This is a genomic window from Acinetobacter gyllenbergii (genome assembly GCF_001682515.1).
Taxonomy (GTDB): domain Bacteria; phylum Pseudomonadota; class Gammaproteobacteria; order Pseudomonadales; family Moraxellaceae; genus Acinetobacter; species Acinetobacter gyllenbergii.
In genome coordinates this window covers 115,344-172,095 of sequence record NZ_KV575266.1, presented here as the reverse complement: position 1 = coordinate 172,095, position 56,752 = coordinate 115,344, and the positions used below count along the sequence as shown (strand labels likewise).

Genomic DNA, 56,752 nt, shown 5'->3' with positions numbered 1-56,752 from the left:
TAAAGACAGCAGTGCCTGTACCGCAACCGATTGGTTGCAATTGGTACAACAAATCCAACAATTACAACTCAATGGCTTTCAGCATTTTGTCATCATTCATGGGACAGACACCTTAAGCTATGCTGCTGCAACACTGGCACGTTTTTTAGGCCATTCTTGCCATGCCATCATTACGGGCAGCCAATACCCATTATTGAATATTGAAGGCAACGATACCCGTGAATTCACCGATGCAATTGGTAATCTGTATTTAGCACTGGAGCAAGTGCTTGCCTTACCGAGTGGTGTTTATCTTGCCTTCCATGAGCAAGTCTTTCATGCACAAAGTACTTTAAAAGCCCATACCACTGAATTAGATGCTTTTGTTGGCATCAAAGCAGACCAGCGCTGTGACACCACTGCAGATGCGCTTATTGTCCAAAATCAACAGATTGATCAAGCCGCTCAACTCAGTGTCTTGAATTTGATGTTGCAGCCGATTGCGAAACAACAATTTATTTTGCAGTTAAACAATCTTCTGCTTAGCCCACCCGATTTTTTGATTCTACAAGGCTTTGGTACTGGCAATATTGCTGTGAATGATGAAATTCTGGCAATTTTTGAACAACTTTATCAGAAACAATGTTTGCCGATTATTAGTACGCAAGTGACCTTTGGGCAAATTGACCAACGCTATGCTGTCAGTTCATGGATTCAATCCGCCAAAGTTTTAGTCAATGATTGTCATAGCCATGCCGATTTATATGCAAAAGTCTTGCAAATGTATTTAAAATATCCGACCCACGAACAGTGGTTCGAACATTGGCATCAACATTAATTCTGAGGTTAGAACATGCAACGTTATGCAATCGGTATTGAATTTTGCGGTACTCAATACCGTGGTTGGCAAACCCAACAGGCTGGCGTTATCACTGTTCAGGAAACCCTAGAAAAAGTGCTAAGTCGTATTGCTAATCAACCGATTATGTTACATGGTGCTGGCCGAACTGACGCAGGCGTACATGCGACCAATATGGTGGCGCATTTCGACACTGAGGCTATTCGCCCAGAGCAAGGCTGGATTCGTGGCGCCAACAGTCAACTGCCCAAAGATATTTCAATCCAATGGATTAAATGCATGGATGAAAATTTTCATGCACGCTTTAAAGCAGTGGCTCGCCGTTATCGCTATGTGGTGTATAACGCTCCGACTCGCCCAGCCTTACTACATAAGCAGGTCACCCATCTTTATCAAACCCTTGATGTGCAAAAGATGATTGCCGCGGCAGCAAAATTTGAGGGTACGCATAATTTTGAAACTTTCCGCGCTGCAGCCTGTCAATCCAATCAGCCAGTACGCCATGTAAAACACTGCCGCTTATTTGAACATGGGCGCTATCTGGTCTTAGACATTCAGGCAGATGGCTTCTTGCACCATATGGTGCGTAATATCATGGGCTGCCTGCTTGAAATTGGGCAAGGTCTGTATGAAATCGACCATATTGATACCATGTTTGCCGCAGAAGATCGTACCGCTGCAGGTATTACCGCGCCACCTGATGGTTTATATTTTATTCAGTCTTATTATCCTGATGAATTTGACTTACCTCAGCTACCTTTAGGGCCACACTGGTTGAATTTAGCTGAATAATAAAAGGCCTTATCACTGTGATAAGGCCTTTTTTATTTGCAACCAATTAACGTTGTTTACGCTTGCGATATTCAACAGGCGTTTCATTGGTCCAGCGCTTAAAGGCGCGATAGAAGGTACTTGGTTCAGAGAAACCCGTTAAATACACAATACGTTCTACACTTTCATTGGTATTTGCTAATAGCTTTTTCGCTAAACGGCAACGATAATCCGAAAGAATTTGCTGGAAGCTGGTATTGGCTTCGCTGAGCTGGGTTCTTAAACGACGTGGCGTGATATTCAACTGTGCCGCCACTGTCTCCAATGTGGTTTCACCACTTTCAAGAGTTGAACCAATGGCACGGCGCACTTCACCCACTAAATCATAACGTGCTAGTTCTTGTAATTTTTCAATCGCCAATTGCTCATGCAATTGCAATAACTCAGGTTCTGCTTGCCATAACGGATAATCCAGTACAGCGGCATCAAAATAAAGACGGGTTTCTTTTTGCCCCAGGCTCACTGGACAACCATAGACTCTAAAGTATTCGTCATCAGCAGCACCCTCATTGAAGTTAAAATCAATATAAATTGGGTGAAACTGACCTTCAGTAATAAATTTAAAGAAACGTAAAATGCCTGACATGGCACATTCAGAGAAATGACGGTTAACTAAATTATCTGGCCAATACTGTTCGCCATTGCTTAAATAGCAGCGACCATCTTCAATCACCAGTTTGGCGTCAAAAGCATCACTGATCAGACGTTGATAGGCCAAAGCACGCTTCAAGCCTTCGCCAAAGGTTTCACTGCTGATAAAGAGATGTTCAATGACTTGACCACGATATAACGGTAAATGCTCACCCAGATGTAGCCCAATATCAGGATCATTACTGACATCCTGTGCAGCAATCCAAAATGCATTTTGTGCACTTAACGGCGTTCTTGCATTGGTATCCACCTGATTTAATGCTACACCGGCCTTTGTTAAAATCTCTTCAGTTGGTAATCCTGCTTTACGAATTGCCTGATAACCAAAGCGCAATACAACTGATGCATCTGTTAGCTGACCCACGCAGTGCCCTTCCCTGTAGATACGTTATTATGACAATGAACAACAATTTTAGATTAACGTTGATTGACCAAACTGACAACAATATTCTGCTTATTTTGTTAAAAAAATTCCAAGATTGTCTGACAGTTTCTTTCGGTTAATATCTGACAGCCTCTCACCGACTTGATCTTGTAAATTTTAAATAAATTGACTATAATTTGCGCCTTCCCAATTTGATCTCAGGTAGGCTATGGCCAATAAAGAGGAACTCATTGAGTTCGAAGGCGTTGTCACCGAAACGCTTCCTAATACGATGTTCCGTGTACGTTTAGAAAACGGTCACGAAGTTATTGCTCACATTTCTGGTAAAATGCGTAAACACTATATTCGTATTTTGACAGGTGACAGTGTTAAAGTTGAAATGACGCCTTATGATTTGACGAAGGGTCGTATCACTTATCGTGCACGCTAAGTCAGATTAGTGAATGCAAAAAAGCCACATTATGTGGCTTTTTTTATTGCTCATGCGAACGTTTATTCACTCAGGCGTGTCGTTTTACAGCCCACTGTCTGACATTCACGGATACGCTCTTGCAACCAGTTGTTGCGTTCTTGCGTTGCATTCAATTGGCATTGCACATAAACAGTACTTTTGGAGTCATCACTACACTCTGCATCACGATGGCGAATCCACGCCAGTTGTGATTTTTTCAAAATTTTTTGTTGTGTATCACTCAGTTGTTTGCGTAATTGCTGATAGTTTTTATTTAAATCAGCATCTGCACTAGCAAAAATTTTATTGGTGCAGTAGATATCATCATAAGTATTACGGGCATTTTCGCAGTTATCAGCATAGCTCAAAGTTGCCATTGCCCCACAGATCAAGCCAAATATTATTTTGCGCATGAAGTTGTCCAAATCGCTTAATTATCATCATTATCTAAGCATATTTTTCTGGGCTTGAACATTGCCCAAAAGTAGACAAGATTGTATCTTTTTAGCAATTCACAGAAATGCTCTCGACACTCCTGCACTTTTGCCATTGAATAAAAAAAGATCAAAAAGATAAAGGATGATCATAATGAAAAATTATAAGTATCTGTTGTTCTGTACACTTCTCGGTTTACAAGCTTGTGCGACATCAAAGCAGCCAAATATAAGCCTGCCCGACTATCTAAAGCCGTTTATTGGGCAATCTGCGAACACCATCCAGCAACAGCTCGACTTAAAACCCTTAGGTTTCCAAACATTAGCCCGACCAGTTAAGCAAAATAATCAACTGATTTATACCGTGATTCGTCCTATCCGTATCCCAATTCCGATAGCACAATCAACCGAACTTGGCGCTCAGAATATTCCGATTCAAAGTGCTGGCAATGCAGGCAGTGCTTATGATCTGAACTTAAAATGCCATATTATTTTTGAGCTTGATCAGCAACAAATCGCACGATCTATTCGTTATGAAGGTAAAGCCTGCTAATCAAAGCAATAAAAAAACGCAGCTATTGCTGCGTTTTTTTATAGACTTCAGTGCTTAGTTTAATGCTGCAACCACAGCTTCACCCATCGCATCTGTCCCGACTTTGTTCATGCCTTCAGACATAATATCGGCGGTACGTAAACCTTGGTCTAAAACTTGACCGACCGCATCTTCAATCGCTTTTGCAGCCGCTTCCTCACGGAAGGTATAGCGCAACATCATCGCCACTGAAAGTACCGTCGCCAATGGATTGGCAATATTTTGACCTGCGATATCTGGCGCAGAACCATGACATGGTTCATACATGCCTTTGCCATTTTCATCTAAAGACGCCGATGGCAACATCCCAATCGAACCGGTCAACATCGCTGCTTCATCAGACAAGATATCACCAAATAAATTGCCTGTGACGATGACATCAAATTGCTTTGGTGCACGCACCAATTGCATTGCCGCATTATCCACATACATATGCGATAACTGGATATTTGAATACTGTGCTTGCTGTAAGTCAGTGACGGTTTGCTTCCACAACTCGGTTACTTCAAGAACGTTGGCCTTATCCACCGAACAAACCTTGCCACCACGCAATCCAGCCAACTCAAAAGCGACTTTGGCGATACGTTTGATTTCACTTTCTGAATAGACGTCAGTGTTATAGCCTTGTTTCTCACCATTTTCGAGTTCACGAATACCACGTGGTTGACCAAAATAGATCCCCCCCGTTAATTCACGAACAATCAGAATATCAAGGCCAGCAACGATTTCAGGTTTTAAGCTCGATGCATCCGCCAATTGTGGATACAAAATCGCAGGGCGTAAATTGGCAAATAGATTGAGTTCACTACGAATTTTTAACAAACCGCGTTCGGGACGGATTGAACGCTCAATGCTATCCCACTTCGGACCACCAACCGCACCCAATAAAATCGCATCGGCTTTTTTCGCCTGTTCGCTGGTCACAGCAGGATAGGGTTCGCCATGTGTATCAATTGCAGAACCACCAAGCAAACCATGTTCCCATGTCAAAGCTAAATTAAATTTATCATTGACCTTGGTTAAAACCTTTTCAGCAGCAGCTACGATTTCAGGACCAATGCCATCACCCGCTAAAATTAAAATATGCTTAGACATCTATTCTTCTTCCAATTTTCCTATGTGCAGCGATAACACTGCGAGCCAATTAAACCTTTTTCTCAACAAACTCACCTAAACCTGTACTGACGTCAAATGGACGGCAGAAACGGCGAATGGTGTGTTGCTCTTGCTGTAAATCCACACACAATGGATCAGGTACGGAAACATTAAGCAAACTACCTGAACGACGTGTTCGATCTCGGTACATTTTAAAGGTATAGCGCACATGCGGTTTAAATGCATGAATCACATGGAAAGTTTCGGAACGGTCAGGAGAAATAGGATAGAAGCGAATCACGACTTCGTATTGCTTGGCTGGCACACTTAAATAGACCTGCTGTTTGCGGCTAAATACTGAGCCATGTAAGCGTACAATACCGCGTTCCATTGCCTTTTGGCTAATCCGATGAGTCTTTGCATCAATGACATCGATATCACCAATACGTTCAAACTCACAATTCTCAACACCTGAACAATATAAAGTTGTGTTGTCCGCCTTACTTTCCAATGTGTTCTGTGCAATACGAACTTGATCCACCACATTGGGTGCATTTTGACACGCAGTCAAAGTCGTAACAGCGCCTAGACACAGTAAAATACTGCGAGCGAGTCTTCTTTTCATTATTCAAGCCCAGTCCTCATGTCTTGTAACATGTAAGCAAAATATTATCCGCTAGCATGTTAACAAGAGTTCAATCTCTGCGCTATGCCTATGTTAAAAATGTCTAAAACCTAATGTAATTTCCCTGATCCAAACCTAGGCTTGGATCTCTTGAAACACCCATGGACGTGCTTGTTTCGCCTTTGCTTCAAAAGCACGAATATCATCTGCCACTTGTAAAGTTAAACCGATATCATCCAAACCATTCAATAAACAGTGCTTACGGAATGGATCAATTTCAAATTTAAATGCTTCACCCGTTGGGGTTCGAACTTCCTGAGCCTCTAAATCAATTGTTAACTGATAGCCCTCATTCTCAGCACATTCCTTAAATAACTGATCCACCACCTGTTCAGATAAAATCACAGGTAACATGCCATTTTTAAAACAGTTATTAAAGAAAATATCAGCAAAGCTTGGCGCAATGACGGTACGGAAACCATATTCATTCAATGCCCACGGCGCATGCTCACGGCTAGAGCCACAACCAAAATTGGTCCGTGCCAATAAAATACTTGAACCTTGATAACGCGGTTGATTTAACACGAAGTCAGGATTCTTTGGGCGTTTACTAATATCTTGACCTAAATAACCTTCATCCAAATAACGCAATTCATCAAATAAGTTATCGCCAAACCCTGTACGTTTAATCGACTTTAAAAACTGTTTTGGAATGATTAAATCGGTATCGACATTGGCACGATCTAAAGGCCCAACAATACCTTGCTCTACAGTATATTTTTCCATGCTTGTGCTCCTTTAGAATGAACGAACATCAACAAAATGACCTGCAATCGCGGCTGCGGCTGCCATCGCTGGGCTGACCAAATGGGTACGTCCGCCGTTACCTTGACGACCTTCAAAATTACGGTTTGAGGTCGAAGCACAATGCTCGCCCGGCTGTAATTTATCTGCATTCATTGCTAAGCACATCGAACAACCTGGTTCGCGCCATTCAAAACCTGCTGCCAAGAAGATTTGATCTAAACCTTCTTGTTCGGCTTGCTGTTTCACCAAGCCCGAACCTGGCACGATCATCGCCTGTTTGATGCTCGACGCAACCTTACGTCCCTTCACCACATCTGCAGCAGCACGAATATCTTCAATCCGCGAGTTGGTGCATGAGCCAATGAAAACGCGGTCTAACTGAATATCAGCCAAAGCTTGACCTGCAGTTAAGCCCATATATTGATAAGCACGGGTCCAGTCATTGCGTTGTACATCATCTTTGGCTTGTTCTAAAGTCGGTACTGCTTGTGAAACAGGAATCACCATTTCAGGAGAAGTTCCCCAAGACACTTGTGGCTCAATCTCTGCACCATTCAAAACCACCACCGCATCAAATACGGCATCTTCGTCTGAATGTAAGGTATTCCAGTATTCAACCGCTTGATCCCACTGTTCACCTTTTGGTGCATAGTTACGATCTTTGACATAGGCAATAGTTTTATCATCGACTGCAACCATACCCACACGAGCACCCGCTTCAATTGCCATATTACATACGGTCATACGACCTTCAATCGACATATCACGGAACACTTGACCACCAAACTCAATGGCATAACCTGTACCGCCTGCGGTCCCAATTTTGCCAATAATAGCTAACACCACATCTTTTGAAGTGACACCAGTACCTAATACGCCATCAACACGCACCAACATGTTTTTCGACTTCTTCTGTACCAAACACTGCGTTGCCAATACATGTTCTACTTCCGACGTCCCGATACCATGTGCCAAACAGCCAAAAGCACCATGTGTCGCTGTATGCGAGTCACCACAGACCACGGTCATTCCCGGCAAAGTTAAACCTTGTTCTGGGCCAACGACATGGGCAATACCTTGACGGATATCATTAATCCCGAACTCAACGATATTAAAGCTTTTACAGTTGTCATCTAAGGTTTGTACCTGAATACGAGAGGTATCATCTTCAATCCCTGCGATGCCCTGTTCACGCTCTTTTTTAGAGGTTGGTACGTTATGGTCAGGTGTTGCAACGTTAGCACTTAAACGCCAAGGTTGGCGATCGGCAAGCTGTAAGCCTTCGAAAGCCTGAGGGCTGGTCACTTCATGTAATAAATGGCGGTCGATATAAATTAAGCTCGAACCATCATCGCGTTGTTTTACTAAATGGTCATCCCATAATTTGTCATATAAAGTCTTGCCTGCCATGTCGTCGCCCTCCATCGTGCTTGCCATTGGTCTGGGTATTTTTGATCTTAAATTGATTATAGCAATCGCTTCACATAAATCTAATTTATCATTTTTATAAATTAACAAACTTTTAGGAATGATTTTCAATTCCCTTGATAAACTTAATGTACTTTATAAGATACGAATACCTTTTGAATAATTCATAAAATAGCTATCCGCAAAATAACTAATTTTATATAATATTTCACAAATATATAAAATAACTCACACCTTAGGATACAAAATCAATGCAGAAAGTGATATTCCCATCTATTCTTATCTTTATAGCTCTATTAACTGGATGTGCAAGCACCCAAACCCAAAAACTGAATATAAATGCTGTAAAAGCATCAAATCCAACATCCGTGATTATCTCTAAACGAGAGAAACCACCTTTCCTTGCAACTACAGCATTAAATGTACAGTTTGCTCTTCTTGGAGTGGCTGCTCAGATATCTAGTGGTAACAAGATCATTAACGAAAATCAGGTAGAAGATCCCTCAATCTATATCGCTAACGAGCTATCGAAAACACTAGAGAGTCAGCTAGGGATAACGAATATCACAACAAGCACATCTAAAACTACAACGAATAATGTTAAGACACTTGCTGAACAATACAAAGGCGCAGATCTTTTACTCGACGTCCAAACCACACACTGGCAGTCTATTTACTACATTTCAGATTGGAATAACTATAAAGTTTTATACGCTGCAAAACTAAGATTGATTGATACGAAGAATCAAAAAGTCCTTGCTGAAAGCAGTTGTTCAAAAAACCAAGACGACCAAGAGAACTCACCATCTTATGACCAGTTAATTGCAAATAATGCTGCTGTATTAAAGGCCGCACTTAAATCACATGCAGATGCCTGTATCAGCGAGTTTAAAACAAATGCTTTAAGCTCAATCTAAAATTTCATATTAACGCTAGCCCAAAGCACTCGTTTGGGTTAGCCTGATACAGATAGAATCCCCCTTAACTGAATGATCATCCTATAACTTGTCATACAAAGTTTTATCTGTTTGAGTCTTGCCAGCCATATCGTCACCCTCCACCGTGCTTGCCATTGGTCTGAGTATTTTCATCTTGGATTAATTATAGCAATCACATCACATAAACCTAATTTATCATTTTTATAAATTAACAAACTTTTTTGGAATGATAAATTGAAATTTTAGATCCTGATCATCTCATTAAATAAAAAATTTTAAATCATCTTCGCTGAGCACATTTCATACGTGCTCTGGTTTTGAGCTACTTATTTAAATGAATCATTTCACGATTTATAAATCCAATCGTCCTAAATTGAAATTTCTTTTTTACATTTTATTCGATAATGATTATTATTTACATTAATAGAGCTTCTTAAGGGCATTCCCATGACTCGTATTCAAAAATTTGTACATAACAATCGTCGAACTTTTAAAAAAACTTTAAGTTATTATATTGTACATATTAGTGTGGCAATGATGGTTGCTTATGTGATTACAGGAAACTTTTGGATTGCAGCAACCTTAAGTTTGCTTGAACCAACAGTACAAGCCTTTGCTTTTTTCTTTCATGAGAAAATTTGGAATCATTTCGAATTTAAATTAAATAAAGATACTCAACAGCTTTAAAATTTCTTTGGATACTTTTGTATGAATCTCGCTGCTTTTGAAGCATTTGTTAAAGTCATGGAAACCGGTTCAATTTCTATCGCAGCAGAACAATTATTTATTACCCAACCCGCAGTCACGAAGCGGATTCATAGCCTAGAAGACTACTTCGGGGTCAAACTGTTTGAATCAGCCGGGCGGGGCATCCAACCTACTCATGCCGCACATTCTCTATTACCTAAAGTCCGGACTTGGCTGAATGAATTAGGGGAAATTCATCATACCTTGAGTCATGAACAAGCGCAGGTGCAAGGCCGTTTAAAGATTGGCACCAGTCATCATATTGGTTTACATCATTTGGCTGAACCGCTGAAGAACTTTGTGCAGCATTATCCTCAAGTGACCTTGGATGTGCATTTTGTCGATTCAGAACAAGCCCATGAACTGGTTTTGGCCGGTGAACTGGAACTGGCATTTTTAACCCTACCGCCCGTTGGGGATGATCGTCTGAATTATGTGACCATCTGGAATGATCCATTGGTGTTTGTGGCTGCGCCCTTCCATCCTTTGTCACAACACCCCCAGCTCAAACTTGAAGACCTGATTGCCTACCCAAGTTTGTTACCTGCTGCACAAACCTATACCAGTCAAATCACTTTGTCTGAATTTGAACGAAATGGCTTAAAACCGAAAATCACCATGAGCAACAATCCCTTGGAATCCATTCGAATGTTGGTCTCGATTGGTCTCGGCTGGTCAGTGTTGCCAAAAACCTTAGTCAATCAGGATTTAAAACAACTCGATTTAAAACTAGATATGCAACGTCAACTGGGTATGGTTTGGCATCCTGCACGAATTCAGTCTAAAGCGGCTGAAGAACTGATCCGTATGATGCATGTCGGTTAATTTCAGGATTAGTCTCCCCCACCACCACCACAACTGCTGCAACTACTACAGCTATTGCTGCTACTGCTGCAGCTTGACGAGGATGACGAAGATTGTGCTTGCAGGTATTGCGCATAATCCTTGGTCATCAATTCAAGATTAAAATACTGTCCATCCTGCCAATTTAAAGCTTGATCAATCGCAAACAGTCTCGGTAATAGCGTGGTATTTCTTGGCTGATAGGCATGTAAACCGCAACTGTTCCGCCACGCGGCGAATAACTGTTGTGTTTGCTGTGTGGACGTTGTGCTCGCATCATAGGGGTTATGATGGAGCTGTCGACCAATAAGCTGTTCACACAAGTCTTGATACTGTTTTGGAAATTCCAGCATGACATGCCATAGGCTATCCACGGCATGTGAAGGCATGGCATAGGCCTGTTTTTGTATGACATGCAAAGCCAAGTAGTCCTTAAATCCAGCTTCGATCAATTGTCGTTGTTTTAGACCCAGTTCTGGATAATAGAATCTGAATTTATTCCAAAAAACTGGATCGAATTTGAATTGCTCAATCTTTTGTAATTTTTTAGATTTAGAACGCGCAATCAAGGCAAGATTCAACACAATCACTGACCATAGAAAGGGCAAAATCACCCAAGCAGTAAACAGCTGTTGCTGCCAACTGTACATCAAAATCAATAGCAAGATCGGGAGCGCGATCCATCGCATTTTGATCATCGGTTGTTGTCGTTTTAATTGCAATAATGTATCGAGCAAGATGGAAGTCTGAGCTTCCTGATTTATTTTTATTTTCATGGTTTGATCTTAAAAATAAATGATGACAGTAATATGACAAAAAAACCTCCCCAAAGGGAGGTTGAAGCAGACTTATCCAATCTGCAATAAACGGCGAATTTGCTGGGTCATCTGAGCGACATCTAAGAGATGATGCGGAATGGTCATCGACAATAATTGATCTGAGCGGAAACGGCGGTCAATCTCAAGCATGACATGGGTTTGATGCGCTTCAGCAACAAAAGACACTTCAACCTCATTAAAGCCACTGAACATAGTTGAAGATACAAACTCTAGTTCTTGGTAGCAGCCAATCGTCGATCTAAAGTGATGCGCTGTGAGTTGCCCTTTTTCGACATCCACCGTCGACAAAACAAATCCACATTGCTGCATCGCTTGTAAAAACATTTGCATGGCGGGTGTTGGCAAGATTCTTAAATAATCACGATCCGTTGCGTCTACACCCCAATCCACATCCAGACGGGTATTGATCCAGACCCGTGTTGCATTACGGCGGCAAGCAACTTCGGTGATTGGTGTTTCATGCGGGATTTCCATGGTAAAAGGAACATGGTGTGATTGATGTGCAGCCAATAAAAAATTAGAACTGATTAACCACTGATCCAAAACCAACGGTTGATTAAATTCATGATCACCCGACTCGACCTCCGCCATGGTCATCAGTTGCAAATACAGACCTTTAATATCTTTATCGGTTGAGCCACCTTTAAAGTTAATCTCACCGCGTAGCGTCTCTCCTGCCTGTAAAGTCGAATTAAATAAACGGGTTTCAACAGTGACACCTTGCAGGCCCAAGCCTGACATAATTTTACTAAACATTTTTCTCTTTTTCTCTCAAATCAAGACTATTCTTCTATCTGTTCTAACAGGCCTATGATTAAAGGACATCATCGCCAGCGAGCTGAATCTTAGCATCTGCTACCGCATTCATAAATTGCTGATAGTCATTGAAATTACGTTCAGCTGACTGGGTCGCATAATCCTGTAAAACTTCAACGATGGTACTGCCTTCACCTAAATATCCCATCAATACATCCGCATTGCTGGCTTTGGCATGTGCATGGGCTAAAGCGAGACCACAGCTTTCCGCATATTCATAAAAATATTCATCATCCATATCAGTAAGATCAACCGAAATTTTCATATCTCGTAACTGACGCACATGGAAATCTTGTTGTAAGCTGGAAAAGCCCAAGAAAATATCACTAGCCGCTTGCATCAATTGCTGTCCATGAATCACTCGCTCGCCTTCATGCTCAACCTTATCTTTAAATAGCGGACTCAGAATTGAAGGGGTGGCTTCTTTCATTTGTAAAATCAATGGTTCACGGTCTGCATCTTCAAATAAGGCAATCGCTGAACGGGTTCCGACACTACCGACCCCCACCACTTTCAGCGCTACATCGGTCCGTTGATAACGATCAAACAACACCTGTCGATCAAATTTCAATGAATCTCGATATCGTAGAAAGAATTCATCGACCTGCTGAGCAAAAGGTTCATCGGCTTTGGGATGCCACAGCAAAGGAGCATCATCAATAAAATGTCTAAACCCAGTTTCAGCATCTTGTTGAGTGAGCTTTGGTAATACTGAATGCGCATTACGTTTTTGAGCTGAATCTAAATGCTTGGCGCGTTTCTTCCTGAGTTTTCGGCATTCCGTGTTCTCTAATAAAGTCGTGGCATCGACCTTTTCATACCAAACTTGCAATGGTGATAAGGCCATATTTTCAAGCAAGTGTTTGCGGTAGCTATTCAGCATGGTTTTAATGGCTTTTAAACCACTGCGCTCTCCCAAGCCAATGTCTTTGGCCGCAATCACAAAACTGGTCACCAGACGTTTTAAATCCCACTCAAATGGCGCAACCAAGGTCTCATCAAAGTCATTGATACCGAATAACAGGTTACGTTCAGGACTGGCAAAACCGCCAAAGTTACTTAAATGGCAATCGCCACAAATTTGCTGAAACAAGCCAGAATTGTATTGTTCCCATGCTTGGTCAAACAGCATCAATGCAGGCATTCCACGATAGAACGTAAATGGCGAGACACTCATCCGCTTGGCACGAATCGGCTGTAATTGTGCTAGGCGTCCTTGATTGCTCCAATCATAAAGTGTTAACGCCGTGGTACCTTTGGGGCGTACTGAAAGTTGAGCCAAGTTTTCACGTGGAACTTTTTTTCGTTGTGTCTTACCTAATTGAAAGCCTTCGCTTTTGCTCAATAGCTTGCCTTGATAACGATGTCGTGTGAGATCAATACTCTCTGCGGTCCAGAGTTGTTTTGGTAATTTTATTTGTTGTTTTGGCATAACACCCCCTATAAATCCAGTAGTGTTATAGCAATAATTTGAGTGAATACGATAATAATTTTTTTAATTCGATTTAGAACACTGCCAAATATTCCATTTCATCCGGACATATTTGGCAGCAAATCAAAACTTTAGATCGACCAGTCTTGAATGTCCCAAGCCTGTTCCTGCGCTAGCTTTTCTAAACGGTCATCTGGATTGACCGCAATTGCATGGGTGGCATATTCCAGCAAGAAACGGTCGTTGATTGAATCAGAATAGGCCCATGACTCGGTCACGGAGCGACCAGCCAACCACTGATCCAGACGCGCAAGCTTGCCTTTTTGATAACACGGAATCCCTGTCACCTTGCCCGTATATTGTCCATCCACCACTTCTGCACTGGTGGCTATAATCTCGGTAATGCCAAATTCACGGAAAATCGGTGCGGTAATAAAGTCACTGGTGGCGGTGATGCCGACAATGGCATGACCAAGATCTTGATGTTTTTTAATCGCCTCAAAACCTTTAGGGCGCATTTGTGGACGAATCACCTTTTGCATAAACAACTGATGTAACTCAGTTAAATAGGCATTGTCGTGTTTGGTCAGAAATTCGAATACAAATTCATTATAGGCAATCGGGTCAAGCTGTCCCGCTTTATAGTCTTCATAAAACTTGTCATTCATTTGACGATGATGAACTGGATCAACCAAAGCCTCATTGACCAAAAACTCTCCCCAAGAATGGTCAGAATCGGTATTTAACAGCGTATGATCTAAATCAAACAAAGCCAATTGCATAGAATTTCTCGTTTAAACTGAAAATTAAGAAAAAAAATGTAAATCTATCTCCGCTAGTCGATAGAAATTCGTTAAGATCATAGCAATTTTTAAACATTTTACTTTGACCTTTTTCGAGTTGGACAAGAAGAGTGACTGTCCCCGAGATCAAAGTCAACGATATAGACAAAATTTAGGTAGCCAAATGATCGACTCAGAAGGTTTCCGACCCAACGTCGGGATCATTTTGGCAAACGATGACGGACAAGTTTTATGGGCAAAGCGCATTGGTCACAATGCTTGGCAATTTCCACAAGGAGGGATCCAATTTGGTGAAACCCCTGAGCAGGCACTTTTTCGTGAACTGAGAGAAGAAGTCGGTTTATTGCCCGAACACGTCCAAATTATAGCGCAAACAAAAGGTTGGCTGCGTTATCGTTTGCCACATCGGTACATTCGGTCAGATTCAGATCCGGTATGTATTGGACAAAAGCAAAAATGGTTTTTACTGAAGTTAACGGCATCGCCCCATCATATTCAGTTAAACCTATCAGACCCACCCGAGTTCGATGAATGGCAATGGGTGAGTTACTGGTACCCATTGGGTCAAGTGGTCAACTTCAAACGTGATGTTTACCGTAAAGCCATGATGGAATTATGTTTACAACTACCTCAGCGTTAATTGTCAAAGAATCATCACTTTAAGCAATGATTTTTGACAAGAGAGCTGTTATAACTAGGCCTATAACGATTCAATAAATTGGAGTAAACATCCATGTCAAACATGCAACTCGACACGCTTAGACGCATTGTGCAAGAAATCAATGCGTCCGTCAGTTTGCATGATTCCTTGGACATTATGGTCAATCATGTGGCCGATGCCATGCATGTCGATGTCTGTTCAATTTATTTATTGGACGAGCGTAATCGTCGCTACGTGTTAATGGCCTCTAAAGGATTAAAAGCTGAGGCAGTTGGCACCGTATCGCTCAGTGTCGGTGAAGGCTTGGTTGGCTTGGTGGGGCAACGTGAAGAAATTGTTAACTTAGACAATGCGCCCAAACACGAACGCTTTGCCTATTTGCCTGAAACAGGTGAAGAACTATTTAACTCCTTCCTTGGCGTTCCTGTCATGTATCGCCGTAAGGTGATGGGCGTATTAGTCGTTCAAAATAAAGAATCACAAGACTTCAGTGAAGCGGCGGAATCCTTTTTGGTGACTTTGTGTGCACAACTCTCAGGGGTAATCGCCCATGCACATGCGGTCGGCAATATTGATGTATTCCGTAAACCTAGCAACGGGCCAAGCTATAAAACCTTCCAAGGGGTATCGGGTGCTGGCGGTGTGGCTCTCGGTCGTGCCATCGTACTTTATCCCCCTGCTGATCTCGCTGCAATTCCTGATCGTGAAGCCGAGGACATCAGCGATGAATTGGAATTACTCGATCAAGCCATTGCAGCAGTACGTTTAGAGATACAATCGCTTGATGACAAAATGCAAGATTCACTGATGTCAGAAGAGCGTGCGCTGTTCAGCGTATTCTTGCGCATGTTAGATGAAAATGCCTTACCAAGCGAAATTAAAGACCATATTCGTGCAGGCAGTTGGGCACAAGGTGCTGTACGTAAAGTCATCGATAAACATGTGGCGCTGTTTGCACAAATGGAAGATGACTATCTGCGTGAACGTGTCTCTGATCTGAAAGATCTTGGCCGCCGAATCTTGGCTTGCTTGCAAGAAAATGATACCAGTCACCGTGAACTCAGCCCAGACAGCATTTTGATTGGCGAAGAGATCAGTACCGCAGCCTTGGTCGAATTACCCGTCGATAATATCGCAGCGATTGTCACTTCTGAAGGCGCTGCCAACTCGCACATGGTCATCGTTGCACGTGCTTTGGGCATTCCAACTGTGGTCGGGGTAACCGAATTACCGATTACCACACTCGATGATATCGAGATGATTGTAGATGCTTATCAAGGGCGTGTTTTCGTCAATCCACCACGTCGTCTACGTCAGCGCTATAAAGAAGTTCAAAAAGAAGAAGAGCAAATCGCCAAAGATTTGAAGCAATACGAAACCAAAGATGCAATTACCCCAGATGGTGTATCCATTCCTTTATTCGTCAATACCGGTTTGATGATTGATGTGGTTCGTGGTGTACAACGTGGCGCCAAAGGTGTGGGACTCTATCGTAGTGAAATTCCATTCATGCTACGTGAACGCTTCCCTGGTGAAGAAGAACAACGTGCCATTTACCGCCAACAGCTTAGCCATTTTGCCAACAAGCCTGTGATCATGCGTACCCTTGATATTGGTGCGGATAAAGACCTTCCTTATTTCAGTATTGAAGAAGAAAATTCGGCTTTGGGTTGGCGTGGCTTACGCTTTACGCTGGATCATCCTGAAATTTTTTCTGCACAAATTCGTGCCATGCTCAAAGCCAGTATTGGCCTAAATAATTTACACATTTTATTGCCGATGGTGACCAGCGTCAGTGAGGTTGAAGAAGTACTCTATCTCTTAGAACGTGACTGGATTGCAGTACAAGAAGAAGAGCAAGTCAAAATCACCAAACCGAAAATCGGCATCATGGTCGAAGTACCGAGTGTGCTGTTACAGATTGATGAATTTGCCGAACTGGTTGATTTCTTCTCGGTGGGTTCTAACGATTTAACCCAGTACTTATTGGCAGTCGATCGGAATAACCCACATGTCGCCAACGTTTATTCACATTTCCACCCATCAGTACTACGTGCCTTAAAGCGCTTAGTTGAAGATTGTCATATCCATCAAAAACCAGTTAGTGTTTGTGGTGAAATGGCGGGAGATCCGCTGTCGGCCATTCTATTGATGGCAATGGGCTTCAATACTTTATCGATGAGCTCAAGCAATATTCTGAGAGTCCGCAAAGCGATTTGCCATGTCCCAATGAGTGATGCCAAAAAACTCTTGGATGATGTACTGCAAATGAATAACCCACTGGTGATTAAAAGCTGGTTGGAACATTATTTCAAAACTCACGGCTTGGCGGATATGGTCAAATCCAATCGCATGCTCAATGTCTAAAATAGATATTTCGCTGTAAAACCAAGTATAAAAAAGGGCGACTCGTTCAACACCGTCGCCCTTTTCAATACATCTCTTTATTTTGCTGAACGCAGGTAAATCTGCTGTTTAGCACCATTCAAACTCACGCTTGGAAATTGACGATCATAATCAATCACGATGGCATCTTTACCTGTTAAATTTTTGGCATCTGATTCCCAAGTCACATAGTATTTGATTTTAGCATCATCACGGACTGGTGGCTGAATGCGCTGACGGTGATCCGCTGGGACGGTAAAATCAACGCTAAATGGTACTTGAGAGATTGCAACTTTTTTCTGTTGAATCAAGGTTGCTGGAACATCCGCGATCTGACTGTCCACGGCATATAAACTTACGGTGCCCTGTTGCGGAGTTACGGCATAACTACCTTGACCCACAAACTCAACCTTCAAGGAATTTGCTTTAGTCTCATCTTTTTGTGGCATGGAAGTACAACCTGCTAAAACAGTTAAAGACAACCCGAAACCTAATGCTAGTTTTTTCATTTTTTTAATCTCTTTAAAGATAATCCAAAATAACATAGCAAACGTTAAAATATGAAAGCTTTACATATTTTCTACTCAGCTTTCGATGTCAGAAACCCCAAGCAATTGATTAACTTTTATACACAACAAAAACCATAACAGAAACCGTTCTGGGCCTTTTTACATAACTCCAACAGGTAAAGGCGCTATTTTTCAGCAAAAATGGTGGCTCTCAAATTTAATTAATCTAGCGTCCGATTCAGTTTTCGTTAAAACCAAGCAAAGTAGTAAGTCTTTATTTTTAAATTATCTTTTATCTTTTTTTAACAATTTTTATATCCACAAATACGCAGCTCATGTTTAAGATTTAGACAGCTTCAATCGAATAAAGCATTTATGACATCAACTTTAATCCATTGGAAAAAAAGCTTTCATCAACCTAGAGTAAAAATACAAAGGATGTGAACTTGATCATTATAAATCGCACTTAGGCATCTGATATTTCGATACCCAATTTGCACATGAGACAGTTAAGCATTCATATCTTTGAACGGTCAAACAATTGAGGTGACCTAGCTCACAGGTCATCTTGATGGAGATAGAATATGAGCCAAGACGATAAAAAATGTCCTTATAGCCACTTAACCACTGATTTTGGTGCACCTGTGGTTGATAACCAAAATAGTATGACCGCTGGCGCTAGAGGACCGTTATTAGCCCAAGATTTATGGCTAAATGAAAAACTTGCCAACTTTGTCCGTGAAGTGATTCCTGAGCGCCGTATGCATGCTAAAGGTTCTGGTGCATTTGGTACATTCACCGTCACCCATGATATTACGCAATATACCCGCGCTAAAATCTTTAGCGAAATTGGTAAAAAAACCGAGATGTTCGCGCGCTTTACCACGGTTGCAGGTGAACGCGGTGCAGCAGATGCAGAACGAGACATTCGTGGTTTTGCTTTAAAATTTTATACCGAAGAAGGTAACTGGGATATGGTGGGAAATAACACCCCTGTATTCTTCTTGCGTGACCCGCGTAAATTCCCTGATTTAAATAAGGCCGTTAAGCGCGATCCTAAAACCAACCTACGTAGCGCAACCAATAACTGGGATTTCTGGACTTTACTACCCGAAGCGTTACATCAAGTGACCATCGTGATGTCTGATCGTGGTATTCCTGCAAGCTATCGTCATATGCATGGTTTTAGTAGCCATACCTACAGCTTCATTAATGCTGCCAATGAACGTTTCTGGGTAAAATTCCACTTTAGAACGCAACAAGGGATTAAAAACTTAACCGATGCAGAAGCTGGTGAATTGGTGGGTCAAGATCGTGAAAGTCATCAGCGTGATTTATTTGATGCGATTGAACGTCAAGACTATCCAAAATGGACGCTTTTCGTGCAAATCATGCCCGAGCAAGATGCCGAGAAAGTTCCGTATCACCCATTCGATCTAACCAAAGTATGGCCTCACGGTGATTATCCACTGATTGAAGTTGGTGAATTTGAACTAAATCGAAATTCTGAGAACTTCTTCTTGGATGTTGAACAATCTGCTTTTGCTCCAAGTAACCTAGTACCAGGCATTAGTGCTTCTCCAGACCGTATGTTACAGGCACGCCTGTTTAACTATGCCGATGCACAACGCTATCGCTTGGGTGTGAATTATCAACAAATTCCAGTCAATGCTGCACGCTGCCCTGTACATAGTAATCACCGTGATGGCCAAGGCCGTACCGATGCCAACTATGGCGGCTTACCACACTACGAACCAAACAGCTTTGGTCAATGGCAAGAGCAACCTCAGTACAAAGAACCGCCATTAAAAATTAATGGTGATGCTGATTTCTGGGATTACCGTGAAGATGATAATGACTACTTCAGCCAACCACGTGCCTTGTTCGAATTGATGACACCTGAACAACAAGATGCATTATTTGGTAATACGGCTCGTGCCATGGGTGATGCCTTAGACTTCATCAAGTATCGTCATATCCGTAATTGCTATGCTTGCCATCCTGCTTATGGTGAAGGTGTAGCGAAAGCATTAGGCATGACCGTTGCAGATGCTCAAGCTGCTCGTGAAACCGATCCAGCCCGTCATTTACCTAGTTTTCTGTAAACCTTAAATATTGAAATAAAAAGCCATCCTCGGATGGCTTTTTTAATGCAGTTGAGTGACAATTTATTCAACACCCAATTAGAACAATAAATATGCTGAAATCATTAGAACACCTAATCCAAAACCATGACATTATTCTGTTTGATGCAGAGTGCGTGCTATGCTCAGCTTGGGCAGATTTTATGATCAAGCATGATCCACACTGCCAATTCAAACTGGTCTCGGTGCAATCCAATCTGGGGCAGCAGTTATTAACGCGATATCACTTCCCAACTGACCAGATTGAAACCATGCTGTTACTAGAAAAAGGTCAATGCTATACCGAATCGACGGCCTTTCTTCGTATTATGCAGCGACTGAATTTCCCTTATCGCAGCTTGAAATATGCCCGTCTTGTGCCTCAAGCCATCCGAGATTTTGCTTATCGCCGTATCGCCTTAAATCGCTATCGCCTGTTTGGTAAAACTGAACAATGCTATGTCGTGACCCCAGATATTCAGCAGCATTTTCTCGTGGATGAAATTGTCACATGAACAGCGAAAACCAAACCATTCAGCAGATCTTAAGGTTTTCTCAGTGGGTGATTGCCAGCCTTTGGATGTATCAGGGCCTGATTCCCAAGTTAATTTTTCAGGTGCAAGATGAGCACTATGTTTGGCAGCAACTCAATATCGCTCCATCATATATTGCTTGGATGATTTCACTTTCAGGTCTCGCCGAAATCATTTTTGGTAGTCTTTTTTTATGGATGCAACATAAATATCTGCACGGGCTCAACATCATCAGCCTGATTGGCTTATTGATTGTCGTTTTAGTGATTTATCCAGACAAGATCTATCAGGCGTTCAATCCTGTGGTCATGAATATTGCATTGGCAAGTCTTTCGGTGATTTCACTGTGGTGTATCAAAGCACTACAAAACGCTAAGCCCGAATAAAGTGCCCTTCACGAATACAATAAAATGGATTCACCAATTTTGAAGACGATTTCATGGCTTGCTGCAGTTCATGTTCAGGCGCATCACGATCTTCATCCGTAAGCTGGAAGGTACGGTAATGTATCGCCAAAGAACGATGGGCATGCAGATCTAAATGGGCATGAAAAGCATCTTGCGGATTCATATGCACATAACGCATCAGCAAGCGTGGCTCATATGCTCCGATCGGCAATAACGCCACTCGCGCGTCACCATAACGTTCATGGATCTGTTTAAAGTGGGTGGAATAGCCGGTATCACCCGCAAAGAAACAATGGCCTGTTTTGGCGAGTAGGGAGAAACCGCCCCACAAAGCCCGATTTTGATCTCTCACCCCACGCCCAGAAGTATGCTGCGCAGGTGTATACGCGATCTTCAACTCATCATGAAACGGAATTTCCTGCCACCAATCCATTTCAATCACATGTAAATGCTTAGGTAAATAATAGCCATTGCCCAAGCCCGTATAAATCGGCATTTCGAATTTCTGATGTAACCATTCTAAAGTTGCCAAATCCATATGATCATAATGATTGTGGCTTAACAACACCCCATGAATGCTTGGCAAATGCTCTAAGGCAATTCCCGCAGGACAGACACGGCGTGGGCCATTGCCCTGTTTCGGACTGACATACTCACACCAGACGGGATCGGTCAGGAAATTATAAGGACCGATCTGAATAAGCACCGTGGCATGTCCCACAAACCAAATTTGCCAGTCATTCAAATCGGCATGTGGTCGATTTTGCGGCAGTTCCAGCATGTGATTACGCAAAGTCCATTCATGTGAACGGTCTACATTCCAAGTATAAGACTGCCGTGTCGCCAGCCACTTTAACAATCCTTTACGATCAAATGGGGTTAAGGGTTTCTGTAAATTATAAAAACGGTCAATGCCACAATGGTCAGAAGCCTCATGTGGAAAAGGAGGTTTCCCCCAAGTATGGCTCAAGCAAGATTGTGTCGGCAATTGGTAGGTTAATGTCGGCTTATCTTTCATGTAGGTCTTCTTTGGTGGAATCTCATCGCATGAGGTGAATGGTTTGGTATACCGTTTAGGTCATGGACTATTTTTTAATGCGATCGCCTTTTAAATCGTAATGATTTTTTTAGGATTCTCGTTTTATTCCAGTTTCTAACATCGGTCTTTGATCCTAACATAAGCTTATGCCATATGTTGATTTTCTCTCGCTGAGTCAACACAATTTTACCGAACTAATAAGGCATAATGACAATTCAGTCCCAAGTAGAAATAACTCATTTTTGCTATTTTTTATATTTTAGAAAAAAGCATATTGTATATAAAACAAGCTTAGATATAATGCGGCAACAGTATGATTTTCTCACTATCATAAGCAAAACAATAATAAAACATTCTTGGACCCGTCTTATGGAATTACGTCATTTACGCTATTTCATTACCGTCGCTGAGGAGCTGAGTTTCAGTAAAGCAGCACTCAAACTACACACGTCTCAGCCCTCTCTCAGTCAGCAAATCAAAGACCTCGAAGATGATGTTGGTGTGCAACTGTTACATCGCACCAAACGTAAAGTTGAACTAACCGATGAAGGTCAGGTTTTCCTCGAACAAGCTCGCCTGACGCTCACACAGGCAGACAAAGCGGTGACCATGGCACGACAGGTGGCTGCGGCCAAAGTGCAATGCTTAAAAATCGGTTTTGTGCCCTCTGCCGAGATTCGGATTTTTCCTTATATCTTGCCACGTTTAAGAGTCCGCCTGCCCAAACTGCAAATTCGAACGCTCAATCTCAAAGAAAGCGATCAAATCAATAAGCTTAAAAAAGGCGATTTAGACCTGATTTTTATTAATCAAAAATTTGAAAATGAAGCATTTGTAAGTCAATTGGTCCTCAAAGAAGCTTTAGTATTTATGCTGCCCAAACAACATCCTTTAGCACAGCATGCAGAGATCAACATTGCCCAATTACAGGACTTACCTCTGACCATTTTAACCCACAAGCTGTCTCAACCTTTGGCACGAATCATTACCCAATACATTAAACAGCAGCAAATTCATTTTCAAAGTATCGATGAAGCCAGCACCATTGCAGAGGCTATTCAAGCGGTGCATTCAGGGCATCGTTGTGCCATTTTACCGGCCTATATCCAAGCATTAGCCACTGACCAAATCGTCGTCAGACCGCTCAACCACCCGCTGCCCTGTCTAGATGTGTTTATCAGCTATCAAAAACAAGACCCAAGTGAGGCAACACAACAGTTCATTGAAGAGATTCAACGGGTATTTGCATTCGATCTCATCACCAATCTCAAACCAGAAGAGTAAATATAAAAAGCCGAACGAATCGGCTTTTTATTGGATGAGGAAACTTTCAGCTTAGGCGTTACTAAAAAATTCAGCAAATTTTTGATAGCTTGGTCTTTGTTTCATGTTGTCCAGATAATGCTCAATTGCAGGATGCGATTCGATCTCCCCCATTTTTAGCTGCCAAAATAACATGGCTGCAACCGTGACATCCGCGGCCGTAAACTGCTTGCCACATAAATAGGGATCAACTTCACTCAGTCCTTGCACAAAGGCATTGTAGGCATCCTGATAATCCCCATATCCAACAGAAGATTTTTGCTCAGGTGCGACATCCACACCGAGCATTTTATTGGTCGAAGCAGCTTCCCACGGCCCTGAAATAAAGAATAACCAACGATAATACACGCCACGCTTGGGGTCATTCAGTGCTGGTGCCAATCCTTTGTCCGCAAATTTATCCGCCAGATAAGCACAAATTGCATCCAGCTCATACACCACCACATCACCATCGACCAGCACAGGGACTTTGCCAAAAGGATTGATTTTCAGATATTCAGGCGTTTTCATCTCAGTTTGAAAAGCCACTTCGATACGCTCGCATTCAATGCCCAGTTCGATCAGCAACCAATCAACCACGACGCCACGCGAAAAATTATTGGTATAAAGTTGAAGAGCCATTTTGATATTTCCTTGGTGAGTTATTCTTATTTCAATGTAAGTGTTTTGATTGTCAGTTTTTGTCAGTAGTCGAACGACACACTTCCTGTGTCCACCAGCGTTGAAAGAGTTGTTGTTTGAATTGTGGGTACAGCTCCTGGCTCAGCACCAATTGCTGAATGCGATCAATTCTAAAATGACGAAAACCTTGACGTAATTCGCACCATGCTGCCAGTACAATTCGATCATTAAAATAACCCAATGCAAAAGGCCACAATGTACGGGAACTGACCCGTTGCTGCTCATCCGCATAATCGACAACAATTTTGACTTGCTGGCGGATGGCTAAGCGCACCTGCTCCACCAAAGCTTCATTTACAGGTAACCAGACATTGATTGACCTTAATGTCGTGTGTTCTAGCATGTGCTGGCAGCGCTCTGGCAAAACTGCATTCAGTTTGGCAAGCACAGCCGTTGAAGCCGACTTTAGGGCCAGATCAGGAATATCGTTCAACCAGTTCAGAGCCAAGAAAATCGCTTCGATTTCGGTTTCATTCAGTGTCATCGGTGGTAATAGGAAATCTTGTTTCAGCTGAAAACCCAATCCAGCTGCTGCATCAATACAAACGCCTTGCTCACGCAAGGTATCAATATCGCGATAGACACTACGCTGACTGATCTGTAAACGTTCTGCCAACACCTGCGCGGTCACCGGATAGCGATATTCTCTCAGCAGCTGTAATAGATTAAGTAAACGGATTGAACGACTCATACGATCCCTATTGTTATTATGAATGATGGGAATACGAACCCTCCCATCATTGTCGTTTCATCTGATTCGGATAAATTAACTCTCGGTTAAGGCAGCCACATTCAACACACTTTGCAAATAAGCATGTAGATCCTGCACATTGTGCGCAATGGTCAAGGGTTGATATTGCTGCAAGGTTTCAATGCTATGCACCCCATAACTGACCCCAATCCGTGGCATATTCAGATTTTGTGCCATTTCCAAGTCATAACTGGTATCCCCCACCATCACAGCACGGTCAGCAGTGACATCCATTTCAGTCAAAATTTCCTGCAACATCAATGGATCTGGCTTGGATTTGGTTTCACTGGCAGCACGGGTAATATCAAAGATCTCATCACTATTGGTTTGTGCCAAAACCCGATCTAGGCCTTTACGACTTTTGCCTGTTGCCACAGCAAGCTTTAAACCTTGCTGTTTTAAATCCGCGAGCAACTCTGCAACGCCGCTAAACCACGCATCCCCTTTGGAGTTTGCCACATAATGGTCTGCATAACATTGCAAAATATCTTGCTGTAAATGCGGAACTTGTGGAAACAGGATTTGCATGACTTCAGGCAAACCTAAGCCAATAATACTTTTTGCAGCTTCATCCGTCAGCGGTTGTTCAAATTGCTGTGCTGCGTATTGCAAGCTTGCTACGATTTGCCCAACCGAGTCGAATAAGGTGCCATCCCAATCAAAAATCACCAGTTCGATATTTTGACTCATTTCTGCTTTCTCAACTGATCGATCACCTGTTGCATATCTTCAGGCATGGGCGCTTCAATGCTTGGATAGTTTGGAATATCTAAACGCATCGCATGTAAGCACAAACGGCGGGCTTCTGGACCCGTATAGGCCGTATTATGACCATATTTATCATCCCCAACCAAAGGATGACCAATACTGAGACCATGCACACGGATTTGATGGGTACGACCCGAGAGTGGTGATGCATGCACCAAAGTCGCGGCTTTAAAACGTTCAACCACTTTCCAGTCCGTCTTGCTCGGCTTACCCTCTTTGGTCACACGAACACGACGCTCACCATTGGCCAGTTCATAACGCAATAAGGGTGCATCAATCATTTGCTGATCTAGGCTGACTTGACCTTTGACAATTGCGGCATAAGTTTTTTGAATCTTATGCTCACGCAATAAGTCTTGCAGTAATTTTAAAGTGCTGCGCTTTTTACTAATCATCACCAAACCAGAGGTATCACGGTCAATACGATGGATCAGCTCCAGATATTTTTTACCAGTTGCGGCACGCAAGGCTTCAATCAAGCCATAAGCCACACCACTGCCACCATGTACCGCAATCCCTGAGGGTTTATTGATCACCAACAGCCCTTCATCCTCATACACCACACGACTGAGTAAACTTTGCGCTACGCTATCGCTTACTGGAGCAGCCGTTTCATCCTTTTGTTCATAACGAATTGGTGCAACCCGAATCTGGTCGCCAATGTTCAATCGCGTTTCGGCTTTTATTCTTTTTTTGTTTACGCGTACTTGTCCTTCACGAATCAAACGATAGATTCGACTCTTCGGTACACCTTTTAATCGGGTAAATAAAAAATTATCTATTCGCTGCCCGTCTTGATGCTCATCCACGTCAAACCAAGTGACACTTTGCCATTGTTGTGTAGAATTCATACGCTCGATTAATCCAAGATTTGCTAAATATGATTAAAAAATGATCATTTAGCTAAGTTATTTCACAAGAAACCTAAACTTAGCCCATAGGCAGATGCTGCAAGGTTTGATATATTCAGCGCACGGATACCGCCGTAAGTGAGCATCAAATCAGAAATTTTATTTAGATAAAATTTTCAATCGATGAGATATTCACCAACAACTCGGATAGGTCCTAAAGAATTATGCCGACGCCGAAGGCTTATTATATCGGCAAAATGGCAAACTGTTGCGTTTAATTGTGCATCAGCACATACAGTTTGTTCAGAAAAAATATGTCGCCAGCAATTTGCTGGTTATTAAACGTAAACTGATCCACATCAGACAATTTGCTCCCTGATGTCGCATTCAGGCTAAAGCGTTGATGCATTGGAACTGCTAAGCAGAGATACGATGATCATTCCGTATCGAGACTTCCAGATGGATCGACTTCAATGCTTAATGACAGTGAAAGTCACCATCCAATGCACCGCTCACCCGCCAGTGAAGCGTACAGGAAACTTTGATTATGTCGGATCTAGTGATATTTCACAGATGTAAGACATGCCATGAAATATCAACGGATTCCAGATTGAAGCAATATTGCTGACATCGAAATAACCGTATCAGAGCCCACAGCTGGATATTTACAGTCAGTGGTTTCAGAGCGACCTACACAACGTTGCTTCTGAGTCTTGATCGCGCCAATGAGATGTTTGCTCAAAAATATTGGGCTTGTTGTTTGTGTGCATCACTATTAGGTGTCACACCCATGAAACGTATGTTGATTAATGCAACCCACGCCGAAGAAGTTCGCGTTGCACTTATCACTGGTAATCGTCTTTACGATTTCGATTTAGAGAATCGTACACGCGAACAAAAAAAATCAAATATCTATAAAGGTCATGTCACTCGCGTTGAACCGTCTTTAGAAGCGGTTTTCGTTGAGTACGGCGCACAGCGTCAAGGCTTTTTGTCTATGCGAGAAATTGCAAACTCGTATTTCAAAGCTGACCCTCGTCAAACTTCAAATATTCGTGAACTCATTACTGAAGGCACTGAATTACTGGTTCAAGTTGAAAAAGAAGAACGTGGCAACAAAGGTGCTGCGCTTTCAACCTTTATTTCGCTTGCAGGCCGTTACTTAGTTCTGATGCCGAACAATCCGAAAGGTGGCGGTATCAGCCGTCAAATTTCAGGTTCAGTACGTGAAGAACTGAAAGAAATTTTAGCCTCTTTAAATGTACCGCGTGGCATGAGCGTGATTGTTCGTACTGCGGGGATTGGCCGTACTCAAGAAGAGCTTCAACTCGACTTGCAACACTTACTTGACCTTTGGGCACAAATCCAAGGTTCAGCAAGCTCTGGGCCATCACCGATGTTGGTGCATCAAGAAGCAGGTGTGGTGACCCGTGCGATCCGTGATTATTTACGTGATGACGTAGCTGAAATCCTGATTGATAGCGAACAAGCCTATAACGAAGCGTATAATTTCGTAAAAGCAGTGATGCCACGTCAGTTAGACAAATTAAAAACCTATACCTTGAATGAGCCATTGTTTGCTCATTTTGGAATTGAAAGCCAAATCCAAACGGCTTATGAACGTGAAGTAAAACTGCCTTCTGGTGGTTCAATCGTCATCGACCAAACCGAAGCCTTGGTTTCAATCGATATTAACTCGGCGAAATCAACCCGTGGTCATGATGTTGAAGAAACGGCGTTAAACACCAACTTAGAAGCAGCCGAAGAAATCGCACGTCAACTGCGTTTACGTGATATCGGTGGCCTAGTTGTCATCGATTTCATCGACATGACCAAAGACCGTAACCAGCGTATGGTTGAAGCGAAATTACGTGAAGCGACACAAAGTGACCGCGCACGTATCCAATTCGGTCAACTGTCACGTTTTGGTCTGATGGAAATGAGCCGTCAGCGTTTACGTCCTTCTTTAGAAGAAGCCACAGGTTACGTTTGCCCACGCTGTCATGGTACGGGTATGGTGCGTGACTTACGTTCGTTGTCACTTTCAATCATGCGTAAGGTTGAAGAAATTGCTTTACGTGAACGCCAAGGTGAAGTTCAAGTTGAAGTGCCTGTTGAAATCGCAGCCTTCTTATTGAATGAAAAGCGTCACAGCCTAGTGTACTTAGAACAAACTTCAAATGTTCGTGTGACGGTATTACCGCACCCACACTTGGAAACACCACACTACCAAATCCAGTTCAATCCAGATGGTTTTGCACCTTCAAGTTATGAGCGTACTGAAGCCACTCGTTCTAGCGAAAAAGAATTGGGTTATGAGTCTTCAGACTGGCATTTGGAAGATGCAGAGCATCACCATGCGCCTGCTGCGCAAAACCAAGCTGCTGCACCACAGAAGAAAGGCGCTGCTCAGCAACAGGCCGCTCAAGCAAAACAAACTCAAGCAAGCACACAAAAGTCAGCTAGCCCTTGCGCTTGGTTAGAGAACCTATTTGTTCAAAAACAAGCTCAAACCACTGATCAATCCCGTTCTGCTCAAAATGCAGCCGCAGCGATTGAACAAATGGTGAATAACGGTGCGGTAAGCCGTGGCCAGTTTGGTCAAGTCAACGTGCCAGTTGTAGCTGAAACTGCTGCACCAGCAGCGACCGCAAACAATGCTTATATTTCACAAAATCCTGTGAAACAAGAAGCGCGTGAAACTTTTGAGAAAGACGAAAAATCTCATCGTCCAAATCAAAACCAGAAGAAGCGCAAGCACAAAGAACAGCGTGAACAACACGCACATGCACATGAACAACAAAATCAAGTGCATGAAGAAGTGGTTCAACTGTCACGCCAAGAACAGCGCCAAGAGCAACGTGAGTTAAAGCGTCAACAAAAACGCCAACAACCACAAGAGTCTCAAAACCAGCAACAACATCATGATGCTGCTCAAGGTCATGAGTCTGCGCCGTTGCCACGTCGTGACCGTAACCAGCAACGTCCAAATCGCCCAAATCGTCATCGCGATCAAAGCGTATTGAATGAAGCTCCTGCTGCAACTGAAGCACCAGCAAATCCACAACAAATCAAAGTGGATGTAGTCGATGCGCCACGTAGCGAACCAATGAACACAGCACTGGTTGTGAATATTGATCAAGGTCAAAGCGAAATTGTTGCATTGACGCCACAACAGACCAATGCGCCAGCTGCAAAAGCAGAAGTTGCAACAACTGTTGTAGAAAAAGCTGAGAAAAAACCTGTAACTCAAGCAGAACCCGTGGTTGCGAAAGAAGCACCTGCTGCTGCGGTAGAAGAGACTGCTCAAGCACCGGTGAAACGTGCCAGTAATGACCCACGTTCACGCCGTCGTCAACGTGGTCATCAATCAGCTCAGAAAGCAGTTGTTGTACCCAAAATTGCACCATCGCAAATTCCAGCGTTGGGTCAATACACCTTGGGTAGCTTGATTCGTCATGTTTACGGTGAAGATTGCACCATTTTGATTGAGCAATTTGGTTTGATCACTACGTTTAACCGTGCCCTACAAAAGTTTGCTGAACAATATGCAAGCTCTTTAGTGGTAGAAACAGCGGTTGAGGAAGAAAAGCGTCCTGTAACACGTGATGCTGAGCTTCCAAGTCAAAAGTCGACTGAAGAAGCTGAACCAGCGCCAGTGTTAGCATTAACACCACCTGAAGCTGCGGCTATTCGTGTTGCCAATGATCCACGTGAACGTCGTCGTTTGGCTAAACTTGCTGCGGAACAAGCGAAAGAAGCACATGTTGCATCGACTGCTGCTCCAGCAGCACCTGTTGAACACACTGAAACGCAAGAAGAAGTGAAACCAGCAGAAACAACGATTGTTGCAGAAGAAACGGCAGTAGCTGCACCTGAGCAACAACCCTTAGAACTTGCTAGTACTGAAGTTGTCGCAGAAGTTGCACCAGTTGAAGCTGAAGCCATTGAACCTGCTGTAATTGCTGAGGTTGAAGCCGTAACTGAAACCGTTGCAGAACCTGTTCAAGCTGCTAAAAAAGCTGAACAAAAGCCAGCAGCAACAGAAGCAGAACTTGAAGATGAAGCAGCGAAAGCGGAAAAAGAGAAATCTAGCCGCCCTCGTCGCCCGCGTGGCCGTCCACCTAAAAAAGCCACAGCTGAGTGAGTCATTTGCTAAATTGCACTCAATAAGGCGAAGCCTAGTCATTCCGATGACTAGGCTTTTTTGTTATTTTGTTAAAATTAGGTTGATTGCTCTAGGCACTTACCATTACAAAACAGCATCAACAACAATGGTGTGAATGGTTGTGTTCTAACGGATAGCCATTTCTTGGATTGATCGAAAAATAAACAGGATTGATATGAGCCAAACTACGCAGACCGATATAATTACTCTTGGTGATGTTGCTACTCGACTTCCAAACTTCATCACTAAAGTCCCTCATATCCTCAATGGTCTTAAACAAGCATATTTGCGAACACCAACGTCTCCCGCGGGTTTAGGTATTGCCTTTGAAAAAGCAGTCAAGCGCAACCCTCAAGGCATCGCACTGTTATTTGAAGATCAAAGCTATAGCTATCAAGCACTCAATGAATGGGCAAACCAAATTGCACATTACTATTTATCGCTTGGTGCAAAAAAAGGCGATGTGATTGCTGTGATGGTAGAAAACCGTCCTGAACTGATTGCCAGCATTGTAGCTTTGGCCAAAATCGGGGTCACGATTGCCCTCGTCAATACCTCACAGGTGGGTAAAGTACTTGCACACAGCATTAACTTGGTCAATCCAATTGCCGTAATTGCGGGTGAAGAAGTTCGTGCTGCCATTGATGAAGCACGTCAAGACTTGAAGGTCGCTCAAGATCGTTTTCACTGGTTTGCAGACCAAGAAACGCGTAAACATGCTGGTACAGCACCGCAAGGCTATGTGAATCTTGCCCAACAAATTGATCAATTTCCAAAATTCAATCCATCAACCACTCGTACTGTAAATGGCAAAGATGGATTGTTCTACATCTATACTTCAGGCACTACGGGCTTACCAAAGGCCGTAATTTTCACACATAGCCGCTGGACGCTCGCTTATGGCACCTATGGTCACATTCTCAATCTCGGTAAAGATGATGTGATGTACGTGACGCTCCCTCTTTACCATGCAACCGGTGTGGTGGTGTGTTGGTGCGGCGTGATTGCAGGTAGTGCCACATTGGCAGTACGCCGTAAATATTCAACCAGTGCGTTCTGGAAAGATGTGCAAAAGTTCAATGCTTCTGCGATTGGTTATGTCGGTGAATTGTGCCGCTATCTGATTGATGCGCCAGTTACAGAACAAGATCGTGCACATCGTGTGACCAAGATGATTGGTAATGGCATGCGTCCAAATATCTGGGGCAAGTTCAAAGAGCGTTTTGGTGTCGAAGAAGTGCTTGAACTTTATGCATCAAGCGAAGGCAACGTTGGTTTTAGCAACATCTTCAACTTTGACAATACGGTTGGCTTCTCTCCAACACCGTATGCAATCGTTGAATTCGACAAAGAAAAGAATGAACTGGTCCGCGATAAGAAAGGTTACTGTAAGAAAGTGAAGACTGGTGAAGTGGGCTTGCTGATTGGCAAAATCACCAGCCGCTCACCTTTCGATGGCTATACTGACCCAGAAAAAAACAAGTCAGTGATTTTGAAAGATGTGTTTACCCAAGGTGACTCCTATTTCAACACCGGTGACTTGGTGCGTGATATCGGCTTCCGCCATGCCCAGTTTGTGGATCGTTTAGGTGACACCTTCCGCTGGAAAGGCGAAAACGTTTCAACCACAGAAGTTGAAAATATGGTCTGTGAGTATGAAAAGATCGTAGAAGCAGTGGTTTACGGCGTTGAAATTCCAAATACCAACGGTCGCGCAGGTATGGCAGCGATTACCTTGGTTGATGGTGCGGCACTCAATGATGCAGATTTAACCGATATGGTCAATGTATTCAAAAAATGCTTACCTTCTTATGCGATTCCAGTGTTCTTACGTGTTCAAGAGAAAGTTGAAACCACAGGCACATTTAAATACCAGAAAAATAAACTGAAAGAAGATGGCTTTAATCCAAGCAAAACTTCTGAACGTTTACTGGTTTTATTACCAGGTGCAAGCAGCTACACTGATGTAAATACAGAGATCTTTGATAATATTCAGAGCTATCAGTACCGTTTCTAGTTTATTTTTTAGCTAAACAAGAGGAAATCGTGCTTTTTATAAACAATCATGCACATGTTTTTAAATTTCCTCTTGTGTTAGCTGAATAAGTTGCTAGAATACGCAACATCAAAACGAAGACGCATTTAGAACGAATTAGTTTTAATTGTGTGGCATGTTTAAACACTTGCTTATGGGTCGTTAGCTCAGCTGGTAGAGCAGCGGACTTTTAATCCGTTGGTCCCGCGTTCGAATCGCGGACGACCCACCATCTAATGTTTTGATAGTTTGTAAAATGTATTTTACAAATGCCTGTAAGAGGTTAAGCTACAGAAAATCATAGATTTTCTCTTGCGCTCAGGTAAAACGTTGTTTTACTTATCCTCGCTCAGGGTCGTTAGCTCAGCTGGTAGAGCAGCGGACTTTTAATCCGTTGGTCCCGCGTTCGAATCGCGGACGACCCACCAAATTCTAAAAAGCCTCATCATTGATGAGGCTTTTTTATTGTCTGCTCAATTTCTTTCAAAAAAATGACAGATTCATTTGAATGACTTTAAGCATCCATGCCTAAAGCATCACAACCGTTTAATTATAAAAATTTCTCTAGCACCGAGTTTAAAAAGATATGTCCTTGCTCAGTACAGGCAATTTGGTTTGCATCAGCAATCAATAATTTTTTCTCACGCAACTGATTCAGGCTTTCGCTCAAATCATCCAATTCAAGTCCTGTGCGCTGAGTATAAGTATCAGCAGCTACACCTTGATTTAAACGCAAGGCATTCATCATAAATTCAAAAGGCAATTCTTCTGCCTCAATCCGCTTCATTTGCACGTGTTCAGCAGGCACTTTGGCTAAATAGTCTTTCGGTAAACGGGTTTTCTGAAAACGATAAATGCCATCTGGTCGGGTGACTTTGCCATGCGCCCCGGCACCAATCGCCAAATAATCACCAAATTGCCAATAATTTAAGTTATGCGCAGATGGCTGTTCTTTACGCCATGCTGAAACTTCATAATTCACATAGCCATTGGCTTTTAAATATGCTTCACCTTGTTCTTGAATATGCTCTAGCACTTCATCTTGCGGTAATACTGGCTGAGTGCGGAAGAAAACAGTATTGGGTTCAATGGTCAGTTGATACCAGCTAATATGCGTTGCACCCTGCTCCACAGCCAATCTCAGGTCGGTTAAGGCCTGTTCTTCACTTTGTTGGGGTAAACCATGCATGAGATCGACATTAACGCGCTCAAAGCCAGCCTGACGCGCCTGTTGAATTGCATCCAGTGCATTATTGGCTGAGTGGATACGACCAAGACGCTGTAAGTGGTCTGGATCAAAACTTTGCACACCGAGTGATAAGCGATTAATCCCCACTGCTAGATAATCGGCAAATGGATCATGTTCCACAGTACCTGGATTGGCTTCTAGTGTAATTTCACAATCGGCTTCAAAGTCTAAACGTGCTTTGAGTTGATCGAACAACCATTGATAACCTTGTGCAGAAATCAGTGACGGCGTTCCCCCACCAATAAACACACTATGAATCGATCGGCCTTGTGCCATTTCAATCTGCGTCTCAAAGTCAGCCACTAATGCCACAAGATATTGCTGTTCCAAATCCAATGACAATTGCCCATCTGGAACGGCGTGTGAGTTAAAGTCACAATAAGGACATTTACGTACACACCACGGCATATGGATATACAAGGACAGTGGGATATTTGCAGGATTTAACAGACTCAAAATACAAGCTCAATAATAGAACTTGACTATTTTAACATGACTCGGCTCGGTACAGTTGCAGCTTCAATACGGGATACAACTTATCATCCCCTACGGATTCAGTTAGACTGAAAGCAGAAAGAACAATTAGACCGATAATATGATGAAAATTTCCAGCCAATTGCTATTTATTCTGCCCCTAGCTTTAGGGATTGGAATTGCAATGGCCTTTCAAACGGCAATCAATGCACAACTTCGAGAGTATCTCAACTCACCACTACAAGCCGCCTTACTTTCCTTTTTTATTGGGACGATTATTCTAGCCCTGCTGGTTTATTTCCAAGGTGCAGCTAAACCGAGTTTAAGTGAACTTTCCCAAATTCCATGGTTTCTCTGGTTAGGCGGATGCCTTGGGGTTTATGCAATCAGTATGAGCATTTATACTGCACCTAAACTTGGATTTTTAACTTTCTCGGGTTTAGTGATTTTCGGGCAACTGGTCATTTCAATGTTGATTGATCACTTTGGCTGGTTAGGTACAGAAAAAACACCAATTAATTGGCAACGCCTGCTGGGCAGTATTGTGATTTTTATTGGTGTGCTATTCACACTACAACGCTAAGTCTCCCTCATTTTAATAAGAGTATTTTTTGTGTCCCATGCCACAACCAAGCGGTTTGAACTTAAACAGCTGTTTCATTTGATGTTTCCGATCCTGATTACACAGTTTGCGCAAGCTGGATTAGGTTTAATTGATACCATTATGGCAGGGCATCTGTCTGCCACCGATTTGGCCGCGATTGCCGTGGGTGTTGGTCTATGGATTCCAGTCATGCTGCTCTTTGCAGGAATCATGCTGGCAACAACACCTTTGGTGGCAGAAGCGCGTGGTGCAAGAACCCCTGAAAAAATTCCAACCATTGCCCGCCAGTCTTTATGGGTCGCTGTGATTCTCGGTATTGTAGCGATGTTGATTCTGCAATGTATGCCCATGTTCCTACCGCTCTTTGGTGTGCCTGAAAGCTTAATACCGAAAGCGAGCCTATTCTTACACGCGATTGGCTTTGGTATGCCTGCAGTGATGATGTATGCCGCACTACGCAGTTATTCTGAAGCATTGGGACACCCACGTCCTGTCACAGCCATTAGCTTGATTGCCTTACTGGTCTTGATTCCGCTGAACTTTATCTTTATGTATGGCTTTGGGCCAATTCCTGCACTAGGCAGCGCAGGCTGTGGTTTTGCAACAGCGATCTTGCAATGGTTGATGTTTATCACTTTAGCGATTTATATTTCCAAAGCCAAAGCCTATCAACAGGCGCCGATCTTCACCAAGTGGGAAAAACTTGATCCCGCGTGGATTAAACGCATTTTAAAACTGGGTTTACCGATTGGCCTCGCCGTATTCTTTGAGGTCAGTATTTTCAGTACTGGGGCGATTGTACTGGGTCCGCTCGGTGAAAATGCCATTGCAGCCCATCAGATTGCCATTTCAGTCACCTCACAGCTGTTTATGATTCCGCTGTCCTTAGCCATTGCCTTGACGATTCGTGTTGGCATGTATTATGGCGAACAAAACTGGCATGCGATGCGACAAGTACAAATCGTGGGATTGATCACCGCTACGATCTTTGCTGCCTTCACCATGACCTTGATTGCGCTTGCACGTCCCTATATCGTGGCGATTTACACCACGGATATCGATGTGATTCCAGTGGCGATGTATCTGCTTTGGTTCGCGATGGCTTATCAGCTGATGGATGCTTGGCAGGTCAGTGCCGCAGGTTGTTTACGTGGCATGCAAGACACGCAAGCGCCAATGTGGATCACCTTAATGGCGTATTGGGTGGTCGCCTTCCCGATTGGTTTGTATCTGGCTCGCTATACGGCTTGGGGCGCTGCGGGTGTCTGGCTCGGCCTGATTATCGGTTTAAGCATTGCCTGTGTACTGCTAATCGGCCGTTTATATTTGAACAATAAACGTTTGGCACAGCGTGCCCTCAATACATAAAAATTAACTCGCATTGAGCGTTATTGATTCAGGGCAGCATGGATGCTGCTCTCAAACTCATCCTCTCATTCAATACCTCCATTTCCCCCCTTCACAGCATACTTACATCACTTAACATTTTGGTATAGGCAATTTAAGTTTTGTCGCCTATGATCAAAGCATCACGTTGAAACTGGATCACCCGAGGTCAAGTCCATATGGCAAAACATGCAAGCTCTCCCAGTAAGCGTTTTTTTAAACTGGCTAGCATGACCGCAAGTATTGCCAGCAAAAGCGTTGCCAACTCCATTCGTAATCTCACCGCAGATGAAGAACAAAAAAATGCTGCTCGCAGCAAATTGTTCCAAGACATCGGCTTACAAATTGCCGACACCTTAGGTGAGATGAAAGGTGCGGTGATGAAAGTCGGGCAAATTGCTTCGCAATATAAAGACATCTTCCCACCAGAAGTCGCGAAGGCGATTGCCAAACTGCAACGTCAAGCCCCTGCCATGCCTTTTGCTGCAATTCAGCAACAAGTTGAAAAAGAGTTGGGCAAACCGTTAAACCAGATTTTTAGCTCGTTTGAGACTGAACCTTTTGCTGCTGCCTCGATTGGTCAAGTACATCGTGCAGTACTGCCAGACGGTCAGGCTGTGGTGGTGAAAGTGCAATACCCTGGGGTAGATCAAGCCTGTGAAAGTGATTTAAAACAGGTTCGTCTGGCTTTACGTTTAATGGGCGTGCTAAAAATTGATAAGAAGCTGCAAGATCAACTGTTTCAAGAAATCCAAGACAGCTTATCGGCCGAACTGAATTATGAAATTGAAGCACAAAACTTAGAAGTCTTTAAAACCTTCCATGAAAAGTTGGATGATCAAATCATCATCCCCACTGTCTATAAAGACTATTCATCGCGTCGGGTACTGACGCTCAGTCTTGAACAGGGTGAATCGATTGAAACCGCCAGCACTTGGTCAGTTGAAACCCGTAATCAAATCGGTCGTCGCCTGATTCGCGCCCTAGGGCAGGAAATGTTTTTCTTGAAACGGTTCCATTGTGACCCACATCCCGGCAATTTTGCGTTCCGTGAAGATGGCAGCGTGATTATTTATGATTATGGCAGCGTTAAAACCCTTTCACCTGAAATCATTCAGCACTTCAAAGCACTGGTCAATGCAGCCCGCCAAGAGGATATTGCTCAGGTTGAAGATCTACTGGTGGAACTGCATTCGATTGCTGAGAAACAGAAATTTCCAAGCGAACTATATACGCAATGGATTGAAATCCTGTTGCGCCCACTAAGCACCCATTATGACTTTGCCAAGAACTCATCGCATCACGATGGCATGCTGTTAGTGAAAAAATCCCTGAAATACTGGGATGTGTTTAAACCCTCTCCAGATACCCTGATGGTCAATCGAACCATTTCAGGACATTACTGGAACCTGATTCACCTCAAAGTGCATGACAATCTCAATGATTTATTTGAAGAATTGGTCCCGAACTAAACTTCATAAAAATGCCAATCAGATGATTGGCTTTTTAACTGTTCATCGATGTTTAGTTAGTCAATTTGCACTGTATAAGGATAATCTGCACTCTCCTGATTTTCATCCACGTTAAGGATGACTTTTCCCTTGTCCTTTTCACCATACAATTTCAAATGATAAATGTATGTATTTTTAGTTTTATGGTCATTAAACAGAACTGTAGATTTATAGATTTTATAATCTGTGATATGTCCAAATTTCGCTAAAATCTCAAGATCATTTTTAAGGATAGGCTCTATTCGATTGATATTCGATTCAGAGTAAGTACATTTATACATTAAAGCGAAAAATGCAATAAAAACAATGAATGCGGGAATGAAAAAAGGCGAGTCAGAATTAATCCTCATTGTTATTTTTGCTCATACTCGATATCTCCCTGCTAATTTAACAAATCAAATGGCTTGAGCAAAGTTCCATATCTCATGCTCGCGGATTCATTGCTTACAAATAAATTCCAAAAAAACTTGAAATGAATAAGATTGACGGCATATATTGTTATGTTATAACATTTCTATTAATAATAGGAGTCATTCAAAATGCGTAAAGATATCCACCCTGCTTATCAACAGGTCTTGTTTCACGATACCAATGCCGATGCTTACTTCTTGATTGGTAGTACGCTTCAGACCAAACAAACCAAAGAATATCAAGGTCAGGTCTATCCTTACGTTACCCTTGATATTTCCAGTGCTTCACATCCGTTTTATACAGGTGAAGTTCGTCAAGCCAGCAATGAAGGTCGTGTCGCAAGCTTTAACAAACGCTTTGCACGCTTTAACCGTAAAGCTTAATTTTCATTTAAGTTTCACACATTAGGCTGTAAGCATTAGAAGTCTAAGGCTATCTCTCCTCCACTTAGACTTCTTTTTTTATGCCTCACTTTCAAGAATCCGGCTTGGCCTGCCCCACCACCCCAAATTCAATCGGTGTTTTGACATAAAACAAAGAGATTTCTTTGTCATTCAGATAGTTCATTAATTCTGTTGCCTGCTCATCTGTCACTGCAAACTGAATCTGCAGAGGTCGATCCGCCAATTCAAAAAAACTAGCCGAATGAAATAAGCCTTGATGATCCACACCTTCCAGTCCAGCGAGCACTGTTGCTCCACGCAAATTCATCTGTTTCGCCACAGCCAACAACCACTCACTCATCTGTTGTCCCTGATAAGCCCGATTTTGTGCCGTATAAAAACTCAGTAAAAATCCATTCATTGTCATCACTCCAAAGCTATGCAGCACTGAGCCATTGATGCAAGCTCATGCCTAAAATGGTAAACAGTAATGAGCCAATCACATGAATCAGAATCGCTGCACAGGCATAACCCAACTTACCACTTTGTAATAAGGCAATAATCTCAGCAGAAAAGGTCGAAAAGGTGGTTAATGCACCACAAAAACCTGTAATCACAAACAGTTTGTAATTTGGACTCAGTGAACTTTGAGAAAAATAAGAAATTGCAAAACCAATAATAAAGCCACCAACAAAGTTAACGGTGACTGTACCTAAAGGAATATTGGGAAAAATTGGATTGAGTTTTAAACCCAAGAACCAACGCAACCATGCACCGAGTACCGAGCCAAGCGCGATTGAGAGTAAAGGATAGTACATGGTTTACTCCACACATCGCGCAGGAGATAAAGCGATATTTAACATGGATAGATCTATGTATTTTTGATTATTTTTCATCTGCGAACTCCAAAATGGGAACAGAGCACGCACGAACCTACGCCCCCTGTTCAGGGTAACGTAGGCATCATTAGCCACAATGGCGGTTTGTAATAGGAGGAATGCCATCTCCTTTGTTCTAAAATAACATAATTTTTAGACAACTCAACCGCTGTTTTTAAGCTTCAAGCAACTGTGTATAAACATAAAGTTATCCACAATTTATGTGGCCTTAAATAAAACTTGCTCACCCAGCACTTCAAAATCCAGTGCAGGAACCACAAAAGCAAAAGCTTCAGCATCATGATCTAAACCGAATTGTTGCAACAATTGAGGAGCCTGTAATGTACGAACCTCAGCGGCTTGAATCTGTTGAAACTGAACTGGCATCTGAATATCCCCTTGCGACATGCATGTCGGTTGATCCACCCATTCTGCCCATGCATGATCTTGATCAACCAAGAATCGAACTGCTTCGTCCCATGAGGAAAATAGACACTGCCATGCAGCAGGTAACTGTTTTTCACTTTGGATTTGCACATCACTCTTCAAGGAATAATGATCATCAACACTCATTTCAGTATGAATCACTTGTTCATCCCGTTGATGCTGAAACGTCGATGCATATTGTGCTGGCATCACGTCACTGGCCAATCGACCACCCATCACATATAAGGCTTGATCAACCATGACCTGTTCAAAGATCACGGTCTTGGGCTGTGAGTCATCCAGATAAAAACGCCAGTTACTTTGTTTGGGTGAAGGCATCAGCTGGCGTAATTTCCCCAAGAAACTGAATCCAAAATGCTGATGCTGATAAGTCAAAATGGTAAAAATGGTTTTCCCATCTTTTTCCCATAACGGTACGTATTTCGGATAGCGCAGACGTACTTGCTCAACATCAACCAACCAAGACAAATACACCACATTGCTGACCTGACTCTGCAAGCGCAGAAAAGGCAGTCGTCGCATGATCATACGACGGAGTTGCAACAGCAAACCACAACTTAAAATAGGCGCTAAAAGGCGAAATAAAGCGGTGGAAGTTGATAACTTTAAACGATGTCTATTCATTATTATTCAATAGATTAATGTTCTGTTTGAGCATAAACCGCTGAATCAACGACGTCTAGTTCAAATCGCTCTCAGCTTCTATTCTACAGTTTCAATGTTATGATGCTTGCCATTGATTCACTCAACATGGAATTTTTGAAATGGCACAAAGCTTATTGGCACAACTTAAAGATGGCACAGCAAAATTTGCTGATGTATTGGCATTTATCGAAGCTCGTTATCAACATACCCCAACCGCTTTTCAAAATGGCGCACAATCGAATGCTGCAACCGAAAATCAAGGCAGTGCCAAAGTACTTAGCTTCGCCAAAATTGAAGGCTTGAGTCAAGCGGATACGCTCAGTTTATTTGCGGAGCATTATGCGTCTGTATTGGCAACACCAGAAGCCACCGACCATCAAAATATCCGCCAGTTTATGCAACATGGCTGGGATGGTGTCAAATTTGAAGCTGAAGCACTTACTGCAAAATAAGAAAAAGGAGGTTTAACCTCCTTTTTTTCTTTCATGTTTTAGCATTCAAGGACGCGACAATTTTCGTAAGTCTGTCGTTAAACTATAAAAATCTCCACCCATTTTGCCCACACTCTGAAGTTGCTGCTGATCAATCATTTGACCATTCCACAAATGATCAGCGACATAAATCGATTTCACATCCAACAAAGCCACAGTACCTCCTGATGGCAGACTACTGAGTTGAATCACCTCTCTTAACTGACATTCATAACGCACAGGTGCATGCTTCACTGCCAAGGCTGCAACCGTATGGCTGGGTTCAGACTCGATCTGTGCAAACTCAAATTCGCTTTGCTCTGGAGGCAATAAAGCACAGGATAAATTCATTTTTTCCAACAAGGCCGTATTGGCGATATGCACCACACATTCTTTGGTTGCAATCAGATTTCTGATGGTGTCTTTATCCTGCCCATTTCTTGGATTGACTTGTGAATACCACAGAATAGGTGGATTACAACTGGCGACATTAAAGAAGGAATATGGGGCGATATTGGCAACACCATCTGCGGATAACGTACTAATCCATGCGATCGGTCGAGGTGAAACTCCACCGACCAAAAGTCGGTAGATCTCATTGGGCTCTAAATCAGCAGTTTCAAAAATCATCGCAAAAATAAACCCATTTTAAGGACGTTCAGCATATTGCGGTAGATCATCAGCGATGCAATCCCACTCGGCTTTGGATGCAGCAAAAATATGCATGCTCGGTTTTTGTTGTAATGGTGTGTCTAAAGTCCCGATTCTTAAACGATAAAACTCTGGCTGTGCATCACGCGAACTGATCAATGGTGAACCACACTCCCCGCAAAACCAACGATACACACCCGATGCAGCAAATTTTTTAACCAGATGCTCACCCTGTACAATTTTAAAATCTGCACTGCTGATTGGTGCATTGGTTGCATAAGCCGTACCATTGGCTTTACGACAACGCTGACAATGGCATTGTATGATCTCACCAATTTCACCATGAATTTCATAGTGAATCCCATCACATAAGCAGCTACCACGATATATAGGCGAGATCTGAGTCATTGCACATTCCTTTGATGATTTTTCCACTAAAAATATAGGCTAGATCTCATCCCTATGCAAATTACAAATGGTATTGATTCAGAGCATTTCAATTTACTCCGACAATCTTTTGGATCGCCACCAACTAAATCTTTTGGCTTAAAACATCTTTGGCACGAGCATGATCAATATCCTTTTCCCAATGTGCAATCGCAACCGTTGCCACACAGTTTCCAATCAAGTTGGTACACGCACGTACAATTCCAATAAACCAATCCACGGATAACAGCAAAACTAAACCAATGGTTGGAAGGCTCGGAATCACAGATAAGGTTGCCGCTAAAATAACCAATGCTGAACCCGGAATACCATGTGCACCTTTAGAGGTCACTAAAGAAACCAATAAAATGGCGAGTAAATCATGCAGGGATAAATCAATATTGCAGGCTTGTGCAATAAATATCACTCCAAGCGTTAGATAAATAGAAAATCCATCGAGATTAAAAGAATAACCTGTTGGAATGACCAAGCCTACGGTTGATTCCTTGATCCCGAGATTTTTCAATTTTTTCATGATCTGTGGCAGTACCGAATCAGAAGATGCCGTTCCCAATACGATCGACAGTTCTGCTTTAAAATAATTTAGAAATTTGAATATATTTAAACCTGAAATTTTAAGAATTCCACCTAAAACAATCAGCACAAATAGAATACAAGTCACATAAAACAGTAAGACTAAATAGCCCAGTTGCATCAGTGAATCTACTCCAAATTTTGCGGTGGTATAGGCGACTGACCCAAAAACACCGATGGGAGCTAGACGGATAATCAAAGCCATCATTTTAAAAAACACTTCGGAAAAGGCTTCAATTACCTTGCAAACTAGTTCGGCAAAATGTTTTGGAATCATTAATAACGCGATACCAAACAGAATCGCAATCAATAAAACTTGTAAAATATCGCCACGGGCAAAGGCATCTACAAAGGTTTTTGGAATAATATGTAATAAGAAATCTGCGCCCGAACTCATGCTATGCGCACGTTCGGTATAAACATTTAAATCCTTGCCATCTAGCTTCGTGATATCAATATTCATACCGACACCCGGTTTAAATATATAAGCAATCGCAATTCCCAGAATCAATGCAATAGTCGTCACCACCTCAAAGTATAGAATTGTTTTTGCACCCACTTTTCCCATTTTTTTAAGGTCATTTGCACCATACAGTCCAAGTACCACCACGCAGAAAACAATGGGGGCAATCAACATCTTGATCAATGCAATAAAGCCATCCCCTAGAGGCTTTAAAGCCAAAGAAAAATCGTGAAAGCTAATACCAATAATAATGCCAAGAATTAAAGCAAAAATAACTTGAAGAAATAGACTGGACTTAAACTGCTGCCACATTGAACATTCATCAATAACAAGATAAATCTCAACAGTGCAAGAAACTCGCCAACAAATAAAAATAGAGTGATTTAGAACATGAAAAATATATAAATTTAAGTCAATTCTTTTGAAAACATTATCTTATAGGACTGTGCTCTAAGCGTTGATGTACGCCTTCTCCCGCTGCACGCCCCGTTGCGAAACAAGCCGTCAGTAAATATCCCCCTGTTGGTGCATCCCAGTCCAACATTTCACCACAGCAAAAGACATAAGGATTGGACTGCAATTGCAGTTGTGGTGATACAGCACTTTGCTTGACCCCACCAGCACAGCTAATCGCCTCTTCGATTGGACGGAAGCCCTCTAAGGAGATTTGGAGCTGTTTGATTTGCTGTGCCATATGTTTGGCATCCGACCACAAGCTTTTTGCAACAACTTCACGCAGCAGATTAATTTTGACTTGATCTAAACCCGCTTTACGCCAAAGATTGGTGAGAGATTGCTTTTTATTGCCCTGTAATTTTTGTTCTAACTGATCAATACTGACATCAGGTAGCAGATCCAGATGTAATTGTAGATTCTGCTGTTGCGACAATTGTGCTCTTAAATTACGACCCAATTTATAAATCACGCCACTTTCTAAGCCGTAGTGAGTAATGATGATATCACCATGGCTTTGCTGTTCGGGATGCACCCATGCATTGACACGCTTCAGTGGCTGACCGAAACACGCCTGCATAAACGGCGACCATAGTTTCAGCACGCCAGCATTACTGGCTTGGAAAGGTTCAATCTCGCCTGAAGCTAACCATTGCTGCCATGCCCCATCACTGCCTAATTGCGACCATGACACTGCCCCACAGGCCAAAATAATCGCGTCATAGTTTGCGCTAAAACGCTGGATCTGGTTTTCTATCGTGAGTTGATTTTTAAATAACTCCACACAACGATGACGGTAATGGAAACGCACACCATCGGTCATTAAGCGTTTTAACCACGCACGAAGTAAGGGGGCAGCTTTCATTTCAATCGGAAAAACCCGACCGGAACTTCCTACATAGGACTCAATACCAAGCCCTTGCATCCAGTTCTGAATCCACTGTGCATCCCATTGCTTCACCCAAGGCCCCAACCATGCAGCATGGTCATAACGTTGTATAAACGTATCGACGGGCTCCGCATGCGAGATATTGAGACCTGTTTTTCCAGCCATCAAGAACTTACGCGCCGCCGAAGGTTTCTGCTCAAATACATCAATTTCATAGTCGTATTGGCTCAATACTTCAGCAGCCATCAGACCTGCTGGGCCAGCACCAATAATCGCAACACGCTTAGACATCAGATTGCTCTTGCGCTTTTTGACCTTGTAAAGGGGCGAAGTCATCAAAACGCGTTACATAAGCTTCTGGTTTGCGGATGATCAACTGTTGGCACAACTCACCGCGCTCTAAATATTTAATTTCAAAATGCGTTCGGGCAGAATCTGCTGCAATTTTTTGCTTTTCGAAGGGCAGTTTCCACAGGGCTATTAATTGCTGTTCCGCTTCATCAATATATTCAAGAATATTGCTTGCCAGTGTAATCGTACCATTCGGTTGAAGACGAGACAGTAGAAACTCGAAGAATGGCATATTCAGCCAGCGCTGTGCTGGATTATGCGGTTCTGGATTTGGATAGAGAATAAAAAACTGTTGCACTTGTGCAGGGAACAAAGCATGCACTACCCAAGGTAATGCATCAGCATGAATCGGATTTAAATGCTCACGTGGCTCTAATTGGTGCTGCTTCTGCATCGCCAAAAATTTTTCTTTGGTTCGTTCAATTGCATACAACGTGGTGTGCGGATTTTGCCCCGTAAACAACAAGGCGTGCTTGCCTTTTCCTGCCCCAATTTCAACGCAGATCGGCGTATTGGGAATGGCAATAAAATCACGAGGGGCTTGCATACGTTGTGCTTGAAATTGACGAATCGACATAATCTCATCAAACTATCTAGAAATCGGCATAAGTCTAACAACTCACCTTACTTTTGCCTAATCTATTTAGTTTTTGTTTTAGGAATTTTCTATGCCACGTACATTTCCCTGCCCGCGTTGCGGTGAAGCCAGTACTTGGGAAGGTAATGCATTTCGTCCTTTCTGCTCAGAGCGCTGTAAATTGATTGATCTCGGTGCTTGGGCCAGTGATGAGTACAAACTGCCCACACAAGATGCGCCACAAGCTGATCTGAAACGGCATGAAGATGATTATGAAGATTAATCATCTTCATGGTTAGTCGTGCCGAAATTAACCCGCTTTGCTTGCCACAAAAGGATTGAATTGCTTTTCATAACCGATAGTGCTCATCGGTCCATGACCTGAGATAAATTGCGTTTCATCTGGCAGGCTAAAGCATTCGCGTTGAATCGAATCTAATAGCTGTTGGTGATTGCCTTTGGGAAAGTCAGTCCGTCCAATCGAGCCTTTAAACAACACATCCCCCGTCCATAACAAGCCATGCTTGGCGTTATAGAACATGACATGGCCTGGAGTATGACCTGGGGCAAAACGAACCTCAAATTCATCCTCACCCAATGTTAAGACTTCACCACCTTCAAGCCATTGATCGACTTTAACGGGCTGTGGAATGGGGAAACCATAACGCGCTGAGACTTCTTGAATCATGTCCAACCAGAATTGGTCTTCTTTATGTGGGCCAATCACTGGGATTTTCCAAGTTTCAGCCAATTCGCCCACAGCTCCAGCATGATCAAGATGTCCATGGGTTAACCAGAGTGCCTTGACCTTGAGACCCAATGCGTCTACTTCTTTTTTCAACACCGCCGCATCACCACCCGCATCAATCAAAATCGCTTCTTTGCTTTCACTGTCCCACAAGATTGAGCAGTTTTGGGCAAACGCAGTAACAGGGACAATTTTGACTTGTAGCATAGAAACCTCTGGCGAAATAAAGCGTCGATTTAACGATGGGCTAAGGTATGAGTGAGTGCATCAAGATTAGCCTGAACCAGACTGGCAAGCAAATCTATATGCGCCTGATCTGCATTCAAGGCAGGAATATAGGCATAGTCACCACCACCTGCATGCTGAAAAATCTCTTTATTTTGCATTGCCAACTCTTCCAGCGTTTCCAGACAATCGGCTGAAAATGCAGGACTAATCACCTGTACGGACTGTACATTTTGCTCACCCCATTGTTGCAATAGTTGGTCAGTGTACGGCTTGACCCACTCTTGCTTCCCAAATCTTGACTGGAAGCTAATCGCCCATTCATCCTCGTTTAGATGTAAAGCCTCTGCCACCAAACGTGCAGTCACACGACAGCGATCGGCATAAGGGTCACCTTTATCCGCATAGGGCTGAGGAATTCCGTGAAATGACATCAATAATTTTTCAGCTTTACCATGCTGTAATTGATAGTTTAATACGCTATCAGCCAAGGCTTGAATGAACATCGGATGCTGATAATAATCTTTAATCAGCGTGATGCCAGGCAAATGGCGTTGCTGGGGAATCCACTTGGCGAATGCATCATACAACGGTGCGGTTGAGGTTGCAGAATACTGTGGAAATAAGGGCAATAGAATCACATGTTCTTGCGGATTTTTTGCCAATTGATCTAGCACGGTATAGATGCTGGGCTGCCCATAGGTCATGGCAGGAACAACCGTAAGCTCAAACTGATGATTTTCTTCTTGTAACCGCTGTTTAATCAGCAGTGTTTGTTCTAGAACAATTTCACGCATTGGCGAGTCATTTGACCAAACCGATGCATAAGCTTCAGCCACACGTTTCGGGCGAAAGGTCAGCACAAATAGATGCAAGATGATCCACCAAAGCAGTTTGGGAATCTCAATCACACGAGTATCAGATAAAAATTGCTTTAGAAAGCGTCGCACAGCAGGTACAGAGGCTTCATCGGGCGTACCTAAATTTGCCAGAACCACTGTCACTTTAGGTTTTTGTGTCGCTAACATAGACCGTATCCGCTTTTCATTGAATTCATTCAATTACTTTAGCAGTTTTAGTGCTTTTTTCTAAATTGGATTAATGCATGGTCTTAAACTGAAAAACCCGATTACTGTCTAGGACATTACTTTCTAGTAATTTCTGCCCTTTCGCCGTTAGTTGCCACAACATCCGCTGACGATCATCTCGTCCAGTCGGCATGATCCATTCATTTTGACGCATCTGCAATTTAATCTCATGCAACGCCCGAATATTGACTTGAGCACGAGAAACCGCATGTGCTCTTGGCATCTCCTTGCGCGCATCTTCCAAACCTGTTTCATTTAAATATTCATTCATGCGTTTAGAAAAATATTCTTCAGGTGTTGGAATCACAAAGGCCGAGCCCAAAACATTCAATAATTGCGCCCATGTCATTTTACGATGTGGTTTAACTTCTTTGAAATTACCATCCTGATAAGCATGCATGCGATATTCAAAAGAATACAGTTCATGCATTGAGACTTTAGCAACATTGGTCAGTGGATCTGTTTCGCGGTTGCCCAGCTCTGTTTCCAGTTGTTTGACTTTGGCACGCAATGCATCAATTTCATCCCGCAATACCTGCGTATTTTGTGGACGGACCCAACCCACCACAGGATAACGTTCTAACATCTGCGGCATACTGGAGCGCACAGCGAGTTCTAAATCTCTTAATGTACGGTAACAAAAGACTTGATCGACTTCATGTTGAAGTTGCTTTCTAAATTCTTTAAATTTTTCTTTGAGTTCAGCTTTGGGATCATGCAATTTGCTATCACGCGATTCGGGATCTTCATGCATAAATACGATGACGGGCTTCTGTTTGGTCATGGCATAAATATATTCCAGATGCATATAGCCCACACCTGAAACGGATTGCTCGCCATACTGGCTGCCTAATAGAATCACCACATAGTCACAATCATCAATCTGACGACGTGCAATCGAGGTACTTAAGGGTGTACGTTGCTCTAAACCCCAAGACAGGAATCCCATTCCCACAAGAGTTTGTGCCAAAACCGCTCGCTCTGGTTGCATTTCATTGCCAGAGGTGGAAATAAAGACTTGATAACGAGTATCTTGCATAGGCGAAGCCCCAATTCATTTATCAATAATATCAAGTATGCATCTTGATTTTTATTAACAGCTAACCCCAATAAAATCTATAAAAACGGCACGATTTAGTGATTTTCCACCCTAATATCGTCCAGATTTTTAATCTTCCATGTAAATTGCTCAGGGATCAGATGTTGTAAAACTGCTTGCAGCGCTACAGCATTGTTCCCACTGACATAACATTCAATCCGTGTAATATTATGACGCAATTTGTCACATAATAACCCATTTTTAATTAAAATATACGCGGTTTGTCGCGCAACTGCTTGTCCAGAATCAATTAATTTTAATTTTTCATCAAAAACCTGACGAATTGCGTCCTTTAAAAAAGGATAATGAGTACAGCCCAAGACTAAAAAGTCAGCACCTTGTTGCACCACAGGCTGCAAAACTTGCTGCAACACCGTCAAACATGCAGGACTCATCTGTTGTCCTGCCTCAACAAAAGGCACCAATTCCAGATTGGTCACGGTCAGGACTTTAACCCCTGCTGGCTGAGCAAAATTCGCCATGACATCTTTAATCAGTTGCCCACGAAAAGTCGCCGGTGTTGCCAGTACCGCCACTACTTTGGATTGGGTCTGAATCACTGCAGGTTTTAAAGCTGGGACTAAACCGACAATTGGAAAACGCTCGCCATAATGGTCACGTAAATAATCCAGACTAAATGCAGAAGCGGTATTACAGGCAACCACTGCAATTTTGCAGCCTTGACGATACAGCCACTCTATCGCTTGTGCTGTGAGTTGACGGATTTCCTGATCGGAACGTGCGCCATAGGGTACATGTGCAGTATCGGCATAATACAGAATGCGTTCATTGGGTAAATGTCGGGCAATCTCTTGTGCTACCGATAATCCCCCCACACCTGAATCAAAAACGCCTATCGGTGCATCTGCTGATGCATGTGGCATAGGATTGAGTAAAAGAGGCATGGTTTGAACGGCAGTCATATACGCACGGATATTCGGTTATTCACTGGTTTAAGCTTAAACCTCAGGTGCTCAAATGCAAGATCAAATCAGCACTTTTTAGTGTTAAAACCGTCTCGCCTTGCGCAGTTTCAGACAAACTGCCATAGTTGATGAGATGATAAAAACTCTGCCGTTGGATCAAGGCATTGATCCCGAATCGAACATGCACATAGGGCCTTAACTCCCCCTGATATTCGCGCATAAAAATCGGATGCGCTTCATCGACAATCACAACATCCTGATTGCAAGTGGTCAGTTGCAAATAGGTCTTGCCTTCAAGCTCGACCTGATCAACCTGATTGATCAATAAAGGCTCATCTTCAACCTCGATTTCGATCTGCTCAACTGGGGTTTTGAGGTAGAATTTACCATCCTCTTTCCAGAGCACCTTGGTAAACAGGTCCAGAAGCGCTTGGCGTTTAACCAATTGACCTTCGTGCCACCATTCGCCATTGGCTTTTACACGTAGATCCATTTTGCCGCAATGCTTTGGGTGCCATTGCTCTAAAGGGGGAATTGACCTTTTGTGACTTTGCTGTACATCTTTTATGTATTGTGCAATGTCGATTAAGTTTTTATCATCAGAAAACACGATTTTTCCCTTATTTTGTAAAGAGCTTTGTGGAGAATCATTTTCATTTATCATAGTTTATGCCTTGCTGACGAGAAAATATGACCACTCAGCCAATTGGCGAGATCAAGGATTAAAACTATACTATCCCAAACGTTTGCAAGCACAATACTATCATTTGTGTTTGGCAATTCAGAACACTCATGGCAGCACCGAATCGCAATATTACGGTTGCCACCCCTAAAAATATGAGGAGTCCTACATGGAACACATCGAACGTGAAGCGATGGAGTTTGACGTAGTGATCGTAGGCGCAGGACCTTCGGGTTTATCTGCTGCGATTAAAATTCGTCAATTAGCGATTGAAAACAACCTGCCTGATCTTTCTGTTTGTGTTGTTGAAAAAGGCTCTGAAGTAGGTGCGCATATCCTTTCTGGTGCTGTACTTGAACCACGTGCCATGAACGAATTATTTCCGAACTGGAAAGAAGAAGGTGCACCTCTCAATGTACCTGTAACGGGCGACGAAACATATTTCTTATTGTCTGATAGCAAAGCACAAAAAATGCCGCATTGGATGGTACCGAAGTCAATGCACAACGATGGAAACTATGTGGTTTCCCTTGGTAACGTGGTGCGTTGGTTAGGTCAAAAAGCGGAAGAACTTGAAGTTTCAATCTTCCCGGGCTTTGCTGCTGCTGAAGTGCTTTATCATGAAGACGGTACGGTAAAAGGCATCCAAACAGGTGATATGGGGATTGGTAAAAATGGTGAGCCAACGCATAACTTCACGCCTGGTTATGAGCTACATGCCAAATATACCTTATTCGCTGAAGGCTGCCGTGGTCACCTCGGTAAACGCCTAATCGCAAAATTTAATCTCGACAAAGATGCTGATCCGCAACATTACGGTATCGGGATCAAAGAACTTTGGGAAATCGACCCTGCAAAACACAAACCAGGTTTAGTGATGCATGGTGCAGGTTGGCCTTTATCTGAAACAGGTTCTACTGGTGGTTGGTGGTTATATCACGCAGAAAATAACCAAGTCACCATGGGCATGATCGTCGATTTATCGTATGAAAATCCGCACATGTACCCATTCATGGAAATGCAACGTTGGAAAACACACCCAACCATCAAGCAATTCCTTGAAGGCGGCAAACGTATTTCTTACGGCGCACGTGCTGTGGTCAAAGGCGGCTTTAATGCATTGCCTAAACTCACTTTCCCGGGCGGTTGCTTGATTGGTGATGATGCTGGTTTCTTGAACTTCTCAAAAATCAAAGGCTCACACACCGCAATGAAATCAGGCATGTTGTGTGGTGAAGCAGTGTTTGAAGCGATTGCTGCGGGTGTTGCCAAAGGTGGTGATCTTGCCATTGCACGTGTACTTGAAGGCGAAGACCACTTTGACAAAGAGCTCACTGCTTATACCGATAAATATAACAATTCTTGGTTAAAAGAAGAGTTATATAGCTCGCGTAACTTTGGTCCAGCGATGCACAAATTCGGTCAATGGATTGGTGGTGCATTTAACTTTATCGATCAAAACATCTTTAAAGTGCCATTCACGTTGCATGATCTTAAACAAGACTTTGCCGTGCTTAAAACGGTGGATGCTTCAACGTTTAAACCAAACTATCCAAAACCAGATGGCAAGTTGACCTTTGACCGTTTATCTTCAGTCTTTATCTCAAATACCGTACATGAAGAAAACCAACCTGCGCACTTGAAGTTAACTGATCCTTCAATTCCAGTGAACGTGAACTTACCAAAATGGGATGAGCCAGCTCAACGCTACTGCCCTGCTGGTGTTTATGAAATCATGGAAAATGATGATGGTTCTAAACGCTTCCAGATCAACGCAGCCAACTGTGTCCACTGTAAGACGTGTGATATCAAAGACCCATCACAAAACATTACGTGGGTAACGCCTGAAGGCGGCGGTGGTCCGAACTATCCGAATATGTAATAAAGAATATAAAAAAACCAAGCTTCGGCTTGGTTTTTTTATGCTTCGCTTTTTTAATCGATTAGATCTAACACATCAGTCTGGATTAACGCAAAAGTAAATTGATTCCAAAACGTATTAAAGTCTTTAGGTATATCCTGTAAATCAACAAAATTAAAATTATTCCTTTCAATCTCCCAGTGCCGACTTAATTTTCGTCGAGCTTCGGCAAAGATCAGCTGATTTTTTCTAAGATACTCGGTCAATATAATTTCATCACGATGGCACTCAGCGCTTAACACCTCAATTGTCTTAAACTGCGCCTCTATATTTTCCTTAAATTCAGCATGTTGAAGCAACCACGTTAAATCAAAAATATCTTTATATCGGGGATTTACTATACATTGATGCAATTTCCATGCAATTTGAGTTGCTAATGATGGTGTTTGCTTCAGCTTAAAACTCGGCCCTACTAACGGCTGATAATTCAAATTTAATTTACTATCACTCACATCCAAATTAAATGAAACATCAACTTCAATCTCGACCATCTGCTCATTAACCCAAGCATGGAAAGCGGTACTGACTGTTGGAAAATCCTCTGACATCACATAATCCAGCTCCCACCAATATGAATCTATAGGAAAAACGTCATAGCGAATACCGTCATCAAGCTGAACCGTGGTTAGATAATGCATCCAATCATTTAAATGAGCTTGAACACCTCTTTTATCCAATAAGGGCTTTAAACATACCCAATCTAAATCTATAGGCTTTCGGTGAATATGCTTAGGAAAATACTGCCGTGTCAAAAAACTCCCTTTCAGTACAAAAGGAAAATAGGTGTGGCTTAACGCAAAACGGCGAATGAGCCCCTCATAGGCCATCATTTTTAGTTTATTCATATTCTTCTCAGATTTTAAATCAACCAACCTTGATCCAGTGCATCATTAGAATCATAGATGCAACTTTCATGAATTTCTTTGTGTGGCGTATATTTTTGATCAATCAAAGCTTGTCTCAACCGACCAACTCGCGCTCGATAATGTACTATTGAGTGAGATTCCCTTAACGTAATAAAACGAAATTTTGGCTGCCATTTTAAAGCATTATAAGAAAGATGAGCGCCATGATCGTGGCAAAGCCGCTGTAGTTGCTCTACATGATGATATTCAATCAATGCATGCCACTCATAATATTGAATATGATTCAAATAATTTGAATGCAGCGGTATTTCTATTTTTGTTCTGAGCACATCAAGGTGATGTGCTTGAAATAAACGAATCCACTGATTAATGAAAACAAATAATTCTTGCAAATGACTCGTAGTGATTATTTTTGAAAACATCATTTGCTTGGGGTAGGTCCCTTGCGCCAATACAATTTCTAAGGCTTTCGCTTGTATTTGCTGACATAATGTTAAAAATCGTTGATGCAAAACCGTAGAATTCTTGACATCAACGGTCAAATGAACCTCAAACAGTTGCCTTTCATTAGCGCTAATAAATTCACCCTTTCTGCACTAGATAACGATATTCCGTATTGCTGTTTTCATCCAAACTTTCTTCTTTTAATACCAACTCGTGTCCGAGATGCATACAAAATTTTGGAATATCCCATGAGGTAGACGGATCTGTGGCAAGCACCTCAACAACATCACCTGACTTGGCTTTGCGAATAGCTTGATGCAGCATCATCACAGGTTCAGGGCAACGTAAACCTCGCGTATTAATTTGAACAGCGGGAAGTTTGGGTTGTTCAGACATCATTAAACTCAAATATTCGAATTGTCATATTTTAGCATAAACCGCTCAGATGAAAATCATCAGCAGCATTTTGAAAAACTGTACGTTTTTTACATAGTTTTATTGATGCATATCCGCTTTATCTTCGGTATGATGAAAATCATCTAATTGATATAGAGAGTCTTTAGGAAAGATCATGGTCGAGGAATCCAGTCCGTCGTGGGGTATGCGTGGCTTAAGAAAATGGTTAGGCACCGCACCTGAAACCCGCGATGAATTACTCAAGTTAGTTCAAGACTCACGTCGCTTTTTAGAGCCAGATACTGTTGCTATGCTTGAGGGTGTTCTCGATCTGCCAGCAACCAAGATTCGAGAAGTCATGACACCGCGTACAGCGATTATCAGCTTACAGGAAGACGATCAATTACTTGATATTCTGCATGTACTGATTGATTCGGCACATTCACGCTTCCCTGTATTTTCAGCAGATCAAAGTGACAATGTGGTCGGCATCTTATTGGCGAAAGATCTTTTGCCATTTTTAACTGAGCGCAATGTCAAAGTCGATATTCGTTCATTGATGCGTCAGCCTGTTTTCGTACCTGAAAGTGCACGCTCAGACCAAGTGCTACGCATGTTAAAAAATACCCAGACCCATATTGCCATCGTGATTGATGAATATGGCTCAACCTCGGGTTTGGTTACCCTCGAAGACATTCTTGAAGAGATTGTGGGCGAAATTGAAGATGAGCACGATATTGCAGATGAAGAAGCACTGTATATCGTACCAGACAATGACCCAACCACAGCCAATACTTGGATAGTGCAGGCACTTACACCAATCGAACACTTCAACACTATTTTAGATGCAGATTTTTCTGACGATGAAGTTGAAACTATGGGCGGCTTACTGCTGCAAGAGATTGGTTTAGTGAGCGATTTACAAGGTCAAACCATTGAACTTGGAGATTGGCAATTTACCATTATTGAAGCAGATGCACGCACTATTCATCTGATTCGAGCTGTCCGTCAATGAGAACCTATTTTGAGAAGCTGCTAAATCCATCTCAAGCACACACTCAGCTTCCTTTTATATTTCCCCTTTTGATTGCACTGATTTCAGGTGCAATCTTTAGTTTTGCCTTAGCACCCTATTATTTTTGGTGGCTCGCGATTTTATCGCCTGCATTATTGTATGCAGTATTACGTCAACGTAGTCCACGCCAAGCCTTTGCGCTGGGTTGGGCTTATGGTTTTGGTTTATGGTTCGTCGGTGCTTTTTGGCTATTCACCTCTATCCATACCTATGGCGATACCAATGCCTTTTTAAGCATTTTGATGATTGCCTTTATGGCGGCTGCGATGGGTCTATTTACAGCCTTCCAAACTTGGCTGTATCGGCGCTTCTTCCCTGAAACACCGCTGACTTTCGCGCCACTTTGGGTACTCTTTGAATGGGCCAAGACATGGGTGTTCACTGGTTTCCCATGGTTGTTTGCAGGTTATGCCTTCACTGAACGTCTGCTCGATGGCTATGCGCCGTTATTTGGCGTTTATGCCGTTTCATTCGTCGTGATTGTGCTGGCCTGTGCTTTAGTTGAGATTCTAAATCGTCGCTGGTTCTGGGCAATTCCATCTGCCCTACTGATACTGGGTGCTTGGGGCGCTGGATTGATTCAATTCGTTCAACCTAAAGCAGCCAAACCACTCAGCGTTTCCTTGGTTCAGGGCAATATTCCGCAAGACTTGAAATGGCTCACCGAATACCAGATCAAAACCTTAGAGATTTACGCCACACTGACTCGTGCTGAATGGGGTCGTGATCTGATCGTCTGGCCTGAGTCATCTATTCCGATGTTCCAGACCGATATTCCAGAATTCTTGGATGCGATGGCCACGCAAGCAAAGAAAACCGATACCGCTTGGGTCACAGGTATTCCTTATTGGGATCTACCTAAATCACAACAAGTCGGCGAGCCGCTGTATTACAACAGTATTATGGCATCGGGTAGTGATTCATCGGGTTTGTATAAGAAGCAACGTTTAGTGCCTTTTGGTGAATATATTCCGTTATCAGGTGCACTGAAATGGGTATTACCTGCCCTTCAAAATGATGTCAGCATGAGTGGTTTTTCACGTGGTGAGGCCAATCAGAAGCCTTTAATGGTGAAAGGCCATGCATTGGCTGCAGCCATTTGCTATGAAGTGGCTTATCCCAACCTGACCCGTCGCAATGCATCAAATAGTGACTTCTTAATTACTGTGTCGAATGATGCATGGTTCACGGGGACTGCTGGACCTTGGCAACATCTGCAAATGGTACAGATGCGAGCCAAGGAAAATGGTCGTTGGTTTATTCGCGCCACCAATACAGGTGTGACTGCATTTATTGATCAGCATGGTCATATCGTAAAACAAGCACCAATAGATCAAGAAGCCGTATTACGTGGCGAATTACCTGCCATGCAAGGGCAAACGCTGTATAACCGCCTAAGCGATTACCCGATCTTAATTTTATCATTGCTTTTATTGATCGTAGGCTGGATCTATCGTCCGCGTAAAGTTGATATTAGCTTCAAATCCCGTCGATAAATTACAGTAACTTTGTGCCCAGAGGAACATCAAACTCTGGGACACAAAGCGCGACATCTCCGTCTGCATTATGAAAACCTGTCACCAGACATTCAGACTGAATCGGCCCAATCTGCTTTTTCGGGAAATTCACCA

The 56,752-nt window shown here is 42.6% G+C and carries 59 protein-coding genes, 2 tRNA genes and 1 riboswitch (2 of these 62 only partly in view); of the genes, 27 read left to right on the top strand and 34 right to left on the bottom strand.

Going from position 1 to position 56,752, the window contains the following annotated elements; genetic code table 11:
* On the top strand, positions 1 to 817 hold the 3' portion of the coding sequence (locus NG55_RS14900; protein WP_171257985.1) for an asparaginase domain-containing protein. Its footprint begins 152 nt before the window's first position; only the last 817 of its 969 coding nucleotides appear in the window; its start codon lies off the left edge, out of view; it ends in the stop codon at positions 815 to 817.
* A gap of 15 nt (positions 818 to 832) precedes the next feature.
* Positions 833 to 1,630 (top strand): tRNA pseudouridine(38-40) synthase TruA, encoded by a 798-nt coding sequence (gene truA, locus NG55_RS14895; protein WP_016542416.1) that lies wholly within the window; start codon positions 833 to 835, stop codon positions 1,628 to 1,630.
* 46 nt (positions 1,631 to 1,676) lie between these two features.
* Here the strand turns inward: truA and NG55_RS14890 are convergent, their stop codons facing one another.
* Positions 1,677 to 2,684 (bottom strand): AraC family transcriptional regulator, encoded by a 1,008-nt coding sequence (locus tag NG55_RS14890; RefSeq protein WP_004656037.1) that lies wholly within the window; start codon positions 2,682 to 2,684, stop codon positions 1,677 to 1,679.
* 229 nt (positions 2,685 to 2,913) lie between these two features.
* On the opposite strand from NG55_RS14890, the gene infA reads away from it, so the two are divergent.
* Positions 2,914 to 3,135 carry a translation initiation factor IF-1 gene (infA, locus tag NG55_RS14885; RefSeq protein WP_001284370.1) on the top strand — a complete coding sequence of 74 codons (222 nt, stop codon included), beginning with the start codon at positions 2,914 to 2,916 and terminating at the stop codon, positions 3,133 to 3,135.
* 62 nt (positions 3,136 to 3,197) lie between these two features.
* Here the strand turns inward: infA and NG55_RS14880 are convergent, their stop codons facing one another.
* On the bottom strand, positions 3,198 to 3,569 hold the full coding sequence (locus NG55_RS14880; RefSeq protein WP_004656039.1) for a lysozyme inhibitor LprI family protein: 372 nt from the start codon (positions 3,567 to 3,569) through the stop codon (positions 3,198 to 3,200).
* Between the two features lie 175 nt (positions 3,570 to 3,744).
* On the opposite strand from NG55_RS14880, the gene NG55_RS14875 reads away from it, so the two are divergent.
* Complete coding sequence (locus NG55_RS14875) at positions 3,745 to 4,143, top strand: hypothetical protein (RefSeq protein ID WP_065343683.1); 399 nt, start codon at positions 3,745 to 3,747, stop codon at positions 4,141 to 4,143.
* A gap of 54 nt (positions 4,144 to 4,197) precedes the next feature.
* Here the strand turns inward: NG55_RS14875 and leuB are convergent, their stop codons facing one another.
* From leuB to leuC, 4 genes are all read right to left on the bottom strand, one after another.
* Positions 4,198 to 5,277 carry a 3-isopropylmalate dehydrogenase gene (leuB, locus tag NG55_RS14870; RefSeq protein WP_016542414.1) on the bottom strand — a complete coding sequence of 360 codons (1,080 nt, stop codon included), beginning with the start codon at positions 5,275 to 5,277 and terminating at the stop codon, positions 4,198 to 4,200.
* Between the two features lie 49 nt (positions 5,278 to 5,326).
* Positions 5,327 to 5,902, bottom strand: a complete 576-nt coding sequence (locus tag NG55_RS14865) for a hypothetical protein (RefSeq protein WP_004656044.1) — start codon at positions 5,900 to 5,902, stop codon at positions 5,327 to 5,329.
* Between the two features lie 135 nt (positions 5,903 to 6,037).
* Positions 6,038 to 6,688: a 3-isopropylmalate dehydratase small subunit gene (leuD, locus tag NG55_RS14860; RefSeq protein ID WP_016542413.1), complete on the bottom strand. Its 651-nt coding sequence runs from the start codon at positions 6,686 to 6,688 to the stop codon at positions 6,038 to 6,040.
* Between the two features lie 12 nt (positions 6,689 to 6,700).
* Positions 6,701 to 8,119: a 3-isopropylmalate dehydratase large subunit gene (gene leuC, locus NG55_RS14855; RefSeq protein WP_016542412.1), complete on the bottom strand. Its 1,419-nt coding sequence runs from the start codon at positions 8,117 to 8,119 to the stop codon at positions 6,701 to 6,703.
* 269 nt (positions 8,120 to 8,388) lie between these two features.
* Between leuC and NG55_RS14850 the strand changes: the two genes are divergently transcribed.
* The 3 genes from NG55_RS14850 to NG55_RS14840 all read left to right on the top strand — a co-directional run bounded on the left by NG55_RS14850 (position 8,389) and on the right by NG55_RS14840 (position 10,647).
* Positions 8,389 to 9,054 carry a hypothetical protein gene (locus tag NG55_RS14850; RefSeq protein WP_228704190.1) on the top strand — a complete coding sequence of 222 codons (666 nt, stop codon included), beginning with the start codon at positions 8,389 to 8,391 and terminating at the stop codon, positions 9,052 to 9,054.
* Positions 9,055 to 9,522: 468 nt separating this feature from the next.
* Complete coding sequence (locus NG55_RS14845; RefSeq protein ID WP_016660478.1) at positions 9,523 to 9,762, top strand: DUF2061 domain-containing protein; 240 nt, start codon at positions 9,523 to 9,525, stop codon at positions 9,760 to 9,762.
* A gap of 21 nt (positions 9,763 to 9,783) precedes the next feature.
* Positions 9,784 to 10,647 carry a LysR family transcriptional regulator gene (locus NG55_RS14840; protein ID WP_016542409.1) on the top strand — a complete coding sequence of 288 codons (864 nt, stop codon included), beginning with the start codon at positions 9,784 to 9,786 and terminating at the stop codon, positions 10,645 to 10,647.
* 8 nt (positions 10,648 to 10,655) lie between these two features.
* On the opposite strand, the gene NG55_RS14835 is transcribed toward NG55_RS14840, so the two are convergent.
* From NG55_RS14835 to NG55_RS14820, 4 genes are all read right to left on the bottom strand, one after another.
* Positions 10,656 to 11,441: a glycine-rich domain-containing protein gene (locus NG55_RS14835; protein WP_065343682.1), complete on the bottom strand. Its 786-nt coding sequence runs from the start codon at positions 11,439 to 11,441 to the stop codon at positions 10,656 to 10,658.
* 72 nt (positions 11,442 to 11,513) lie between these two features.
* Entirely contained in the window at positions 11,514 to 12,260 is a 747-nt protein-coding gene (locus NG55_RS14830) for a sporulation protein (protein ID WP_016542407.1), read from the bottom strand.
* Between the two features lie 58 nt (positions 12,261 to 12,318).
* Entirely contained in the window at positions 12,319 to 13,752 is a 1,434-nt protein-coding gene (locus tag NG55_RS14825) for a DUF2252 domain-containing protein (protein ID WP_065343681.1), read from the bottom strand.
* Between the two features lie 131 nt (positions 13,753 to 13,883).
* Entirely contained in the window at positions 13,884 to 14,534 is a 651-nt protein-coding gene (locus tag NG55_RS14820) for an HAD family hydrolase (RefSeq protein ID WP_065343680.1), read from the bottom strand.
* Between the two features lie 184 nt (positions 14,535 to 14,718).
* Here NG55_RS14820 and NG55_RS14815 point away from each other — a divergent pair, with 184 nt between their 5' ends.
* Positions 14,719 to 15,195 carry an RNA pyrophosphohydrolase gene (locus NG55_RS14815; RefSeq protein WP_004656060.1) on the top strand — a complete coding sequence of 159 codons (477 nt, stop codon included), beginning with the start codon at positions 14,719 to 14,721 and terminating at the stop codon, positions 15,193 to 15,195.
* 93 nt (positions 15,196 to 15,288) lie between these two features.
* Complete coding sequence (gene ptsP, locus NG55_RS14810) at positions 15,289 to 17,583, top strand: phosphoenolpyruvate--protein phosphotransferase (protein ID WP_016542404.1); 2,295 nt, start codon at positions 15,289 to 15,291, stop codon at positions 17,581 to 17,583.
* Between the two features lie 77 nt (positions 17,584 to 17,660).
* Here the strand turns inward: ptsP and NG55_RS14805 are convergent, their stop codons facing one another.
* Complete coding sequence (locus NG55_RS14805; RefSeq protein WP_065343714.1) at positions 17,661 to 18,110, bottom strand: hypothetical protein; 450 nt, start codon at positions 18,108 to 18,110, stop codon at positions 17,661 to 17,663.
* A gap of 584 nt (positions 18,111 to 18,694) precedes the next feature.
* Here NG55_RS14805 and NG55_RS14800 point away from each other — a divergent pair.
* The 3 genes from NG55_RS14800 to NG55_RS14790 all read left to right on the top strand — a co-directional run bounded on the left by NG55_RS14800 (position 18,695) and on the right by NG55_RS14790 (position 21,152).
* Positions 18,695 to 20,215: a catalase gene (locus tag NG55_RS14800; protein ID WP_016542402.1), complete on the top strand. Its 1,521-nt coding sequence runs from the start codon at positions 18,695 to 18,697 to the stop codon at positions 20,213 to 20,215.
* A gap of 92 nt (positions 20,216 to 20,307) precedes the next feature.
* Positions 20,308 to 20,748 carry a thiol-disulfide oxidoreductase DCC family protein gene (locus NG55_RS14795; protein ID WP_023270876.1) on the top strand — a complete coding sequence of 147 codons (441 nt, stop codon included), beginning with the start codon at positions 20,308 to 20,310 and terminating at the stop codon, positions 20,746 to 20,748.
* Positions 20,745 to 21,152, top strand: a complete 408-nt coding sequence (locus NG55_RS14790; protein WP_065343679.1) for a DoxX-like family protein — start codon at positions 20,745 to 20,747, stop codon at positions 21,150 to 21,152. The genes NG55_RS14795 and NG55_RS14790 overlap by 4 nt, the downstream gene beginning before the upstream one ends.
* Here NG55_RS14790 and NG55_RS14785 read toward each other — a convergent pair.
* Positions 21,139 to 22,191 carry an MBL fold metallo-hydrolase gene (locus NG55_RS14785; RefSeq protein ID WP_065343678.1) on the bottom strand — a complete coding sequence of 351 codons (1,053 nt, stop codon included), beginning with the start codon at positions 22,189 to 22,191 and terminating at the stop codon, positions 21,139 to 21,141. The two genes, NG55_RS14790 and NG55_RS14785, sit on opposite strands and share 14 nt — an antisense overlap.
* A 390-nt stretch (positions 22,192 to 22,581) precedes the next feature.
* On the opposite strand from NG55_RS14785, the gene NG55_RS14780 reads away from it, so the two are divergent.
* Complete coding sequence (locus NG55_RS14780) at positions 22,582 to 23,496, top strand: LysR substrate-binding domain-containing protein (protein ID WP_065343677.1); 915 nt, start codon at positions 22,582 to 22,584, stop codon at positions 23,494 to 23,496.
* Between the two features lie 51 nt (positions 23,497 to 23,547).
* Here NG55_RS14780 and NG55_RS14775 read toward each other — a convergent pair whose 3' ends face one another.
* The 4 genes from NG55_RS14775 to NG55_RS14760 form a co-directional block, all read right to left on the bottom strand.
* Positions 23,548 to 24,156, bottom strand: a complete 609-nt coding sequence (locus tag NG55_RS14775) for a glutathione S-transferase family protein (RefSeq protein WP_016542397.1) — start codon at positions 24,154 to 24,156, stop codon at positions 23,548 to 23,550.
* Between the two features lie 52 nt (positions 24,157 to 24,208).
* Entirely contained in the window at positions 24,209 to 24,907 is a 699-nt protein-coding gene (locus tag NG55_RS14770) for a helix-turn-helix transcriptional regulator (RefSeq protein ID WP_065343676.1), read from the bottom strand.
* 75 nt (positions 24,908 to 24,982) lie between these two features.
* Complete coding sequence (locus tag NG55_RS14765) at positions 24,983 to 25,657, bottom strand: HAD family hydrolase (protein WP_016542395.1); 675 nt, start codon at positions 25,655 to 25,657, stop codon at positions 24,983 to 24,985.
* On the bottom strand, positions 25,654 to 26,586 hold the full coding sequence (locus NG55_RS14760; protein ID WP_016542394.1) for an RluA family pseudouridine synthase: 933 nt from the start codon (positions 26,584 to 26,586) through the stop codon (positions 25,654 to 25,656). Before NG55_RS14760 ends, NG55_RS14765 begins: the two co-directional genes overlap by 4 nt.
* Positions 26,587 to 27,018: 432 nt before the next feature.
* On the opposite strand from NG55_RS14760, the gene NG55_RS21040 reads away from it, so the two are divergent.
* From NG55_RS21040 to NG55_RS14740, 5 genes are all read left to right on the top strand, one after another.
* On the top strand, positions 27,019 to 27,165 hold the full coding sequence (locus NG55_RS21040) for a hypothetical protein (protein WP_016542393.1): 147 nt from the start codon (positions 27,019 to 27,021) through the stop codon (positions 27,163 to 27,165).
* A 211-nt stretch (positions 27,166 to 27,376) separates the two neighbouring features.
* The gene (locus NG55_RS14755) at positions 27,377 to 30,733 is read left to right on the top strand and encodes an Rne/Rng family ribonuclease (RefSeq protein ID WP_023270881.1); all 3,357 of its coding nucleotides are present in this window, start codon (positions 27,377 to 27,379) and stop codon (positions 30,731 to 30,733) included.
* Positions 30,734 to 30,929: 196 nt separating this feature from the next.
* Positions 30,930 to 32,771: a long-chain-acyl-CoA synthetase gene (locus NG55_RS14750; protein WP_016542391.1), complete on the top strand. Its 1,842-nt coding sequence runs from the start codon at positions 30,930 to 30,932 to the stop codon at positions 32,769 to 32,771.
* 174 nt (positions 32,772 to 32,945) lie between these two features.
* Positions 32,946 to 33,021, top strand: a tRNA-Lys gene (locus tag NG55_RS14745).
* A gap of 120 nt (positions 33,022 to 33,141) precedes the next feature.
* Positions 33,142 to 33,217 (top strand) — tRNA-Lys (locus NG55_RS14740).
* 122 nt (positions 33,218 to 33,339) lie between these two features.
* Here the strand turns inward: NG55_RS14740 and hemW are convergent.
* Positions 33,340 to 34,494 (bottom strand): radical SAM family heme chaperone HemW, encoded by a 1,155-nt coding sequence (gene hemW / locus NG55_RS14735; protein WP_016542390.1) that lies wholly within the window; start codon positions 34,492 to 34,494, stop codon positions 33,340 to 33,342.
* A 139-nt stretch (positions 34,495 to 34,633) separates the two neighbouring features.
* Between hemW and NG55_RS14730 the strand changes: the two genes are divergently transcribed.
* The 4 genes from NG55_RS14730 to NG55_RS14710 all read left to right on the top strand — a co-directional run bounded on the left by NG55_RS14730 (position 34,634) and on the right by NG55_RS14710 (position 38,807).
* Positions 34,634 to 35,095 (top strand): DMT family transporter, encoded by a 462-nt coding sequence (locus NG55_RS14730; RefSeq protein ID WP_016660479.1) that lies wholly within the window; start codon positions 34,634 to 34,636, stop codon positions 35,093 to 35,095.
* Between the two features lie 30 nt (positions 35,096 to 35,125).
* Positions 35,126 to 36,484 (top strand): MATE family efflux transporter, encoded by a 1,359-nt coding sequence (locus NG55_RS14725; RefSeq protein ID WP_065343675.1) that lies wholly within the window; start codon positions 35,126 to 35,128, stop codon positions 36,482 to 36,484.
* Between the two features lie 197 nt (positions 36,485 to 36,681).
* The gene (locus tag NG55_RS14720; protein WP_065343674.1) at positions 36,682 to 37,974 is read left to right on the top strand and encodes an ABC1 kinase family protein; all 1,293 of its coding nucleotides are present in this window, start codon (positions 36,682 to 36,684) and stop codon (positions 37,972 to 37,974) included.
* Positions 37,975 to 38,552: 578 nt separating this feature from the next.
* Complete coding sequence (locus NG55_RS14710) at positions 38,553 to 38,807, top strand: type B 50S ribosomal protein L31 (protein WP_004656092.1); 255 nt, start codon at positions 38,553 to 38,555, stop codon at positions 38,805 to 38,807.
* Between the two features lie 91 nt (positions 38,808 to 38,898).
* Here the strand turns inward: NG55_RS14710 and NG55_RS14705 are convergent, their stop codons facing one another.
* The 3 genes from NG55_RS14705 to NG55_RS14695 all read right to left on the bottom strand — a co-directional run bounded on the left by NG55_RS14705 (position 38,899) and on the right by NG55_RS14695 (position 40,756).
* Entirely contained in the window at positions 38,899 to 39,228 is a 330-nt protein-coding gene (locus NG55_RS14705) for a DUF190 domain-containing protein (RefSeq protein WP_065343672.1), read from the bottom strand.
* Positions 39,229 to 39,244: 16 nt separating this feature from the next.
* Complete coding sequence (gene crcB / locus NG55_RS14700; RefSeq protein ID WP_004802433.1) at positions 39,245 to 39,625, bottom strand: fluoride efflux transporter CrcB; 381 nt, start codon at positions 39,623 to 39,625, stop codon at positions 39,245 to 39,247.
* 132 nt (positions 39,626 to 39,757) lie between these two features.
* Positions 39,758 to 39,824, bottom strand: a riboswitch (Fluoride riboswitch).
* Positions 39,825 to 39,904: 80 nt separating this feature from the next.
* Positions 39,905 to 40,756 (bottom strand): DUF2071 domain-containing protein, encoded by an 852-nt coding sequence (locus tag NG55_RS14695; protein WP_065343671.1) that lies wholly within the window; start codon positions 40,754 to 40,756, stop codon positions 39,905 to 39,907.
* A gap of 140 nt (positions 40,757 to 40,896) precedes the next feature.
* Here NG55_RS14695 and NG55_RS14690 point away from each other — a divergent pair, with 140 nt between their 5' ends.
* Positions 40,897 to 41,229 (top strand): HopJ type III effector protein, encoded by a 333-nt coding sequence (locus NG55_RS14690; RefSeq protein ID WP_065343670.1) that lies wholly within the window; start codon positions 40,897 to 40,899, stop codon positions 41,227 to 41,229.
* 45 nt (positions 41,230 to 41,274) lie between these two features.
* On the opposite strand, the gene NG55_RS14685 is transcribed toward NG55_RS14690, so the two are convergent.
* From NG55_RS14685 to NG55_RS14665, 5 genes are all read right to left on the bottom strand, one after another.
* Positions 41,275 to 41,877, bottom strand: a complete 603-nt coding sequence (locus tag NG55_RS14685; RefSeq protein ID WP_065343669.1) for a flavin reductase family protein — start codon at positions 41,875 to 41,877, stop codon at positions 41,275 to 41,277.
* Positions 41,878 to 41,895: 18 nt separating this feature from the next.
* Positions 41,896 to 42,306: a GFA family protein gene (locus NG55_RS14680; protein WP_065343668.1), complete on the bottom strand. Its 411-nt coding sequence runs from the start codon at positions 42,304 to 42,306 to the stop codon at positions 41,896 to 41,898.
* Positions 42,307 to 42,430: 124 nt separating this feature from the next.
* Positions 42,431 to 43,693: a C4-dicarboxylate transporter DctA gene (gene dctA, locus NG55_RS14675; RefSeq protein WP_065343667.1), complete on the bottom strand. Its 1,263-nt coding sequence runs from the start codon at positions 43,691 to 43,693 to the stop codon at positions 42,431 to 42,433.
* A gap of 118 nt (positions 43,694 to 43,811) precedes the next feature.
* Positions 43,812 to 45,014 carry a TIGR03862 family flavoprotein gene (locus NG55_RS14670; RefSeq protein WP_065343666.1) on the bottom strand — a complete coding sequence of 401 codons (1,203 nt, stop codon included), beginning with the start codon at positions 45,012 to 45,014 and terminating at the stop codon, positions 43,812 to 43,814.
* Positions 45,007 to 45,651, bottom strand: a complete 645-nt coding sequence (locus NG55_RS14665) for a class I SAM-dependent methyltransferase (protein WP_065343665.1) — start codon at positions 45,649 to 45,651, stop codon at positions 45,007 to 45,009. Before NG55_RS14665 ends, NG55_RS14670 begins: the two co-directional genes overlap by 8 nt.
* A 91-nt stretch (positions 45,652 to 45,742) precedes the next feature.
* Between NG55_RS14665 and NG55_RS14660 the strand changes: the two genes are divergently transcribed.
* Complete coding sequence (locus NG55_RS14660; RefSeq protein WP_016542377.1) at positions 45,743 to 45,934, top strand: DNA gyrase inhibitor YacG; 192 nt, start codon at positions 45,743 to 45,745, stop codon at positions 45,932 to 45,934.
* A gap of 27 nt (positions 45,935 to 45,961) precedes the next feature.
* On the opposite strand, the gene NG55_RS14655 is transcribed toward NG55_RS14660, so the two are convergent.
* The 5 genes from NG55_RS14655 to NG55_RS14635 all read right to left on the bottom strand — a co-directional run bounded on the left by NG55_RS14655 (position 45,962) and on the right by NG55_RS14635 (position 50,401).
* Positions 45,962 to 46,606: an MBL fold metallo-hydrolase gene (locus NG55_RS14655; protein ID WP_016542376.1), complete on the bottom strand. Its 645-nt coding sequence runs from the start codon at positions 46,604 to 46,606 to the stop codon at positions 45,962 to 45,964.
* Positions 46,607 to 46,635: 29 nt separating this feature from the next.
* On the bottom strand, positions 46,636 to 47,652 hold the full coding sequence (gene hemH, locus NG55_RS14650; protein WP_016542375.1) for a ferrochelatase: 1,017 nt from the start codon (positions 47,650 to 47,652) through the stop codon (positions 46,636 to 46,638).
* Positions 47,653 to 47,722: 70 nt separating this feature from the next.
* Complete coding sequence (locus NG55_RS14645; RefSeq protein WP_065343664.1) at positions 47,723 to 48,751, bottom strand: DUF4062 domain-containing protein; 1,029 nt, start codon at positions 48,749 to 48,751, stop codon at positions 47,723 to 47,725.
* Positions 48,752 to 48,846: 95 nt separating this feature from the next.
* Complete coding sequence (gene murI / locus NG55_RS14640; RefSeq protein ID WP_016542373.1) at positions 48,847 to 49,734, bottom strand: glutamate racemase; 888 nt, start codon at positions 49,732 to 49,734, stop codon at positions 48,847 to 48,849.
* Positions 49,735 to 49,777: 43 nt separating this feature from the next.
* Positions 49,778 to 50,401, bottom strand: a complete 624-nt coding sequence (locus NG55_RS14635; RefSeq protein WP_065343663.1) for a DUF1285 domain-containing protein — start codon at positions 50,399 to 50,401, stop codon at positions 49,778 to 49,780.
* A gap of 187 nt (positions 50,402 to 50,588) precedes the next feature.
* Here NG55_RS14635 and NG55_RS14630 point away from each other — a divergent pair, with 187 nt between their 5' ends.
* Positions 50,589 to 52,301, top strand: a complete 1,713-nt coding sequence (locus tag NG55_RS14630) for an electron transfer flavoprotein-ubiquinone oxidoreductase (protein WP_065343662.1) — start codon at positions 50,589 to 50,591, stop codon at positions 52,299 to 52,301.
* Positions 52,302 to 52,354: 53 nt separating this feature from the next.
* Here NG55_RS14630 and NG55_RS14625 read toward each other — a convergent pair whose 3' ends face one another.
* From NG55_RS14625 to tusA, 3 genes are read right to left on the bottom strand one after another with little or no spacing between them, the layout of a single operon-like run.
* Positions 52,355 to 53,185, bottom strand: coding sequence for a nucleotidyl transferase AbiEii/AbiGii toxin family protein (locus NG55_RS14625; RefSeq protein WP_065343661.1), 831 nt, complete (start codon positions 53,183 to 53,185; stop codon positions 52,355 to 52,357).
* Positions 53,186 to 53,199: 14 nt separating this feature from the next.
* Positions 53,200 to 53,748: a hypothetical protein gene (locus tag NG55_RS14620; protein ID WP_065343660.1), complete on the bottom strand. Its 549-nt coding sequence runs from the start codon at positions 53,746 to 53,748 to the stop codon at positions 53,200 to 53,202.
* A gap of 40 nt (positions 53,749 to 53,788) precedes the next feature.
* Positions 53,789 to 54,046, bottom strand: coding sequence for a sulfurtransferase TusA (gene tusA, locus NG55_RS14615; RefSeq protein ID WP_004656127.1), 258 nt, complete (start codon positions 54,044 to 54,046; stop codon positions 53,789 to 53,791).
* A 175-nt stretch (positions 54,047 to 54,221) separates the two neighbouring features.
* Here tusA and NG55_RS14610 point away from each other — a divergent pair, with 175 nt between their 5' ends.
* Together NG55_RS14610 and lnt are read left to right on the top strand one after the other, a co-directional pair.
* Entirely contained in the window at positions 54,222 to 55,061 is an 840-nt protein-coding gene (locus NG55_RS14610) for an HlyC/CorC family transporter (protein ID WP_004656129.1), read from the top strand.
* Positions 55,058 to 56,617, top strand: a complete 1,560-nt coding sequence (lnt, locus tag NG55_RS14605) for an apolipoprotein N-acyltransferase (protein ID WP_065343659.1) — start codon at positions 55,058 to 55,060, stop codon at positions 56,615 to 56,617. Before NG55_RS14610 ends, lnt begins: the two co-directional genes overlap by 4 nt.
* Before the next feature lies 1 nt (position 56,618).
* Here lnt and NG55_RS14600 read toward each other — a convergent pair whose 3' ends face one another.
* A protein-coding gene (locus NG55_RS14600) for a tRNA-binding protein (RefSeq protein ID WP_023270886.1) crosses the window boundary here: on the bottom strand, positions 56,619 to 56,752 show its 3' portion. It continues 205 nt past the right edge of the window; only the last 134 of its 339 coding nucleotides appear in the window; the start codon falls outside the window, past its right edge — the gene reads right to left on this strand; the stop codon is at positions 56,619 to 56,621.

Excerpts from the sequence above, each read along its gene's own strand:
- truA (WP_016542416.1), top strand. The coding sequence starts at position 833 with ATGCAACGTTATGCAATCGGTATTGAATTTTGCGGTACTCAATACCGT.
- infA (WP_001284370.1), top strand. The coding sequence starts at position 2,914 with ATGGCCAATAAAGAGGAACTCATTGAGTTCGAAGGCGTTGTCACCGAA.
- NG55_RS14880 (WP_004656039.1), bottom strand. The coding sequence starts at position 3,569 with ATGCGCAAAATAATATTTGGCTTGATCTGTGGGGCAATGGCAACTTTG.
- NG55_RS14875 (WP_065343683.1), top strand. The coding sequence starts at position 3,745 with ATGAAAAATTATAAGTATCTGTTGTTCTGTACACTTCTCGGTTTACAA.
- leuB (WP_016542414.1), bottom strand. The coding sequence starts at position 5,277 with ATGTCTAAGCATATTTTAATTTTAGCGGGTGATGGCATTGGTCCTGAA.
- NG55_RS14865 (WP_004656044.1), bottom strand. The coding sequence starts at position 5,902 with ATGAAAAGAAGACTCGCTCGCAGTATTTTACTGTGTCTAGGCGCTGTT.
- leuD (WP_016542413.1), bottom strand. The coding sequence starts at position 6,688 with ATGGAAAAATATACTGTAGAGCAAGGTATTGTTGGGCCTTTAGATCGT.
- leuC (WP_016542412.1), bottom strand. The coding sequence starts at position 8,119 with ATGGCAGGCAAGACTTTATATGACAAATTATGGGATGACCATTTAGTA.
- NG55_RS14850 (WP_228704190.1), top strand. The coding sequence starts at position 8,389 with ATGCAGAAAGTGATATTCCCATCTATTCTTATCTTTATAGCTCTATTA.
- NG55_RS14845 (WP_016660478.1), top strand. The coding sequence starts at position 9,523 with ATGACTCGTATTCAAAAATTTGTACATAACAATCGTCGAACTTTTAAA.
- NG55_RS14840 (WP_016542409.1), top strand. The coding sequence starts at position 9,784 with ATGAATCTCGCTGCTTTTGAAGCATTTGTTAAAGTCATGGAAACCGGT.
- NG55_RS14835 (WP_065343682.1), bottom strand. The coding sequence starts at position 11,441 with ATGAAAATAAAAATAAATCAGGAAGCTCAGACTTCCATCTTGCTCGAT.
- NG55_RS14830 (WP_016542407.1), bottom strand. The coding sequence starts at position 12,260 with ATGTTTAGTAAAATTATGTCAGGCTTGGGCCTGCAAGGTGTCACTGTT.
- NG55_RS14825 (WP_065343681.1), bottom strand. The coding sequence starts at position 13,752 with ATGCCAAAACAACAAATAAAATTACCAAAACAACTCTGGACCGCAGAG.
- NG55_RS14820 (WP_065343680.1), bottom strand. The coding sequence starts at position 14,534 with ATGCAATTGGCTTTGTTTGATTTAGATCATACGCTGTTAAATACCGAT.
- NG55_RS14815 (WP_004656060.1), top strand. The coding sequence starts at position 14,719 with ATGATCGACTCAGAAGGTTTCCGACCCAACGTCGGGATCATTTTGGCA.
- ptsP (WP_016542404.1), top strand. The coding sequence starts at position 15,289 with ATGTCAAACATGCAACTCGACACGCTTAGACGCATTGTGCAAGAAATC.
- NG55_RS14805 (WP_065343714.1), bottom strand. The coding sequence starts at position 18,110 with ATGAAAAAACTAGCATTAGGTTTCGGGTTGTCTTTAACTGTTTTAGCA.
- NG55_RS14800 (WP_016542402.1), top strand. The coding sequence starts at position 18,695 with ATGAGCCAAGACGATAAAAAATGTCCTTATAGCCACTTAACCACTGAT.
- NG55_RS14795 (WP_023270876.1), top strand. The coding sequence starts at position 20,308 with ATGCTGAAATCATTAGAACACCTAATCCAAAACCATGACATTATTCTG.
- NG55_RS14790 (WP_065343679.1), top strand. The coding sequence starts at position 20,745 with ATGAACAGCGAAAACCAAACCATTCAGCAGATCTTAAGGTTTTCTCAG.
- NG55_RS14785 (WP_065343678.1), bottom strand. The coding sequence starts at position 22,191 with ATGAAAGATAAGCCGACATTAACCTACCAATTGCCGACACAATCTTGC.
- NG55_RS14780 (WP_065343677.1), top strand. The coding sequence starts at position 22,582 with ATGGAATTACGTCATTTACGCTATTTCATTACCGTCGCTGAGGAGCTG.
- NG55_RS14775 (WP_016542397.1), bottom strand. The coding sequence starts at position 24,156 with ATGGCTCTTCAACTTTATACCAATAATTTTTCGCGTGGCGTCGTGGTT.
- NG55_RS14770 (WP_065343676.1), bottom strand. The coding sequence starts at position 24,907 with ATGAGTCGTTCAATCCGTTTACTTAATCTATTACAGCTGCTGAGAGAA.
- NG55_RS14765 (WP_016542395.1), bottom strand. The coding sequence starts at position 25,657 with ATGAGTCAAAATATCGAACTGGTGATTTTTGATTGGGATGGCACCTTA.
- NG55_RS14760 (WP_016542394.1), bottom strand. The coding sequence starts at position 26,586 with ATGAATTCTACACAACAATGGCAAAGTGTCACTTGGTTTGACGTGGAT.
- NG55_RS21040 (WP_016542393.1), top strand. The coding sequence starts at position 27,019 with ATGATCATTCCGTATCGAGACTTCCAGATGGATCGACTTCAATGCTTA.
- NG55_RS14755 (WP_023270881.1), top strand. The coding sequence starts at position 27,377 with ATGAAACGTATGTTGATTAATGCAACCCACGCCGAAGAAGTTCGCGTT.
- NG55_RS14750 (WP_016542391.1), top strand. The coding sequence starts at position 30,930 with ATGAGCCAAACTACGCAGACCGATATAATTACTCTTGGTGATGTTGCT.
- NG55_RS14730 (WP_016660479.1), top strand. The coding sequence starts at position 34,634 with ATGATGAAAATTTCCAGCCAATTGCTATTTATTCTGCCCCTAGCTTTA.
- NG55_RS14720 (WP_065343674.1), top strand. The coding sequence starts at position 36,682 with ATGGCAAAACATGCAAGCTCTCCCAGTAAGCGTTTTTTTAAACTGGCT.
- NG55_RS14710 (WP_004656092.1), top strand. The coding sequence starts at position 38,553 with ATGCGTAAAGATATCCACCCTGCTTATCAACAGGTCTTGTTTCACGAT.
- NG55_RS14705 (WP_065343672.1), bottom strand. The coding sequence starts at position 39,228 with ATGAATGGATTTTTACTGAGTTTTTATACGGCACAAAATCGGGCTTAT.
- crcB (WP_004802433.1), bottom strand. The coding sequence starts at position 39,625 with ATGTACTATCCTTTACTCTCAATCGCGCTTGGCTCGGTACTCGGTGCA.
- NG55_RS14695 (WP_065343671.1), bottom strand. The coding sequence starts at position 40,756 with ATGAATAGACATCGTTTAAAGTTATCAACTTCCACCGCTTTATTTCGC.
- NG55_RS14690 (WP_065343670.1), top strand. The coding sequence starts at position 40,897 with ATGGCACAAAGCTTATTGGCACAACTTAAAGATGGCACAGCAAAATTT.
- NG55_RS14685 (WP_065343669.1), bottom strand. The coding sequence starts at position 41,877 with ATGATTTTTGAAACTGCTGATTTAGAGCCCAATGAGATCTACCGACTT.
- NG55_RS14680 (WP_065343668.1), bottom strand. The coding sequence starts at position 42,306 with ATGACTCAGATCTCGCCTATATATCGTGGTAGCTGCTTATGTGATGGG.
- dctA (WP_065343667.1), bottom strand. The coding sequence starts at position 43,693 with ATGTGGCAGCAGTTTAAGTCCAGTCTATTTCTTCAAGTTATTTTTGCT.
- NG55_RS14670 (WP_065343666.1), bottom strand. The coding sequence starts at position 45,014 with ATGTCTAAGCGTGTTGCGATTATTGGTGCTGGCCCAGCAGGTCTGATG.
- NG55_RS14665 (WP_065343665.1), bottom strand. The coding sequence starts at position 45,651 with ATGTCGATTCGTCAATTTCAAGCACAACGTATGCAAGCCCCTCGTGAT.
- NG55_RS14660 (WP_016542377.1), top strand. The coding sequence starts at position 45,743 with ATGCCACGTACATTTCCCTGCCCGCGTTGCGGTGAAGCCAGTACTTGG.
- NG55_RS14655 (WP_016542376.1), bottom strand. The coding sequence starts at position 46,606 with ATGCTACAAGTCAAAATTGTCCCTGTTACTGCGTTTGCCCAAAACTGC.
- hemH (WP_016542375.1), bottom strand. The coding sequence starts at position 47,652 with ATGTTAGCGACACAAAAACCTAAAGTGACAGTGGTTCTGGCAAATTTA.
- NG55_RS14645 (WP_065343664.1), bottom strand. The coding sequence starts at position 48,751 with ATGCAAGATACTCGTTATCAAGTCTTTATTTCCACCTCTGGCAATGAA.
- murI (WP_016542373.1), bottom strand. The coding sequence starts at position 49,734 with ATGACTGCCGTTCAAACCATGCCTCTTTTACTCAATCCTATGCCACAT.
- NG55_RS14635 (WP_065343663.1), bottom strand. The coding sequence starts at position 50,401 with ATGATAAATGAAAATGATTCTCCACAAAGCTCTTTACAAAATAAGGGA.
- NG55_RS14630 (WP_065343662.1), top strand. The coding sequence starts at position 50,589 with ATGGAACACATCGAACGTGAAGCGATGGAGTTTGACGTAGTGATCGTA.
- NG55_RS14625 (WP_065343661.1), bottom strand. The coding sequence starts at position 53,185 with ATGAATAAACTAAAAATGATGGCCTATGAGGGGCTCATTCGCCGTTTT.
- tusA (WP_004656127.1), bottom strand. The coding sequence starts at position 54,046 with ATGTCTGAACAACCCAAACTTCCCGCTGTTCAAATTAATACGCGAGGT.
- NG55_RS14610 (WP_004656129.1), top strand. The coding sequence starts at position 54,222 with ATGGTCGAGGAATCCAGTCCGTCGTGGGGTATGCGTGGCTTAAGAAAA.
- lnt (WP_065343659.1), top strand. The coding sequence starts at position 55,058 with ATGAGAACCTATTTTGAGAAGCTGCTAAATCCATCTCAAGCACACACT.